Source organism: uncultured Algibacter sp., from assembly GCF_963976535.1.
In the GTDB taxonomy this organism is placed as follows: domain Bacteria; phylum Bacteroidota; class Bacteroidia; order Flavobacteriales; family Flavobacteriaceae; genus Algibacter_B.
The window spans coordinates 1-41,893 of the sequence record NZ_CAXBLF010000029.1; the positions used below are offsets into that span (position 1 = coordinate 1).

Sequence of the window (41,893 nt, forward strand, 5' to 3'; positions counted from 1 at the left end):
ATACAAAAATTAGCAAAAATATTACCCAATAAATCATCATTAGTAATCTCACCAGTAATTTCTCCAAAATGATATAATGCTTGTCGAATATCAATAGCCAACAAATCGCCCGACAAACCAGAATCTAATCCTCCTTTTACTTTATCAATTTCTTCAAAAGCCTTTAATAATGAATCATAATGACGCGAGTTAGTAACAATGGTATCATTATTTCTTAGTGCACCAGTATTCACATAACTGAGTAGTTTTTCTTGAAGTGTATCAACGCCGATTTTATGTTTTGCAGATAATGATATAAAGTGAGACCTTTCGACTGCGCTCAAAGTGACAACTAATTTTAATTTATCAGCTTCAGAAAGTTTGTCAATCTTATTGGCTATGATTAAAAGCGGTTTCTGCGGATACTTATTTTTTATCTTTTCTATTTCAACCTTAAATGTTGAACTTGATGATTTAAAATCAGACGCATCAAATAAATAAATAACTACTTGAGCTTGATCTATTTTTTCAAAAGTTCTTTTAATACCAATACTTTCAACCACATCTTTAGTTTCTCGTATTCCTGCGGTATCAATAAATCTAAAACCTATCCCTCCTATCGAAATTTCATCTTCTATAGTATCTCTAGTCGTTCCGGCAATTTCCGAAACAATGGCGCGCTCTTCATTTAACAAGGCATTTAAAAGTGTAGATTTCCCCACATTTGGCTCACCAACGATCGCTACCGGAATACCATTTTTAATCACATTACCAACCGCAAAAGAATCTATCAAGCGTTTTAAAACAAAACGAATACGCTCAACCAAGTCTTTAAATTGGCTTCTATCTGCAAACTCAACATCTTCTTCAGCAAAATCAAGTTCTAGCTCTATCAAAGAAGCAAAATTTAAAAGTTCCTCACGAAGTTTAGCTATTTCAGAAGAAAACCCACCACGCATTTGTTGCATCGCAATTTGATGAGCCGCTTCATTGTCACTAGAAATTAAATCTGCAACCGCTTCGGCTTGAGATAAATCTAGCTTCGCATTTAAAAAAGCACGAAGTGTAAATTCTCCAGCAGTAGCCATTCTACACCCTTTCCTTATGAATAATTGAATAATTTCTTGCTGAATATAATTAGAACCATGACATGACACCTCCACAACGTCCTCGCCAGTGTATGAATTAGGGTTTTTAAAAACAGATACCAGAACTTCATCTATAGTGCGTTCTCCATCAATAATATGCCCCAAATGAATGGTATGTGTTTTTTGGTTGCTAAGGGTCTTTTTAGATTTAACAGATTGAAAACACGAATCTGCAACGTTTATAGTATCCTTTCCTGATAGTCTAATCACAGCAATAGCACCAGCTCCAGATGGTGTTGCTAAAGCTACAATGGTATCTTGATTTATCATGCGGCAAAAATACTAAATTTGAAATGCTATACAACACATCTTTTATTACAAAACATTTTAACTAATCCTTAAAAACGACTTCTCTTAAACTAGGAATTTGGTAAATGTTAAAATTTCAATGTTACATATCATTTAATATTAAGCAACAAAATATCTTAAAATCTAATTATTCCATATTACACACTTATAAAACTCAACTATTTTTTAGTTTTATTTTGCTTTAAACGAATATTTCATAAAAATCTGATTTACAAATATTTAACGTCATTATATTATGCAGGCATAGTATCTTTACAAACATATTATAGTCGTTATTTTTAAGAAGCTCTGTGACCTATAAATGCTTTATGTGTCACAATTTCAGTAAGTTACACAAACCATTTATAACATTAACAAACCCAATAATAGATTTGCAACAAAATGAAAATAATAGAATCAGATTTCTCAGCTCAAATTTTAAAGTTCGCACAAAACCAAATAGGTAGTATCTTTTTTTTCAATCATGTTGCGGTTGTAGAACTTAATGAAGGCGTGCATTTTGATAGTAATAACGCTTCATTTATTATAGATGAACTTGAATCATATTTTGGAGAATCTCAACCCTATGGCGTAATTGCTAACAGAATTAATTCTTATTCCGTAAATCTTTTAGATACGCCTACATTCAAAGAAAGAGCCAAAAATCTATACGCTTATGGCGTGGTTGGTCATGATCTTGCTGGCAAAATGAATGCAGAAATGGAAAACGATTTTTGTGCTGCTGATAATATAGACTATGCAAATATTGACGAAGCCATCAACGAGGTATATAACAAAGTACGAAGCAGCGGACTATTCTTCTTGAGTTAGATAAATACCATCAGGCTTAATTTCTATCAAACGCTGTCTATACAAGGTTCCAACCGCTTTCTTAAAATTTTTCTTGCTCATTTGCAAAGCCACTTTAATAGCCTCAGGACTCGATTTATCCGTTAAATTTATATACCCATCATTATCTTGAAGTTCTTGCATAATCTGGTCTGCATTAGGCTCTATATTTCTAAAACCAATTTGCCCTAAAGCAATATCAAGTTTATTACCTGGTCGCACTTTTTTAACAATCCCTTTAAGTTTATCACCAATACTTAAATCCTTAAAAATACTGTCTTTATAGATTAAGCCCAAGTGCGTTTTGTTCACAATCACATTCATACCAATATCAGATGGGTGCGACACTATCAAATCAACTTCATCAAATTCACTAACGGTTAACTCTGTATTATCTAAAAACCGGTTGGTTTTGCTTGATGCCACTAGCCTATCAGTCTTCTCATCCAAATAACAATGCACCAAATACCAACCGCCAACTTTCATTTTAAAAGCTTGCTCACTAAATGGGCAAAATAATTCTTTTACTAAACCCCAATCTAAAAAAGCACCAAAATCCGTTGTTTGGTTACAACGCAATAAAGCAAATTCACCACGCTTAATATATGGCATATCCGTTGTAGCAACAGGGCGCTGTTCATTATCTAAATACACAAAAACATCAAGCTTCTCCCAAATTTTAAAAGACTCAGGTACATAACGGTTTGGTAATAACACCTGGTTGTCTTCATCATCAATCAAATAAGCACCGTGGTCCGTTTCTCGAAGTATTTCTAGCGTATTTATTTCACCTAATTTTATCATGTCGCAAAGGTAACAATTTTTCAATCTTACACGACGTTTACACGCGTTCAACTTAAGGCATTATTATTTTTATTTTTTTGGGCGCATCACCTCCTAAGGTTGGCGTCGGGCTATCCGTTACAAGTCCTCGCTCGTCCCGATAACCATCGGGACTCGCTGTGGGCTTTTATTCATGCCTTTCTATTTTATATTAATGAATTCATGAACATAAATGTTTCACTGCTATCCCTTGCGTACTGTTCGCAGCAACAGTTTTTAGTTGCAAAACACAAGATATAACCCTTTTGTCATCACTTTAAAAAACCTTCTACACTTGTATTTAATAATTCCTTGTACAATAAACACAAACCGCTTATGTTTGTAATAAATTATCTTTTTATGGAAACCAGCCGAATCATAGATTTATTTTTATTTGCAATTCCTTCGTTAATTACAGGAGTTATTGCCTATTATTTTTTTAAAGAACATACCAAAAATGAAGATGGTCGTAGGCGTTTTTTATTAAAAAAAGACATGCAAGTAAATGCGATGCCATTACGCCTGCAAGCTTATGAACGTATGGCTCTTTTTTTAGAACGCATATCGCCATCAAAATTATTAATTAGAATTACCCCAAATAACTCTAATAAAGAAGATTACGAAACTTTACTTATACAAAACATAGAACAAGAATTTGAACATAATTTATCTCAACAAATATATATTAGCGATAAATGTTGGAGCATTGCAACAACGGCAAAAAACGCGACAATTCAATTGATTAGAAAAGCGAGTATGCTAGAAAAAACGGATACAGCTAATAAGCTAAGAGAGGTTGTTTTAACCGAAATGATGGAGCGCCGTTCACCAAGTGATGCTGCACTCTCATTTATTAAGGAAGAGGTTTCAGATTTATGGTAATTCCTCCATACGCAACTCATTAGATCGTGCTTGCTCGCACTTTTGTTTTGCATAAAAATACCCTTGTTGCCACCAAGAAGTCATCAATTTTTTATTAAAAACCAAAGAGTTTTCAGTAAGTTTTGAAGGTGTATAATATAAATTAAGCTTTACATCCTTGTTTTTTGCTGCCAACTTTCCTATTAAAATATCACTGCGTTCAACCTGATCCAAAAGATGCCCAAACAAGTTTAGCATTAAAGAAAAAGGATTCTTACCAAGCACCTTATTATAAGCCATACTTTCAGATTCTAGAATAATAGCATCAATTTCTGTTGCACCTCGTAAAATGGCCTCACGAATTGGTACAACGCAACCAAAAGCACCATCGGCATATTCAAACCCATTCTTCTTCACTAAAGACATAAATGGAATATAATTACAAGAAATCCAGATCCAATCACAAAATTCATCATAGCTAAAATCCGTTATAGATTTATACTCAACAATATTTTTAGATAAATTGGAGACAGTAACGACCACATCATCCTTATTTTGTCTTAAGGATTGATATTCCTCATAAGTAAAATGTTTTTTCAAGTATCGACGCAAAGCTTTACTCTCACCAAATGTTCGTTTCATTTTTATAAACTGCCACATTGAGTTTAAAAAATCAATAGACACAAACTCTCTATTTCCTTTTTTACGAACCACAAACGGATTGACGCTAAATATATTAGCCTGATTAACATTAGTAAATACTTTATGGATTTTATCAATCTTACCTGCCGCTAAATGAGGTATTAGTAAACTCCCAGTGGAAGTCCCTAAAAAGATGTCGTAATCTCTACCTTCTTCATTAATTAAATACTCTGCAACACCGCCTGCATAAGCGCCTTTACTGCCTCCTCCTGAAATTACTAATGCTTTCATTTTTAATTTTCTAATTGACTAAGTTCTTTATTTTTCAATTTAGCAAAATTATAACCACCTTGCCACCAATCTGTCATTTTTTCTTTATCAAATATTAGTGAATTAGTTGTTAAAACAGTAGGGGCATAATAAAAATTAATAATAGCATCATTATGCGCTGCTACAAACTTACCTATTCTGATGTTTTGAGATTCTATCCTATCCAGCATGAATCCAAACATATTGGTGATTAACGCAAAGGGGTTTTTAGAAGGCATTCTATTTAGCTGTGTAACTTCAGTTTGTAAAATAATGGCATCTACTTCTTTTGCTCCACGACGAATAGCTTCTTCAATGGGTACCATATTTCCCATGCCGCCATCAGCATACTCGCATCCATCTATTTTTAATAAACTCATAAATGGCGTGTAATTGCAAGACACCCAAATCCAATCTACAAATTCTAAGTACGTAAATTCTTTTAAAGCTTTATATTCTACTTTATTAAGTGTTAAATTAGAAACTGTTACTACAATGCCCAGAGTCGAATTTTTTAATTCTAAAAACTCGTCTTCTCCCAATGTTTCTTTAATTAAAGTTCTTAAACTATGACTTTCTCCAAAAGTTTTACTCCCTCTAATAAAATTTAAAACAACAGTTAAATGATTAATACCAATGTTTTGAGTACCGTGTTTTTTCTTGATTATAAAGGGACAAACATCAAAAATACTATCGTTTGTTACATTTGTGTAAACCGATTTTATCTTTTCTATTTTATTAAGAGCCAAATGAGACACCAACAAACTCCCAGTTGAAGTGCCGATAAACAATTGATATTGTCGTTTCAAATCTTCAATAAGATATTGCGCAACCCCTCCGGCAAATGCGCCTTTACTACCGCCTCCTGAAATTACTAATGCTTTCAATCTAAAGTATTTATTTGTAAATATAATTAAACAATTAATGAACTAACGAAAAGCTTAAAATATTAAAACAAACGCGCCGTTTTACATCCCCATTATTGTGTATTTTAAAGAATACACCAATATATTGTGCTTTCAAATAGTGATGCTTTAAAAAGAATATTTATTTTAGTGTCAGCTATTAACGTAATTTCCTTTTATGAGAAAAAAACTTTTTCTTATCGTACTGTCATTATCTATACTTAGTTTTTCTGTTTTTGCTCTAAATAATTTCAAAATAAAAAGCGCATCAACAAATAACTTTGTATTAACCAAGTTAATTAAAAAATACAAACTTCCACCGTCTGCAACTATTTCTGGAAGCACATCGGTTTGTCAAAATGATGCACAACCACAAATTACGTTTACAGGATCTGGAGGAACTGCGCCTTATGTATTTTTATACACTCTAAATGGAGGTGGAAATCAAACTATAAGCACAACAGGGGCTAATAATTCTATAAATATAAATGTTAGCACAAATGCAGTAGGCTCTTTTGTTTACCAACTTATTTCTGTTGAAGATGTTACTAATAGCGCATCAACTGCAAACGGCACCGCAACAGTTGTTGTTAATGAGCCACCTACAGTGGACTTCACTTTCGATAATGATGGAGCATGCTCTGGAACCTCAGTAAGTTTTACTCCTAATGTAACTGGAGATGGACCGTTTAACTACAGTTGGAGTTTTGGAGACGGCACAACAAGTAATAATAGTAACCCATCACATATTTTTACATTGTTAGGTTGTGCGTTTCAAAATGCTAATGTTACCCTAACTGTTACCGATTCTAATGGATGCACAAATTCTATAACCAAAGCTGTTTCAGTTCAACAAAAACCATTGCTTGAATTTATAGATACTGACAGTCAATTCGATCCATTTAATAATTGTGGAAACAATACAACAGACCCTTCATACACTATAAATGTTGGTATTAGCAATGTTTCAGCGGCATGTATAAACGCTTATGATGTAGATTGGGGAGATGGAAGCGCTTTTGAGACCAACGTAACATTCCCCGCAACTCATACCTATACCCAATTGGGGTCTTTTAATATGAGAATTACTGGTAGAGGCACCAATTGCGATAATACCGTTACTTACTTAATTAAAAACTCTAGTAATCCAACGGGGTCTATTGTAAACCCTGGGAATACAGTTAATTTATGTACCCCTGTTAATCCTTTAGAATTTGCCATTGGTTCTTGGGCAACGAATCCTCCAGACACAAATTACACAGTTGATTTTGGAGATGGCACTGTTGAGAATTATACACAAGCACAATTAGAAGCCTCAACCTATTTTAATGCAGCAGATCCTATAAATTCACAAAATTATCCCATTCCACATACCTATACTGAAACGAGTTGTCCCAATAGTTATACTGTTGTTTTATTCATCACAACGTCATGCGGACAAACCAATTTAACTGCAGGACCCATAATTATTTTGAGAAAACCCGAGATTGATTTTGAAGACCCTCCGATAAGTTGTGTGGGTAATTTAGTTCAATTTAACAACACATCTATAGATGGTTACAGTAATAATTGCAGTGTTAATGATGGGTATAATTGGGATTTTGGAGATGGCACAACTTCAACTTTAAGAGACCCAAGTCATGCCTATTCTGCGCCTGGAACTTATACTATTTCTTTATATGGTGAAAACTCTTGTGGAGTTACCAACACAGTTACCAAAACTATATGCGTAGAACCCGCTTTAATGGCGGCATTTACATTGAACACTAATAACGGATGCTCACCACTTGCTACACAAACCACAAATACCACCGATTTAAGCGACAGTTGCGGCGGTGAAACTTACCTTTGGGAAGTCACTTACGCTTCTGGATTCTGCGGAACTGCTCCCGAACAATGGAGTTTTACTAACGGAACAGACGAAAACTCAGCAGCTCCTTCTTTTAACTTTATTACTGCTGGCACATATACTCTAACTTTAACGACAACAAACTCTTGCGGAACAGATAGTGTTTCCGAAACGATTGAAGTAAAAAGACCTCCAACTATTGCAATTAATTCTATTAGTGATTCTTGTGGTTCAGCATCTATCACTCCAATAGCCAATGTTGATGCTTGTGCTCCAAGCTCTGAAACTGTTACATATAGTTGGAGTTTTCCTGGAGGAACGCCTGCAACAGCAAATACTTTAAGCCCAGGAATCATAGTATATTCAACGCCTGGAAACTATCAAGTTTCTTTAAGCGTAACAAATAGCTGTGGAACAACAACGGATACGGAAGATTTCAATGTTAATCCAATTCCAACAATTACAAATACGAATTTAACACAGACCATTTGCTCGGGAACAGATACAACTGAAATTGTTTTAACTTCTGATATTACTAGCACAACATTTATATGGACTACTACAGCTCCTGCTGGAATTACAGGTTTTATTGCTTCAGGGAACACCAATACCATTCCCATACAAACTATTTTTAATTCAAATACGACCTCTGAAAATGTTACCTATACAGTAACTCCTTCTATCGGTGGTTGTGATGGTACACCAGTAAATTTCACTATTACTATAGATCCAGCCCCAGAATTTACGAGTCAGCCCATACCTGAAACCATTTGTTTAAATGGGCCTATTTCTACCTTATCAATATCGGTAAATGGTCCTGGAACACCAACGTATCAATGGTATCGTAATACTGTTAATGATAACACTACAGGTACCGCTATTGCAAGTGAAACAAATGCAACCTATACGCCACCCAATAACCCTGTTGCAGTCATTTATTATTATTGCGTGGTTTCATTTCCATCAGGCGCTGGTTGTAACGAAATTACTTCCGGCACAGCAAGAATAGAAATTGTAGACGGTATTCAAATAGATACAAATCCGTTAGCCACTCAAAGTATTTGTGTTGGTGGAGAAATTCAAAATCCTTTATCGGTTAGTCATTCTGGAGGTGCGGGTACAATTTCATATCAATGGTACATCAATACAACAAACTCAAATACAGGGGGCGTACTAATTCCTGGCGCTACAAATTCAGATTACACACCACCTACATTTACGGCCACTGGGAATTATTATTACTATGTTATTATTTCATTAACTGGAAGTGGGTGTAGCGATATTATTAGTGAAGTAGCCGAAGTTATTGTGATTGATGACCCCATTATAACCGTACAACCTTTAATATCTCAAACGCTTTGCCAAGGTATTACACCTCAAGATTTAGAAGTAACGGCCTCAGGTGGTTTAGGCACAACATACACCTATCAATGGTATATTAATACAACAAATTCTAATACTGGAGGAACACTTATCACTGGAGCAACTAATCTAACTTATACACCACCAACAGCTACGGTTGGCACCATTTACTATTATGTTGTTGTATCACAACCAGGTATTGCTTGTAGCGTAGTAAGCAATACTTCTGAAGTTATTGTAAATCCTGCTCCAAATTTCACAACGCAACCAATATCAAACACCTATTGTTTAGGTGATGCTTTAAATTCGCTTTCAGTTGCTTATGCTAATGGTGTTGGCACACCAACATATCAATGGTATTCTAATATCGTAAATGATACTACTACTGGCACCGCAATCACAGGAGAAACCAACTCTGTTTTTAGTCCTCCTGCGGGAAGCATTGGCACTGTATATTATTATACTATAATTACGTTTTCTTCTGGCGGATGTACCGAAATTACATCTAACATTGCAGAAATTACTATAAATCAAACACCTAATATTAGTGACAAATCTGATATTATTTGTAGCGGTAACGCTTTCACCATAACACCAGATAATACTGGTGGAGATATTGCTCCAACTGGAACAACATATACTTGGACTACACCAACAACAAATCCTGCTGGAACCATTACTGGTGCTTCAAATGAAAATACACCACAAAACAACATCAGTCAAACATTAACCAATAACACCACCAACCCTTCAACAGTTACCTATACGGTTACACCAACATCTGGAATATGCATTGGGAATACTTTCGAAATTATAATTACCGTTAATCCATCAATAAGTATCACTACAAATCAAACTAATAGCAATTGTTATTCGGCAAATGCAGGTGCTTTGGACATCTCTATAGTTGGCGGCGTACCATTTACAACAGGAAATCCCTATCAAATTTCTTGGACTGGACCTAACGGATACGCCAACACCAATGAAGATCTTTTCAATTTAGAACCTGGTGATTATAATGTAACCATAAATGATGATGGTGGTTGTCCGTACACAAACACATTTAATATTACAGAACCAGAGGAACTTATTTTTAGTTCAATTGATTTCGACCCTGAAACAATGTCATGTTTTGGTGCAGACGATGGTAGTATTGGAATTAATATTTCTGGAGGAACTACTCCATATACTTATAATTGGACGCTTAATGGGGCTTCTTTTAGTTCTTCCGAAGATTTATCTAACCTAGTCCCAGGTGATTATGAAGTTACCGTTACAGACGCAAATAATTGCACGCCTATAGTTCAAAGTTTTCAAATTATTGAACCTCCTTTGCTGGATGTTAGTTTAGTAAACCAAGTAGATATTATTTGTTTTGGTAATGCCACAGGCGAAATTAATATCAATACCGTTGGTGGCAGACCTATTGAAATCAGTGCTGGTGTTTTTGATTATACTTATTCATGGATAGGGCCAAATGGCTTTACAAGTAATCTTCAAAATTTAACTGGATTAATAGCTGGAATCTATAACGTAACTGTAACTGACAAATCGAATTGCACAGACACCTTAGAGGTGATTTTAATTCAAACAGATGAAATTATTATTGACTATATAGCTACAGAAATTGAATGCTACGGCGATAATGATGCATCTATTATCATTAACAATATATCTGGAGGCAATTCACCTTATACCATTACTTGGAGTAATTTAGGTTCAGGCACATCTCAAACTAATTTATCATCTGGAGATTATACTATAACTGTAACTGATAACACGAATTGTGTAAAATCTGTTACCGTTACCATAACAGAACCACCTATTTTCACTGTAAACCCTCAAGTTAATAATGTATCCTGTTTTGGAGAAGATGATGGGCGTATTATTTTAAATTTAGTAGGCGGTATTGACCCAGTTACTTTAGTTTGGAATGATGATCCTTCTGCTGGTGTTGAGCGTAATAATATAGGCCCAGGAACGTACACCGTAACTATAACGGATGGTAAACCATGTGTTATATCAGAAACCTTTACAATTACAGAACCTAATGCCTTATCACTTTCTGCAAATACAACCGATGCTTTAGATTGTGATAACACAAATAGTGGTGCTATAAATTTAATTGTTACTGGAGGTACACTTCCATTAAGTTACTCATGGTCTAACGGAACAACTACCGAAGATTTAAATAACATCCCACCAGGAAATTATTCAGTAGAAATAACTGATGCTAATAATTGCACAATTTCGGGAGATTGGATTATTAACAGATTTGACGCACTTGAAATAAATGTAGATACTGTTACCGATGTTGATTGTGAAACAAGAACTGTAAATCAATCTTTTGTAGCGCAAGTTATTGGTGGCGTTCCTCCATACAATATTAACTGGTCTAGCGGAACCGTTAGTGGTGCAAATGGTGAAATAATGAATACATCACAAGATGGTTTAGTCATCATCGATGTTAATGATAGTTTAGACTGTACTACAAGTTTTTCATATAATGTAGAAATCCCTAGTTTAGGCGATGCAGATTTCACGGTGACTTCGAGTGCCAATAGCACTTTCGGATTTTATTCTATTGAAGACCCTATTGAATTTACAAACACATCAACAGGAGATTATGTTTCTGTGTCTTGGAATTTTGGTGATGGCAATTTTTCTTCCGAAGAAAACCCTACGCACATCTATATCAATGAAGGCACATATTCCGTAATTCAAACCGTTACCTACCCATTTGGATGTGTTTACACAAAACAAATAACTCTAGTAGTTGAAAAAGGATATAGCTTAATAATGCCAAATGCGTTTACTCCAAACGGCGATACAATGAATGCCTATTTTGTACCAGAATCCATTGCGCTTAATGCTATTGAATTCAACGTTTACGACACTTGGGGAAGTTTAATTTATTCCGAAAAAGGCGATAGCATAAAAGGATGGAATGGAAAAATAAATGATGCTGAAGCCGAAAATGGTAATTATTATTTTACCCTTTCAGCAAAAACATTTTATGGCAAAACCATTACTGAAAAAGGTGCCTTTGTATCCATTAAATAAGCAAGTAACAAAATGAAAATAAGACTATCTATAATTATAATTTTGTGCTGCTTACCGTTTCAAGTACAGGCGCAAGACCCCGTTTTTTCGCAATATTTTTTAGTCCCTGAAGCTTTAAACCCCGGGTTTTCTGGTTTTGAAGATGCCTCCTATTTTGGTTTAATACACAGAACACAATGGCCTAGTTTAGATTTAAGAGTAGATACTGAATATGTTTTCTTTAACTCTTGGATAGAAGATGTTGGTGGCATAGGATTTAGTATTTTGAATCAGCAAGAAAGCAACACAAAATACAATCATATTCAAGGAAATATTAATTTCGCTTATCATGTTAAATTAGCCAATGATTGGTTTTTTAGACCAGCCATTGAAGTTGGTTTTGGAACAAAATCATTTAACTTCGGAAACCTTGTGTTATCCGATCAAATTAATATTAATTCTGGAACAATAACCCCAACATCATCTGACCCTTTTGCTATAAATGCCAACCGAAATATAAGTTTTGTTGATTTTACTACAGGGTTTGTTTTCGATAAAAAAAACACTAGTAACGATACAGATTTGTGGCTAGGTGCCTCAATAAAACATTTAAATAAACCCAATATTTCATTTGTTGAAAACGGCAATGTGCCTTTGGATATTTTTTATTCATTACATGCCAACTATAAGTTTCCTTATTTCGATTATAACGACATGCTTATTTCTGCCAATTATATGCAACAAGGCGAATATAACAGACTCGATATTAGTACAATAATAAAACTAGAAAAACTCATGTTGGGTGCTACAGCTGTTACTAATCCTTCAAAAAACAATTCTAATAGCCATTTATTAACCTCCATAAATGCTTTTGTAGGATTAGAGTTCGAACAACTACGTTTTGGATTTTCTTATGATATAAACACCACAGATATTGGAAGAACCGATGGGGTTTACGAACTTTCCATCACTTATTTAGCAGGTTGTTTAATTTGTAAGAATCCGGCAAATTTGGAACGCCGAAAATAATCCTCAAATCACAAAAACATTTTGGCTTATTGCATAGATTTAAGCATTTCCTTTGAAAATTTTGAAAACCTCCAATTATGATGCTTTGTTGCTTGTTCAAGATTCTTCTTACATACATCATTACAAGCTTGTATTTGATTTAAATATTGAAATGCCCTTTGACGAATCTCAAAACCATATTTCGAACTTGTGTAATCTGTTAATTCATTATAAGCGTTTCGAATGTTTTTATCTTCGAAATCAGGTGAAATTAACGTTAATGCTAACCATAAAATCCTAATGTTTTTATCGCTAAACCCTTGAATGTCTTTTGTTTTATTTAAATATGTATCTCGCTCTTGCGGAAAATTTTTCCACAAATTGAATAAAGCCGTTTCAATAGTTATGTATGATTTGTCGTCTAAAAGTGTTTCGTATTCTGTTTTTAATTCTGATGGAATTTCGGTTAGATTTTGAGCAATGGCTTGACGGACTTTAATGTCTTTTGATTGAAACCCATCAAGCAACAAACTTTTATAAGTCGGATAATTTGGTTTATGTATTAACTCTTCTAAAACAGCTTTTTTAATAGGATAATAGCCATTAGGCAATTCATGTACTAAACTAGAAGGAATATATTCATTATTATCATCTGTTCTATAACTTAAATAAGGCGTATCCTTAATTGTGATTAAAAAAGAAGTATTATCATTTTTTTCTAGTACTGAATGTATTTCTTTAATAGGTAATTTTTTTTCTTTTAGCCAAGTATTAACGAACGCACTCAAATCCGCTCCACTTACCTTTTCAACTTCACTAATAAAATCAACAGTTTCAACATTCTTAAATTGATTTTTTTCTAAATAGTTTTTAACACCTTTTTTGAACGCGGCATCACCTACTCTTTCTCGCAGCATAAGCAACACCCAAGCGCCTTTTTTATAAAATGTGGTACTACTAGATTTTGAATCTAAAAGTGATGTACTTCCACCAGCTTCATCTTGCTCTAATAAATCTTGAGCGTATTCATACAATCTCCAATAGTAATAATCATCTCCAAAAATATCGCGTTCAGCTAATAATGCATAATACGTAGCAAAACCTTCTTGCAGCCAATGGTGTGTTCCTGAAGTTTCAGTAACCAAATCTCCAAACCATTGATGCGCCAATTCATGTGCATTAACGTTTACATAGTTTTTATCAACAAATGCAATAGAATCGATTACAAAACTATCAGCAAAAATAGTAGTGCTTGTATTTTCCATACCTGCATAAAGAAAATCTTTTACGGGCACTTGTTTATAGTTTTGCCATGGATAAGGAACGCTTAATTCTTCTTCTAAAAAATCAAATATTTGTTTGGTGTAGCGGTAAGTAGGTTCAACTTTTGCAGTGTCCTCAGGATAATAATACATTTCTAAAGGAATACCGCTTTTTGAATACGCTACTTTTTTGTTGTATTTACCAATGGCTAAAGCCACAAGATAACTAGACATGGGTTGTTGCATATCGTAATACCATTTTGTTTTACCAAAATAATCTTCAATCTTTATTAATTTTCCATTAGTAATAACCTCGTAGTTTTTATCGAACGTGATTGATAAATCAAACTCAATTTTATCATTCATGTTGTCGATCGACGGTAACCAGTTGCTTGTATATTTTCCTTGACCTTGTGTCCAGATTTGCTTCTTCTCGATACTATTCCGATTTTTATCGGAATCACTCGAAGCGACATAATCCTCAGAATCCCAACCTATAAAATACATCGCTTTTCTAGGGTTTGTTTTCCAGACAATATCTATTTTATGGTTAGTATTAGCTTTAAAAGAATACTTTATAATAAGTTGTTTACCGTTATATTGATTACCGTTAATCTTTCCATCTAGGATATATTCAATTTTCTCAAAACTATAGGCGTCAACAAAAATAGAATCCACATCTTTTAGAATTTGAAATTTATAAGTAACAATTCCAGAGACTTCCTTTTTGCTTAGATTACCAAATACAATATCGGCTTTAGCTGTTTTAAAATCAACATATTCAGTTTGTTGCGCATGTAAAAACCCAACAGTGAAGCACAAAATAAAAAGGAAACGATTCATGCTATTAAGGTATCAAAGATTAATCCAAAAATAAAAAAAAGAATCAATTAGAAACTATGAAACTCAATCAAATTAGCTTCATAATATTGATTACCAAGTTTCGATAACAGATTTCTAATCACATTACTATCGCCATCAATGGCTAAAGCTGAATATCCAACATCATTTATTTTACCTAGACGCAAATCTTTGATATTGATGTGCTTTGAACCCAGCGCAGATAACAATATGAGCAATACTCCAGGTGCATTATGATGCTTCGTTAAAATAACTTTATCACTTAAAGCTAAGTTTAAGCCAACACCATCCACTTCAAGTAAATACACGCCTTTGCTATAGTAATTTGGTAAAATAGCATTTTCTTGGTACGTTAAATCTTTAAAAAGACCAGTATCAGTACCGTTAATAAAATCTATTGCACTTTGCACTTTTCCATTTTTATTATCAATAGATAAAAATGCAACAGCAGTACCATCATTATTCGATTTTAAACGTGCCGTTTCCACATTAATGCCTTCAGAAGCCAAAGTGTTAAATAATGACGAAATCACTCCTGGTTCGTCTAAATGTTCAGAAAACAAACCATTAACCACTCTTTGGCTATTTTTAGGAATTTCATTTGTTACCGTTATTGATTTACCCCATTTACGAATTCGAATGGCATTATAATCACCCATACCCGTAGCGCTTCTATATATATCCACAAATTCAGAAAAAGAACCTCCAAAAGAATAATCAGGAATTATTCGTCTTTGATTAGTATCCAATCTTTGATTTAACAATTCGATTCCCTTATTTAAAACAGTGTATTTCACTTTTAAATCGTGGTCATCATAAATGGTACGATTCTCTGGAATTAACTTTGAGTAACTTACATAACTCTCGTAACCAGCTTCTTGAATATATTCTAAGCTTTCCTTGTAATTTAGTCCGTAGTAACGCACATGATGTGTATCTGTACCTACACAAACTGGGATTTCAAGTTCGTTTGCTCGTCGCAAGATACTTTGCACTGGATAGACGCCAACACCTTTAAACTTACCAGCCATATTCACGTCTAACGACAGGTTTCTATCGGCTATAAGTTCTAAAAGCGTTCTAAATTTATTGGCTAATGGGTGTGAACTTGTCTCAAAATTCACCAAAGCTTCAGGCATATCAACATTTAATTTTGGTAAATCAATATGTCCTATAATTTGAATCATATCACCAAAACATTCAATCATTTGGATCATTTCATTGAAATAACCATTCCAATAGGCTTCCAAACTACCTCTCAACTTCAGCAATTCAAGAGCTTCTTCTTTGGAACCATCATAAGGTAAGCCTTCGGGTGCAAAATGCACAGAACCAATCACATAATCAGCATCTTCAGCTTGAAAAATCTTTGATCTACTCCATTGCAAACCTAAATCAGGTCCCATCCATTCTAATTCAACCCCGTATTTGATATTGATTTGTCCTTCATACTTTTCACGAAGATTAGCAATACGTTTTGGATAATTTAAATACGATTTATTTCCACGAATAAACTTCACATTAGTTTCTCTTTCAGCGGTATAGCGAAAGTTTGTTAATCGAGGTGAATGTATTATAAACGTAATACTTGGGTTGCCTGCTTCAATAGCCTTATCAACTATATCTTCTAGCTTATTAATACCATGTTTTACATGATCTTGCTCAGTACCGGCATGAATACCATGTGTTTCCCAAATAAATTCGTTGAGTTTTCTCATCAATCAATATGCGTTAAATTATCCTTTAAGAATACCAAATTTAACCATTGAAATAGAAATATGGCCTATTATTTAATTTTTTCAATATATTTCAAAAAGAAAACCCTTATACCAATAAAAATATCTCAAATTCAACTTGATATTAAGAATTTAATAAGTTCGTTTTTTAATTAATTCACCTGAGTATAAGACAAAAATTGAATAAAAACACACAAGGCACTAAAAGGCAACAACTTGAAACTATTATGACTATAGACCTCACAGGTTTTATCCCGAAGCGTCGGGACTGTGAGGTCCTCATTTTATTGGTGTTTTTATCATAAAAGCAGTATCAAACAATTTTTTTTCATGTACTAAATTGATTTGCTTAAATTCGCTTCTATGTCTGTTAACCTGCAAACTCCCATAGATTATTTAAAAGGCGTTGGTCCAAATCGTGCTGATTTGCTGCGCAAGGAATTAGGCATTCACACTTACCAAGATTTAATCAACTTATTTCCAAACAGATATATAGACAGAACGCAGTATTATAAAATCAATCAATTACAGCGTAACAATGCCGATGTACAAGTAATTGGCAAAATAACAGGTTTTAAAGAAGTTGCCCAAAAGCGAGGAAAACGTTTGGTTGGCACGTTTCAAGACGACACTGGCACCATGGAACTCGTTTGGTTTAGGGGACAAAAATGGATTAGAGAAAATTTGAAGTTGAATAAAACCTATATAGCCTTTGGAAAACCCAATTGGTTTAGTGGAAAATTCAATATGGCACATCCAGAACTTGAATTGCTTGAGGAACATGAGAAAAATTTACGTTCTGCCATGCAACCTGTTTACCCTTCTACTGAAAAATTATCGAACAAAGGCATTACCAATCGTGTGGTTAGTAAAATCATGCAACAATTATTTATTGAAACTAATGGAAAGTTTACCGAAACCTTATCTGATAATTTAAAGTCAGAATTAAAATTAATCAATAAAGATTCTGCACTTTTTAATGTGCATTTTCCGAAGAATCAAGAGCTGCTTTCTAAGGCTCAATTTCGATTAAAATTTGAAGAATTATTTTATATTCAACTACAATTAATTATCAAAAATTTAATTCATAAGTCAAAAATCAAAGGCTTTCCTTTTGACCAAGTTGGAATCCATTTCAATTCATTTTTCAAAGACCATTTACCCTTTGAATTAACCAATGCGCAAAAACGCGTTTTAAAGGAAATTCGAGCCGATTTGGGCAGCAACGCACAAATGAATCGACTTTTACAGGGCGATGTAGGTTCGGGAAAGACCATAGTGGCATTCATGTCAATACTCATGGCACTTGACAACGGTTTTCAAGCCTGCTTAATGGCGCCAACTGAAATTTTGTCAGTCCAGCACTATAACGGATTATTTGAATGGTGTAATAAACTGAAAATCAGTATAAAATTATTAACAGGTTCAACTAAAACTTCAAGTAGAAGAATAATTCATGAATCGTTAGAAAATGGCGAATTACAAATCCTAATTGGGACTCATGCTCTACTTGAAGATAAGGTAAAATTTAAAAATTTAGGACTTGCAATTATAGACGAGCAACATCGTTTTGGTGTAAAACAGCGTTCTAAATTATGGCAAAAAAACAGCCTTCCTCCACATGTTTTGGTGATGACTGCAACACCAATTCCTAGAACTTTAGCCATGTCTGTTTATGGCGATTTAGACATCTCAATTATTGATGAATTACCACCTGGAAGAAAGGCTATAAAAACGGTTCATAGATATGATAAAAATCGTTTAAAAGTGTTTCGATTTATTCGAGATGAAATTGATAAAGGCCGACAAATTTATATTGTGTATCCGTTAATCCAAGAAAATGAAAAAATGGATTATAAAGATTTGATGGATGGTTACGAAAGTATTTCTAGAGATTTCCCTATGCCAAAATATCAAACCTCCATTGTTCACGGAAAAATGAAACCTGTCGATAAAGATTATGAGATGCAACGCTTTATTAAAGGAGAAACTCAAATTATGGTGGCTACAACCGTTATAGAGGTTGGAGTAAACGTTCCTAATGCTTCGGTAATGATTATTGAGAGTGCAGAACGTTTTGGTTTATCTCAATTACATCAATTACGCGGTCGCGTTGGTCGCGGTGCAGAACAGAGTTATTGTATATTAATGACAAGCCATAAACTAAGTAGCAATAGCAAAACCCGTTTAGAAACTATGGTTAGAACCAATGATGGTTTTGAAATTGCAGAAGTAGATTTGCGTTTACGTGGCCCCGGAGATATCATGGGCACCCAACAAAGTGGTGTTTTAAATCTAAAAATTGCAGATATTATTAAGGACAATGATATTTTACAATTAGCTAGACATCACGCAAAATCCATTTTAAAAATTGATCCCGCGTTGGCGCTTTCAGAAAACCAAGTCTTTTTAAACACCTACAAACAGCTAGGAAAATATAAAAATATTTGGAATTATATTAGTTGATTTATTTTATCATTACCGCAAAGAAGGGAATTTACAATATAATTACGCATACTAATTATAATCCATATCGATAGCCATTTCAATTAAATCTAAACTTAAAACAAGTCATAAAGCCTTCCCCTCTTGGGAGGGGATTAAGGGGTGGGTTTTTCAATAATAAAAACATAATACGAATTTAGAAGCTCTATTGGTACACGCAACTCGCATTAGGGATTGAGGCATTGTTGAAGCTCTTTTTGTGTTGTTGCACCTATGCAACACAAAAAAGCGACTGCCGGAAAGCCCGACCTTTAGGTAATGCCCAAAAAATTTAATCGCGTATTTTAATGTTTATAACTACTTTTACAAAAAACGAAAAACATGCTTGGTTTAAAATTAGCAACAGACCCACGTTGGGTAAATATTGTAGAATCGAATATTGAGGAAATACTTACCGATCATGCGTGGTGCGAACAAAAAGCAGCAACTAACGCCATTACCATAATCACGCTTAATTCTGAACATACCGATTTAGTTACTGATTTACTAGAATTAGCCAAAGAAGAATTGGAACACTTTCAAATGGTGCATGATATCATTAAAAAACGCGGTTATACACTAGGTAGAGAACGGAAAGACAGTTACGTTAACGAACTTTATAAGTTTATGAATAAAGGCGGAAACAGGTTGCAATCTATGGTTGATAGGTTATTATTTTCAGCCATGATTGAAGCCAGAAGTTGCGAACGTTTTAAGCTACTTTCAAAAGAAATAAAAGACCCTGAACTTTCAAAATTCTATCACGATTTAATGATTAGTGAAGCAGGACATTACACCACTTTTATTGGTTTTGCACGCCAATATGGAAAAGATATTGATGTTGACAAACGCTGGCAGGAACTTATAGATTTTGAAGCTGAAGTGATTAAAAATTACGGAAAATCTGAAACTATACACGGATAAAAAAAGAGGTTGTCCAAAAAAGTCTTTTTCTGTTGTCAGTTTGATTGATGATTTGTTGAAAATCAACAATTTAAAGAGAAATATCACTATGGCATGTTAGCATTTTGTTAAATAACGCTATAACTCTGTTAATCAACATTTTAACACTTCAAACAGATCAAATGTGTTAAAATCAATGCTGCTATTTTTTCGCCACAAATTCACAAATAAATGAGTTCAGCTCCTTAAAAGATTCGTGAAATCGTTGGCTTAAATCAATTACACGAATAAAAAATCTAAAGATTTTTTTAATCCTGGCAACTCGGGAAGTTAAAATTCGTGTATTCGTGGCGTAATATTATTAATACGTTTGAACTACACTTGAAATTTCAATAGCTAAAATCATCTATAGATTGTTTAACTTTGCGTTCCATTATTTTTAGAGCGCATACTTAGGAATGATACACATCCACGAAAAAACATTACAAGATTTAGAATTTCAAACGGTTTTACAACAAGTTAGCGAGCTCTGTGTTACCCCTCTTGGAAATGAAAAGGCTTTGCAAATTTCGCCTTATAAAACTCGTGAAGAATTGCAGGTAGCACTTAACTTAACTAATGAGTACGTATCATCACTTTATAACGATAATCGTATACCAAACCATGGTTTTGATACCATTACTAAGGAAATAAAACTACTTAATATTGAAAACACCTATTTAGAAGTTCATGGTTTAAAGAAAATAGTAGCCATGTCTATATCTGTGAATGCTATTGTTACCTTTTTAAATAAATTTGAAGAGTACTACCCAAATTTAAATCAGTTTGCATCGCATATTGAGGTGACTAAAATTCTAATTGAAAAAGTTGATGGAATTGTTGACAGATTTGGAGATATAAAAGACAATGCCTCAAATTTACTTTTTGATATACGCCAATCTATAAACAAGATAAAAGGAAAAATAAACTCAAGTTTTAGTAGTGCCTTAAACACCTATCATAATCTTGAATATTTAGACGATATTCGAGAAACTGTTGTAGACAACAAACGCGTTTTAGCTGTAAAAGCGATGTATAGACGTAAAGTTAAGGGTTCTATTATGGGCGGTAGCAAAACAGGAAGCATTGTTTATATTGAGCCTGAAGCCACTTTACAACATAGTCGAGAACTTAATAATTTAGAATATGAAGAACACGAAGAAGTGATTCGTATTTTAAAAGAAGTCACCAATTTTATTCGTCCGTTTTTACCGTTGTTGGATGATTACCAAAGCTTTTTAATTAATATAGATGTGATTTCCGCGAAAGCGAAATACGCAAAATCTATGAATGGGATTCTTCCTAAGTTTTCAGAAGATAAAAGCATGTATTTGCGAGATGCTTACCACCCTCTCCTCTATTTAAATAATTTAGAGAAGAAAGAAAAAACATTTCCGCAGAGTATTGAATTAAAATCAGACAGCAGAATTATTGTGATTTCTGGACCCAATGCCGGAGGAAAAAGCATCACTCTTAAAACCGTTGGATTATTACAAGTTATGATTCAAAGCGGCATGCTAATTCCTGTACACGAGCGTAGTAAAGTATGTTTATTTGATAGAATTTTAAGCGATATTGGGGATAATCAATCTATAGAAAATCATTTAAGTACGTATAGCTATCGTTTAAAGCAAATGAATTATTTCTTGAAGAAGTGTAATAAAAACACCCTCTTTTTAATTGATGAATTTGGAACAGGAAGCGATCCGGAACTTGGTGGTGCATTAGCTGAAACATTTTTGGAAGAGTTTTACCATCGTGAAGCTTATGGGATTATTACAACACATTATTCAAACTTAAAAATATTAGCAAACGAATTGCCATTTATGTTGAATGCGAATATGCTTTTTGATGAACGCTCATTAGAACCTCTTTTTAAATTGGTTATCGGTCAAGCCGGAAGTAGTTTTACGTTTGAAGTCGCTCAGAAAAATGGGATTCCGTACAGTTTGATTAATCGTGCTAAAAAGAAAATTGAGCGTAGCAAAATCCGTTTTGATGCTACGATTGCTAAACTTCAAAAGGAACGTTCTAGGCTCGAAAAGACTGGTCAGTCATTAAAACAAAATGAAAAGAAAAAGCTTGAGGAAGCCGATAAGCTTGAAGAAATTAATGCGAAAATCCAAAAGAAGTTAGAAAGCTATCAAGAGTTATACGATAGTAACCAACGTTTAATTTACCTAGGACAAAAGGTGAATGATATAGCTGAAAAATACTTTGACAATAAACAGAAGCGAGAATTAATGGCAGAACTATTTAAAGTGGTTCAAATTGAAAATTCTAAGCGTAAAAAGGTTTCTGCGAAACAGAAAAAAATCATAAAAACTAAAGAGAAGCAAGTAAAACAAGAAGCTGAAAAGAAAGTTGAAGTCATCAGGAAAAAGAAAAAGATAGCAAAACAAAAGGCTATTGAAGCACCAAAGCCAAAGGCGACTATTAGGCTAGGTGATCGCGTTAGAATGGAAGATGGCAGAGCCATTGGAACCATTGACAAAATTGAAAAAAATAAAGCTGTTGTTAATTATGGCATGTTTACTACCAATGTGAGTTTAGATCAGTTAGAACTTGTTGAAGCGGTAAAAAAGTAGGCAGTATTAAGTTAGCAGTAATCAGTATAGGAAATCAATTGTCAAAATAGTTTAAAAAGTACTTTTGTTGATTACCTCATGTTAGTGTTTCAAACTTACTTGGGCAGATAAATGCGTTAGGGATTGAAGAGGAAAGCCCACAGCAAGGTACGAGCGAGGACTTGTAAAGTAAAACCCAACCCTTTTGGGTAACGCCAAAAAATTAACAGCCAACACCAAGTTGCTGAATCACAACTTTAAGTGCCGACTGTATTCATTTAAATCATTAATTTTTAATAAACTTAATAGTGTCTTTATCATTAAACTTTATCAAGTAAAACCCAGGAATCATCTCTTCTAAATTAATAGGTTCATTATTTGCAATTTTACCTCTCATTACTAGGTTCCCTAGAACATTATAAATTTTAAACGATTCTGGCCTATTTAATCCTACAATTTTTAACTCATTTATAGCTGGGTTAGGGTATGCTTTCAATCCTTTGGAAGTTTCAAACTTATTATTACTAAGAGTGCCATTAATATTACCAAAATTTTCCCAAATTGAAGCAGTAGAATAAGCAGCACCACTTCCTATGGGTGTATTTAATGTTACAAGAGATAAATTCCTTCCTTGAAATACTGATGATGTAATAGTTAAAGGCACGTCAACATCAATATTAAATGTCTCTAATGTGTAATTGCCATAAAAAGCATAATCTCCAATAGATGTTACGGAGCTTGGCACACTAACAGTCTTCAAATCTCTACAAACTTCAAAAGCATAATTATCTATCAATGTTACAGAACTTGGAATATCTATAGATGTTAAGCCACTATAAGCAAATGAGCGGGTTCCAATAGAATTTACTGAGTTAGGTATACTAATTTGAGTTAAACTTTCGCAATAGTGAAAAACATTATTACCTATGCTCTCCAAGGAATTTGGTAAAATAATTGAAGTTGCATTTTCGCATCGCAAAAAGGCATACTCTCCTATTTCAGTTAAAACTGTTGCTGATAAATCTATAGTTAATAAGCTTGTACAACTTCTAAAGGCCATATAGCCAATTGTTTCAATTGAACTTGTAAAGTTTATTGAATTTAGATTTGTACATTCTAAAAACGCCTGAGAATTAATTTCTGTTACAGAACTAGGCAAAACAACCGAGGTTAAACCACTACATTGATAAAATGCGTTTACATTAATGCCTGTTACAGAATAATTAGTACCAGAATCTTCAACTGAATCTGGAATAACAATATCACCTGTATAGCATCCATTTTTTTGATTAACACTTACTTCGTTAGCACCAGTTATATAATAATTTATACCATCTGCCTCAAAGGTTTGTGCATAAATATTGCTAAAGCCAATAACAAGGCTTAATACTAAATATATATGTATTTTATTTTTCATTTCTTTTAAATTTAAATTGGATAAATAACAGCCAACACCAAGTTGTTGAATCTACAACTTTAGGTGCTGACTGCTTAAACTAATTCTATGTTATTAATAGATACGCCACGCGTAAAAGTAGGTTCTCATATCTATATCAGCATCTTCGGTTAAAAGTAATCTTATATAAGGGTCTTTAGTTTCTTGAACATTTTTTAGTAAAATTTTCTTTTCTGTTTTTCCTAAATAATCATCGCCACCTATAGCATCATCCTCAGTAAACTCTGCCGATAAGAATATATAATCGTTCTCTAAGTCGGGCATGTACAATTCAACTTCTTCAGTTTTGTCAATTGGTATAGGCCAAAAATTGCCTTCCTCTGGTATAATATAATTACTGCTGGTACGGGTGTAAGACTCTGACCCTTTTACACTACCACCTTGATAAATTTTTGCTTGCATATTGCCATGTAAACGTATGCTACCGCCGTTATTTTTTACCAAATTTATTCCATGAAGCTGAATACCAAACTTATGGTAAGCCTCGTAACAAGTTCTTATATTGAATTCACTTGATAATACAACATTTGCCACAGGAAAACCTTCTCTTATATACCTGAGTGTATAGCCTAATGGTGCTCCAGGAGAATCTGCAGAATATTCTCCTCCTTGGGTAATGTAATTATAAACACCTTCAGGGCCACTCACCACTTGAGCAGCATCACCCGAAGAACCTCCAATAACTAAAGCTTTTACAGTAGAACTATTCCAAAAGGATTGATGTTCTCCAGAACCTCCAGCAGTACCACCATTAAATGCTGCATTAAATGCTGCTTGAGTGTCTGTGAATTCTGAATTGGTTTCAACAGTATATAATAGCATACGCCCATATTTTACAGATGAAACAATTACAGGACTTGTAGAATTTAAATTTGGTGTAGATGTAAAAAGTTTTCCTGGGTTTTGCGTATCAGTTACAGTTAAATCTATTGTATAATAGACCTGTAAATACTTAATTACGTACTTGTATTTCTTCTCTGTACTACTAAAATTAAAAGAGCCAGAAATACTATTTTTCCCTTTTGAATAACTCGCTCCTAGAGCAACACTTAAGTGTTCTTTAGAATATACTTCTTCTGTTGTAAAGTTAACCTTGGCAGATGCAGACCCAGTTACACCTTGTTGAAGCATATCTTTAACACCTTCTCTTACTGTCGCAATATTTGGGTTTTCTATTACGGTTGAAGGTTTGCCATTTAAATTTTCTAAAGATACGGACAAGGTAATGGGTGCTCTTCCTCCTGTAATACCAATATACTCTCCGGTAGGAATCGATTCCCCTTTTAGCATCGCACCTGGGTAAATAACATCGCTCGTTGGGTCTAAGAGTATCATTTCACTAAAACCGGGTGCCATTTTGTACTTTTTTACCACACATTCATTGGTATTCCCTTCTCTTTCTTTGCTAACGTCTTCAATAAACTCTTGATTTGCCTGCTCATCTGGTTGCTCAAAATTGTTTAGGCCAGAAAGAAAGGTATTAATTTCTGCTAACTTATCTCCAGAAACTGGAGCATCTCCTCCACCTTCTGTGCTTTCAGTGCTACATCCATTACAGGACAATAAAATAGTTGCAAAAAATAAACTGTAAAAAATTCTTTTAATTGTTAATAGTTGTGTTTTCATAATTTCTAAATTTTTGTGATTCAACACTTCAAAACTAGACAGGAACACAGCTGAAAACTAATTTTTGGTATGGACAAAGTATGGACAGAGTATAATTTACAGCATATATTAGGCCAACCTTTTATATTTAAATTTTATTTATAAACACTTAATAAACAGTTGTTTAAATTCAATTTACAAATTCAGATGTATAGACAAAGCATAGACAGATGCAACATATACAAGGACACTATATGCTATATTACTTATTATATTTATTATTTTAGTCCTATAACTAGCTAACGTTTTTTTTAATGAAAAATCTATTTTTAATTTTATTTTTAACAACATTTATTGATGTTTCCTCTCAAAATAATAAGGCTTTAGTTGATAGTTTAAATAATGAATTGAAATTAGTAAAATACGATTCTATTAGATTAAAATTATATGAAAGACTTTACTCCGCTGAGCTATATAGTAACCCACAAAATGCAAAAGAACATGTCACAAATGCAATGAATCTATCAAAAAGAATAGGTAAAAAAATCTCACATAATAGAGCTTTATATGGACTAGGATCGTATTTCTACATTACCAAAGAATTAGACTCATCTGATTATTATTATACTAAATCTTTCAAGTATGCTAAAGAAAATGACTTTAAAGAAATGATAGCAAAAACAATGTCATCCCAAGCACTTAATGAGAATAATCTTGAAAAGGCTATTAAAATGCGAGATACAGCAAATAGTATACTATTAGAAATAGGACATCATTTAAATTACGCTATTGGTGTTGGACAAAGAGCTGAATTAATAAATAGAAAAGGTGAGCATACAAAAGCTTATAAAGAATCTTACAAAGCTTTAAGAATATTAGACACTATCGATGCAGAACCATATAGAAAAGCTGATATTAATATTCAATTAGGTAATATTGAAGAGAAAAGAGGTAATAGAGAACAAGCAATAAAATTTTATAAAAAAGCACTAGATATATTTATTGAAACTGATGATTTCGTATATCAAAGTAATGCTTATTTAAATTTAGGGTTCACCTATTTTAATATGAAGAATTATGATAGCGCACAATATAATCTTAATAAAGGAGTAGAATTAGCTAAAAAATACAGATTAAAAGGAAATTACTCGAGAGGTTTAGGGCATTTAGGAATAATTAGCCTACATAAAGAAAATTATACAGATGCAAGAGAGTATTTAGAAAAGGGAATTGCTTTTGATAAACAATTTTGGAAGTCTGGTCCAACAGGTTTTAAGCTATTGCATTTAGGTCGCGTAGAAATGGCAGAAAATAATTTTTCAAAAGCCATAAATTATTTTGATGAATGTTTAAAGCTTTCCATCGAAATTAAAGACAAAAGAGCTGAACGTGATGTATATCGTACTTATATAGAGGTTTTTGAAAAAACTAATAGATTTAAAAAAGCAAACGACTATACTAAACTTTATGTAAAACTTAAAGACAGTCTGCAACGTGCATTTAATAATAAAGAAATTGAAGACTTAAAAATCGCCTATGATACAGAAAAAAAAGAAGCCGCTATTGCTTTGCAAAAAGAAGAAATTAAAACACTTAACGTTCAAGCTAAAAACGATAAACTTACCAAAACACTTTATAGCATTGGGATATTTTCGCTATTAGCTATTGCAAGCTTGCTCTACTTTGGTTTTAAGCAACGTATAAAGAAAAATAAAATAGAACGTGAAAAGCAAGAAGAAATATACAAACAAGAAATTGGTTTTAAAAAGAAAGAACTTGCATCTCAAACCCTACACCTAGTCCAAAAAAACACTTTCATACAAGAACTAAAAGAAAATTTAGTAAAAATTAAACAATCGCCAGAACTCTTTAAAGTAGAGTTTAGACGCTTAGTCATGCTTCTTAAAAAAGAAAGTGCTGAAGACAAAGATTGGGAAGTGTTTAAATCTTACTTCTCTGAAGTTCATAATAACTTTGACCATAAATTAAAAGCAATCTATGAAGATATTAGCGAAAAAGAAATGCGCTTAGCGTCGTTTTTACGCATGAACCTTTCTACGAAGGAAATAGCATCGATGCTTAACGTATTACCCGATAGTGTGCTAAAGTCTAAATATCGTCTTAAAAAGAAGCTTAATCTGGATAAGGAAACCGATTTAAACCATTTTTTAAGTGATTTGTAAAGTGGTATCTTTGTCAATGTGATTCTGATCCCGATTTTTATCGGGAGTGAGAATCTGTTAAATAGTGTCTGGACGGAAACACAGCAAAATTAAATTTGTTTCTTTTTGCGCCCTTTCAGTTTATTTTTAATCGCTTGATACTAAGGCATCAACTCATAAAAACTAAACAAAAATGACATCAAAAATAAGTCAAATTATAAAAATCGTCTGTTTCCGTCCTGACACTAAATAGAAATTCATTTAAAACGATTGTTACGTCGTACCTCCTCACAATGACAGTTTATTATGGTAGATATTCCAAACGATAAAAAACTATTACTGTTTGATGGTGTTTGCAACCTTTGTAATTCGTCTGTGCAGTATGTTATAAAACATGATAAGAACAATGTGTTTCTATTTACAGCATTACAAAGCGAAGTTGGACAAAACATTGTTAAGCATTATAATATTGATACTTCTAGAGTAGATTCTATTCTGTTGTACACTCCAGGAAAAGGCATTCAATACAAATCTACAGCAGCTTTAAAAGTGGCTTCGCAATTGGGGTTTCCCATAAATTTATTGACTATATTTCTTATAGTTCCAAAGGTTATACGCAATTGGGTTTACGATTTTATTGCCAAAAATCGATACAAATGGTTTGGCAAAAAAGACGCTTGTATGATTCCTACACCTGAATTGAAGAGTAAGTTTTTGGAGTAATTTGCGTCAAACATTAAAATAAAAACCATCTCATCTACTTCAAACTCCTCAAAATAAAATCCACCTTTTTATTCGTGTTTTTATTTTCAGAAAAAGCATCTGTAATGTGTTTTGCAGGTACTGCGAATCCTTTTTTAATAAGCGATTGAATAGCATTAGCGTACTCCAACGTGACTTTACCAGTAAGCAACAGGCTTAAATCTTTACCAGAATGGTAATAATCATATACTTTTTTAAGTCCAGATAAATATAAATAATCTTTGGTAAATCCGCCACCACGATGCGCTCTGAGCGTGATGTAAAAGGCACTTTCTCTATCTAAATCGTATTGATTGTGCAATAATCTAAACGTTCTAGAAAACGGATACCCTTTAGCTAAACTATCTACCGCAATAACACGATACGCTAATTCTTTTAAACGAGTAATAGTTAAATTATTACTCATATATTCCGAAAAAACAGCCAATCCTTCTTGTGTTTCTTCATTATTAGGAAACCCATGAGAAAAGATTTTTAGAGGGTGTAACAAACCATTCATAGTGGTGACCATATGCACACCAATTTCATGATTGGTTAATACAGCAATCTCATTATCAGAATAGGTGTGATTTGTATTTAACACCAAAGTTTTAGTATTATTAAATACCATAGCAATGGCGGAAATTTTATCTGAAAAATCAATATTATAGCTAAAATCGTACGTCGCAGAAAAATCTTTAAAAAACACCTCGGATTCTTTCGCACTATATTTTGGTTGAAACATAGCAACATCTTTATTCTCATCTTCAAAATGGAGAATAAATTTGGCGTTTTCAACATCATTTTCAGTTGGTGTTCCAAAACAATGCAAACTATTAAAGTAAAAATGCTTCCCGTTACCAATATTCTCAATGCATTGAATTAAACCGGAATAGGTATAAATAATATCTTCGTACAAATCCCGAATGTCATGGTCCTCAATACGTTCAATTGGCTGGGTAAACAATTCACGATGCAGTTTAAACTTATCAAAATTGATATTTGGATATTTAAAAACAGGATCGGTAAGATATTTCGATAAAAAAAAACGTTCCTTTTCTTCTTCAATATTTACAGGATTCACATAACTCAATAACTCAATTTGCTTTACATGCGCGTCGATATTTTTATCAATCTCTAAAAGCATTTGAGTGTCAACATTATCATCAATCTTCATAATTACTTTTTAAACTTGTTATAAACCTGTTGTGCATGCTCTGGAATACGTGTTATTAATTCATGCTCCACTATTTTGACTACCTCTGGAAAGATAATCTGTTCGTATTCATCACAATACACTTTTGCTATTTCGGTTGCCAAAACTAAGGTATTTCTAAAGTTCTGTGTAATAAATTTCAAGAAATATCCATTGCCTTGAAAGGTATCATTTATTAATGATGTTGATTTTATAGAATTAGGAAACTGGATTTCAGAGAGACTTTCTCGCCATGTTTCAATGACATCTCCAAAACGGGTATTATCAACATTACTGGTTCCTAAATTCCAAGTAGGCACTTCCCTATCCCAACGTTTCCAATTGTAGCTATGCATATCGTAAACCGTACAAAACCCAAACTTAGACTCTATCGTTTTTATTAATGCCTCCACGACTTTATAGAAATTAGCATGTTTTTGAATACTTTTAGTTTTCATGTCTTCAGAAAGAGGCTTCTTCCATAATGGTTTCCCCCAAGCCGTTACAAAAACAGCATCTTCTGGAGCACGATTTAAATCGTATTCAAAACGAGAATCACAAGCTGCAATAACTATAGGATGTGATTTAACCATATTTTTGGTTTCTGGGTCTTCTTCATACCAACGTTCATATTCGGTATGTAAACAATTATCCCAAAGGTCTTTTCTAAATTGATGACCGTTATGAATGGCTGCACAGGTATAAGGCACATATTCATCAATCTTAATAGTAAATGCATAATCGGATGATACTGCTTCAAAAACAGCTTCCGCCTCAATTTTTGAAATAATTTCTGAAACGGTTAACCTATCCATCCTTCAAAATCTTTTTCAATTCCATGTAAGCAACCTGCTCCATTTGGGCATAATTACCATCGGCAAAAGCCATAAGTTTAATATCAGCAAATAAACCTGCTAAATCATCGCGGTAATAATCATGCGTTTTTACACCTTCAAAAATATTCTGTATACACTCGTAATCGCTATCTTTTTCAAATTGCTCATATACTCGCTGATAAACTTCCTTATCAACACGACTCAAAATATATTTTTTTTCTTCCCTAGATTCATTCAAGTCTAAATGCGAAACGTAAATTAAAATATAAGCCAGCAATTCATCTTTTGTCCAAGTGCTTGGTGCTTTCATGTCTCCTATTAAACTTCCATATTCAGTCCAAGAACCATCATAAACCGAACTATTTTTATATCCTGAAATCTCAGCTCCTAAAGCTAAAACACAAGCTGTAATACCTGAACCGCATGAAAATATAATAGGATCATCTTGTTCTGCAACCATATAAAACGCTTTGGCTAAGTCTTTTTTAGACTTTAAAACACCATTTTCTAATAAATCTGTAAAAGGCAAACTAACTGAGTTTGGAATCGTACCCATGCGTAATCCAGCTCTGGGTTCAGGTTCCGTACAATTAAATCGACCTGAAGAACGTGCATCAATTATTTTATGAGTTTCATTTTTAGAAGCTTTTTGAATATCATCAAAAAACTGCATGAAATTGGGTTGCATCTTTGCTTCAAAATCACCTGCACCTCCTTCATAAAGATTCATATATTCAGTCGCATATCCTGCCTTCAACCATTCTGGAAATCCTCCATTTAAAACTGCAACATTATTAAAACCAAAAGCTCTAAACAGATACCAAACTCTGGCACTTGAGTAAATACCCTTGTCATCATAAACCACAATGGCACTATCTTTATTTACACCTAATTTTCTTGCTTCTTTTTGAAATTGAACTTCAGATGGAAATGCACTCGGAAACGGATCTGAGGTATCACTAAACTTTTGTTTAATATCAAAAAATCGTGCATTTGGAATTTGTTGTTGTAAAGCATCAAAAGTTTTTACTATTGTGCCATCTAAAACAATAAGATTATTGGCATTCAAATGTTTATGAAGCCATTCAACTGAAACTATTGGTGATGTTAGGTTTATATTTGAACTCATTTGAAAACTATTAAATTAAATGACCGAAGACCAAACGAAAACGGTAAACTGCGACTAATTACTGCAAACTAATTTAAGCGTCTTGAACCGTTTTTCTTAATCTTGTGCGTCTATCAAAAGCTTGAAGCTTATCTATAACTTTCATTTCTAAAAAGTCAATCACTTTTTCTTCAATTTTAGTTTTTAGTTTATACACTTTATTAATATATGTAATACCTCCTGGAGACATCACATTCACTTCAACTAATTTTCCTCCAATAACATCAATACCAACAAAATAAAGGCCGTCGTTTACGAGCTTTGGCCCTATTTGTTTGCATAACGCTTTTTCGGTTTTAGTCAAAGTATGGCGTTGTACACTTCCTCCAGCGGAAACATTAGAACGATGATCGTCATTTCCAGGTACTCGTTTCATGGCACCAACAGGTTCGCCGTTTAACATTAAAATACGTACATCGCCTTGATCGGCGCCTTCAATATAATCTTGAAGAATTACATAATTTGAAGAACCATCACCACTTGTAATATAAAAATCGAGTAAGGAATTAATATTACTCATTGCCGATTTTTCAATAAGAATCACACCAGATCCTCCAAAACCATTAAGTGGTTTTAAAATCATTTTATCGGCTTTTGACTCTCTAATTTGCTTGATTAAGTAGTTTTTACTTTTTGATACATGAGTTGCGGGTATAATGTTGCTATGCGCATCACCAAAGGCAGCAGTATATAATTTATTATTAGCTTCTCGCATGCCTTCTAAAGAATTCATGATAAACACATCATCTTTTACAGAATCTAAAAAATTAAGCATAATAGGATCTAAAGGCGGATTTGCTCTAAAGAAAATCACATCAAATCCAGCAAGAGGTAACATCTCCTCTCTCAATTCCGCTTTCTTATGAAACGATTTTAACGAACTTGGTGTTTTTTCCATTCTGCCAATAACCGTGCAATTAGCGGTAGTCACACTGTTTCTAATGGTTAAATTTTCAGGTGTGCACATGGCTACACCGTGTTTTCTTTTAACACATTCTTTAATTAAAGCTAAGGAGGTATCATTATCTGGGTCAATAGCTTCCCACGGATACATTATAAAACAAACGTTCATTTTTCTTCTTTTTTGATTGATATAAATTTAAAGGTTTTTTGAGTACATCACAAAATCTATCAAAAGTTCTTTTGGGCGTTCCCCTGCGGGTCGGGCTTTTCGCTATATCTTTTTTGTTTGTCACCTTGAGCGCAGTCGAAAGGTCTTTACATAAAACAAAAAAGGATGCCGCTACAATCCCTAACGCACCTGTCCGCAAAGGCAAGTATTACTTCACCGCCTCATAATTATCATCCCACTCTTTTGGTTTGGGGTCGTGTAATTTACCTAAAGACTTAGCTACAATCATTGATACGGTAGCATCACCAGTTACGTTTACAACGGTTCTACACATATCTAATGGTCTATCAACTGCGAATATAAGAGCAAGACCAATAGGCAATAATTCTGGAGGAAATTTTATAGACTCTAACACTATTACCAACATAACCATACCTGCACTTGGTACTGCGGCACTGCCAATAGACGCTAATAATGCTGTTCCTACTATTAATAACTGGTTTGTAAAAGTTAAGCCTTCTGGCCAAATTACTTGCATAATAAATACGGCGGCTATACCTTGGTATAAACTTGTTCCATCCATATTTACAGTGGCTCCAACAGGTAATACAAACCCCGATACTTCTTTATCTACGCCTAAATGTTCTTCAACACGTTCCATAGTTACAGGAAGTGTTGCAGCACTACTACTTGTTGAAAAGGCTAATAATTGCGCTGGACTTAATTCTTTTAAAAACCACAGCGGTGATTTCTTAACAACAAATTTTACTAAAATAAGGTAAAACCCTATCATTAGTAATAAACCGCCAACTACACTAAGCGCATACCAAAGCAGTTTAACAAGAATTTCTGTATCGTCAAAAGCAATAATAACGTTTGCTAATAGTGCAAAAACAGCATAAGGAGCAAATAGCATAATTAAATCAACCATTTTCATAACCACTTCGTTTAAGGAATCAAAAAACTCAACTAACGGTTTTGCCTTTTTTTCTCCAATTAGCAGCAAACAAATACCAACAAATAGCGCAAAAAATATAATTTGAAGCATTTTTGCTTCGCCTAAAGCTGTAAATATATTACTTGGAAAAATATCTACTAATGGCTGAAGTGGGCCAGCATCTTTAGTAACTTTTGCTTTACCAATCATGACATCTGCACTACCTTGATACGTTGTTTTTATTTTTTCTATTGTTTCAGCAGGCATTCCAGTTCCAGGTTTAACCACATTTACAATACTTAAACCAATAACAATAGCCACTAAAGTTGTTGTAATATAAATCCCAATAGTACGTAAACCCATAGATTTTATTTTGGAAATATCTTTTAAATCAGAGATACCCTTAATCAAGGACGCTAAAATTAATGGTACTGCAATAAGTTTTAAAAGATTGATAAAGATGGTACCAATAGGCGCAACCCAATCCGAAATAAACCCTTTTCCGCCATCAACGGTATTCATAATAAAACCAAAAATGATTCCGAGAACCATCCCTATAATAATCTTCCAGTGTAATGCTAGTTTTTTCATTTGGCTTCTAACCTCTCCAAAGGAGAAGGATTTGTTAGTTAATTACTATTTAAATTCGAGATATAAATTTGAGACAAGATAGGTATTTTAGATGTTGTGCTTTTAAAAATAACTTTATTCCACCAAATTAACACTTAATATTCTAACATTATTTAATGGTCTGTCTAAATCATTGATTTTAACTCTAGCAATGGAATCTAATTTCGATATTCCATTTATTAGCAACAATATTTAATCTTCTACAAGCTTAAACAAAGTAAATGCATCTGCCTTTGGATTATATCCAACCTTTTCTTTCGATTCAGTTATATCTAGACGTTTGTATCTATTATTGGAAATAGCGTTAAAAACTTCGTATTCAATATTTTCTGTCTCGATACATCCAACCAATAATTGGTTAAAATCATCAGGGTGCAAAAATGCACTTAAATCTCGAGTATTCATTTCTGTAAAATCCTTTGGGAATTCGTAGGCACCAATTCGTAAACAAATTGCCGAAATTCCATTATTATATGCGTGATACGCAGCTAAAGCCTCTCCAAAGCATTTTGAAACACCATAAATATTTTTAGGTTTTACAAGCATATTCTTATTTACTTGAATATCGATAGGATAACTTTCAATGGTTTGAGCACTACTTGCGAAAATCAATCTTTTGCATTTTGCCTTTACGGCTGCATTAAATATATTTTGGGTGGTTTTTATATTGGTTTCTAAAATTATGTCCGAATCCGAAATCGGGTCAACTATTCCAGCCAAATGTATTACCGTATCGATTCCTTCACATAGTTTTGTGCAATCTGAAAATTGCATTAAATCAGCTTTTTCAATTCGAACATTATCATTAAAAGTACGGTTGTCCGTTACTATATCTGCAACGGTTATTTCATATTTATGGTCAAAATTCTGAACAAAATGCGTTGCTATTTTTCCAAATCCTCCAGTTATTAAGATTTTTTTCATTGAATTTAAGGTGTATTTAAAATTGACTAAAACTATTTGTAAACTAACAAATATATAGAATAACTTACTTCATTAAGAGCGTAATAGCCATCTTGGTGAGATTCCTGCCTTTGCACGAATAATGGAACACAGCGGATACCTTAGCCCCGATTGAAACGGCATCCTTTTTTAAATTTAAAGAACCCTAATTTTTGATTAAGAACTAAACATTAACAGATTGCCACGTCCTTTGTCCATGTAATGACGTTTTTAAAAAAGATATAGTTGAAAGCGGGAAATAGCTTCTAATTATAAATTTTATTAATTAAGTAAAAATCTGCTAAAACCAATGCTGCCATAGCTTCGACTATGGGAACAGCACGTGGTACAACGCATGGGTCATGACGTCCTTTACCTTGCATTTCTACTTTATTACCTGCTTTATCAATGGTTTCGTATTTTTGTATAAGTGTCGCGACAGGTTTGAAAGCCATATTAAAATAAATATCCATGCCGTTACTTATTCCACCTTGAACACCTCCAGAATAGTTTGTTTTTGTTGACCCATCACTATTAAAAGCATCGTTATGATCGCTTCCATACATGGTGCTTCCGCGGAATCCGCTACCATATTCAAAACCCTTTACAGCGTTTATAGATAGCATAGCCTTACCTAATTGAGCATGTAATTTATCGAATACAGGTTCGCCTAAACCAACGGGTACATTTTTAATGACACAGCTTACAATTCCGCCAACGGTATCGCCTTTTCCACGTACTTCTTTAATGTAAGTTTCCATTTTTCTAGCCATATCTTGGTCTGGACAACGCACGATATTTGACTCTACTAGTGTCAAGTCTATTTCATTATAAGGTTTATCCAATTTCATGGTTCCAACTCCTGAAACATAAGCTGTAATCTCGATGCCTTTTAGCATTTGTTTAGCTATGGCACCAGCAACAACACGACATGCGGTTTCTCGAGCAGAACTTCTTCCTCCACCTCTATAATCGCGTACACCATATTTTTTATCATAAGTATAATCGGCATGACTTGGTCTGTAACTATCTTTTATATGCGAGTAGTCATGAGATTTTTGATTTGTATTTTCAATAACAAAACCAATTGAAGTCCCAGTGGTTACACCTTCAAAAATCCCTGAATGAAATTTAACTGTATCAGGCTCTTTGCGTTGCGTAACAATGGACGATTGCCCTGGTTTTCTTCGGTTTAACTCGTTTTGAATTTCATCTAAATTTAATTCAATACCTGATGGACAACCATCTATAACGCCGCCTAATGCAGGTCCATGAGATTCGCCATAAGTTGTTAGATTGAATAGTTTTCCGAAGGAATTACCAGCCATAATTGCAATTTTTGGCTAAAATAAAGCTTATCCAATTAATAAGGAAATGAAATCGTGTTTAGGTTGAATTCTAATGATAAAAGGCGCAATAGTATTCTGTTTTTTTGTCTCGCAAAGACGCAAAGTTTTAATGTCCTCAAAGTCTGGAGACTTTGCGGAGTAGTGTTACTGAAAAATGAGACTGTGACCGAATACTAAATCAGCGCTTCTCTTAAAATTGTAATGGGATGTTTTGCGTCACGGTTAGTGCCATCTTTAATTTGATGTCTACAACTTGTTCCGTTTGCGGCGATTATGGTATCATTTGAAGCTTTTCTTACTGCTGGGAAAAGTGTTTGTTCACCAATTTGCATACTTACTTTATAATGTTCTTTTTCATAGCCAAAACTGCCAGCCATCCCGCAGCATCCGCTTGGTATTATAGTCACCTTATAGTTTTTAGGTAAATTTAATACTGTAAAACTTGACAATTGGTTACTCATAGCCTTTTGATGACAATGCCCATGGAACTTTATGGTTTTAGCTTCTAAAGTAAACTGCTCGGGTTTTATGTTGCCTAACCCTATTTCTTGCTGAATAAACTCTTCAATTAAAAAGGTGTTTTTTGATAGCGCTTCCGCGGAAGTTTTATCGTCTGCCAATTTTAAATACTCGTCTTTAAAGGTTAAAATCGCTGAAGGTTCTATACCTATTAATGGTGTTTCAGAAGTAATCAAATCTTTAAAAATTGATACGTTTTTATTCGCTACATCTTTAGCTTGTTCTAACAACCCTTTTGATAAAAACGAACGACCAGATTCGGCATTATTAATCAGCTTAACTTCATAATTTAAAGCTCTTAAAAGCTCGATGGCATCTACACCAATTTGGGTGTCTAAATGATTCGTAAATTCATCAATAAACAGAATTACGAATTTCGCAATTTTATTTTTAACTATTTTATTATCAGTTACATTATAAATACTACTTAAACTTTTAGTTGAAATTAAAGGTAAGCTTCTTTCCTTGGCAATACCAATTGATTTTTTTAATAATGAAGACGTCAATCCGTTTGAAAAAACAAAATTTGCAAGCCTTGGAAGTTTACTTCCTAACTGATTTAATTTATTATTATAAGCGAACACTTTGGTGCGCAAAGACACCCCATTTTCTTTTTGATACTGGTACTGAAATTCTGCTTTTAAACTTGCCACATCCACACTACTTGGACATTCACTTGAACAAGCTTTACAGCTTAAGCATAAATCGAAAACATCTTTCAATTCTTTGTGATTGAACTTATTTGATTTCTCTGTCCCGATAGCTATCGGGATGGTTAAAAATTCCCGTAGCGCATTTGCTCTTGCTCGTGTTGTATCTTTTTCGTTTCTAGTGGCTCGGTAACTAGGGCACATGGTCCCACCAAATTCTGGTAATTTTCTACAATCGCCAGAACCATTGCACTTTTCGGCTTCTCTTAAAATGCCTTTCGATTTTGAAAAATCTAGTAATGTTTCAATTTCAGGTTCTGCCCTATCGATTTTATAACGCAACCCTTTATCCATAGGAAAAGCATCAACTATTTTTCCTGGATTAAAAATATTATCTGCATCAAAAGCCGCTTTTATTTGTTTTAATATTTGATAGTTTTCAGCACCAATCATTAATGGAATAAACTCAGAACGCACTATCCCATCACCATGTTCCCCACTCATAGAGCCTTTATACTTCTTTACTAAGTGCGCCACATCAGTGGTTATTTTTCTAAATAATGCGACATCATCACCTTTTTTTAAATTTAGAATAGGACGTAAATGCAATTCACCGGCTCCTGCATGCGCGTAATAAATAGCGTCTTGGTTATAGTCTTTCATGAGTTGCGTAAACTCAGAAATGTAATTTGCTAAATCTGGCAGTGCCACAGCGGTATCTTCAATACATGCCACCGCTTTTTTATCACCAATAATATTTCCTAACAAGCCTAATCCAGCGCTACGCAAATTGTTTGCTTTTTCAATATCGTTTCCTATAAGCCTTGGAAATGCATAACTCAATCCTGACTGTTTAATAGCATTTACAAGGTTTTCTGCTAAAATTTCTGCTTCGTTTAAAGTCTCTGCTTTTACTTCGCACATCAATATAGCCTGAGGATCTCCTTCTATAAATTGCCTATTCTCTTGTTGGGTTTTATTATGTTTTGTACAATCTAAAATGGTTTTATCCATCATTTCACAGTTGTACAAATTATGTTTCATAGTTAATTCAACAGTATTTAAACAGCCTTCAATACTATCAAAATGTGCTGCTACCATAATAGATTCCTGCGGTGGTAAGGTATCTAACTTTAAAGTAATTTGTGTTGTAAATGCTAATGTGCCTTCGCTGCCAGAAAGGATTTTACACATATTAAAGGATTCAGAAGATTCAGAAAACACGTTTGATTTAATCAATTCATCTATAGCATAGCCTGTATTTCTTCTGTGTATTTCTGGTTTTGGAAAATGCTCAAGGATTTGTTTCTGAACAGCTTCAGGTTTCAACGCATCATAAATGATTTTATAAATAGTGCCATCTAAAGTCTCTAATTTTGTTTTTCGATGAAATGCTTCCGAAGTCAATTCTCCAAAAACAACTTCGCTCCCATCACTTAAAATGGTGTGCAGTTCTAAAACTTTATCACGAGTTACACCATACTGAATAGATGTGGTTCCAGAAGAATTATTACCAACCATACCTCCCATCATGCATCTGTTTGATGTTGATGTATTAGGACCGAAAAACAAACCGAAAGGCTTTAAATAATTATTTAACGCATCACGCACTACACCAGGTTGCACGGTAACGGTTTGCGCCTTTTCATCTAAATGAATAATTTTTGTGAAATATTTTGAGACATCAACTACAATACCATCGCCGACACATTGTCCCGCTAATGAGGTTCCTGCGGTTCTGGGAATTAAAGATGTTTTACGCGTTTTTGCAAACTTGATAAGCTGCTTTAAATCTTCTGCATTTTTTGGGTAGGCTACTGCCAATGGCAACTTTCTATAAACCGAAGCATCGGTCGCATATATAGATTTTATTAAATCATCATCATATACTTCGCCTTCTAAAATTTCTCTTAACTCCTTTAAATGTGGACTTAACGCCATCTACTAACAAATAAGTTTATAAAACTAATAAAGAAGTTAAATATAAATACATTTTTGGCGTTATTTTTGCAAAAGCATAATGAATATTTAAAAATGGTCTTTTTAACATAATAGACCGTATATAATGACATCAAACTAAAAACTTTATTTATGAAAAAATTATTTTTATTATCAGTTACAGTATTAGCTTTTGCGTTTTCATCAAATGCTCAAGATATTTCAGAAAATGCGATAGGATTACGTTTAGGAGATAGTGATGGCCTTGGTGCCGAAATATCTTATCAACACGCTTTAGGAGAAAACAACCGTTTAGAAATTGATTTTGGTTGGAGAGATGGCAATAATTACGATGGTTTTAAACTTGCTGGTTTATACCAATGGGTTTGGAATATAGAAGACGGTTTTAACTGGTATGCTGGTGTAGGTGGTGGATTAGGCTCTTATAGCTTTAATAATGTTCCTAATGGGTTCGATGATAGCGATACCTTTATTTTTGCCGCTGGTGATGTTGGTATTGAGTACAATTTTGATATTCCGTTATTATTGTCATTAGATTTTAGACCAGAAATTGGTAATAATGATTTTACAGACAATACTATTTTTGATATTGCTTTTAGTATCCGTTATCAGTTCTAATTGCATTGAAAATTTATAAATTTAAAAGCACCTTTACGGGTGTTTTTTTTATGGATTATTTTAGTGATTCAAAACTTGACTTTGTCAGAAAAATTGCCTAACTTCGTTTAACAAAAGATAAAGTTCATTGAAACGGAACTTTATCTTTGCATTGGCAAACATTAAAGACTAAGGCCTAAATTGAATTTAAAGCCTATATTTGTTGCAAATTATAACCAACCAATACTATACTTATGAAAAAAAAATTACACTGTTTATTAATGGGAATTGCAATTATTAATTCAGGAATTCTATTTTCCCAAAACACTGAGGATTTTGAATCAGAAACAACTGGTTCAACCACATTTACTGATAATGGTTTGGCATTTACTATAACGACAATCGAGTCTGGTCCTGCCATTTATGACATAGAATTTTTTACCTCAGGCGGTTATAATGGATCAGGTAATGATGACAAATTTATTGATAATTCAAGTGGAACTGTAACTCAAGGTGATGGTACCTCATTCTCAATACTAACAAATGATGGAACGAATATTACTTTAAAAAGTTTTTATTTATTTGTATCAAATAGAAGTTTATCAGGACCTGGAACACCAACGACATTAACATTTGAAGGAAGAAAAGATGGTGGAAATGTTTTTATAGTTACCAAAAGTACAGGTATTGTTGATGGTTCTACTTTCACGCCCAACAATGGATTTACTTTTATCGATTTTGCCACAGAAGGTGGAACTGATAATTCAAATGAAAATATAGATGAAATTATAATTTCATCTACTGGTTTTGCAGATTACTTAGCTCTCGATGCTTTCACTTGGGACGCTGAAGTATTATCAACGAATGAATTTGAAATTGACTCAGGCCAAATAAAAATAATACCAAACCCTTCCTCGGATTATTTTCAATTATCTGGATTAAAAGAAAATATTGAATTTAATATTTATGACTTATTAGGTAAAAGAGTCAGTTCAGGAAAAATCGGTCCAAATCAAAAAATAGATATTTCAAAATTGAACAATGGATTATATTTTATAAAATTAGAGTATAAGAAAACTATCAAGTTTATTAAAAATTAACGTTAGCCAATAAATAGTACTATGAGCGGTCTGCAAGACCCAGCGATGAGTACATGTTG

The 41,893-nt window shown here is 33.5% G+C and carries 27 protein-coding genes; 11 read left to right on the forward strand and 16 right to left on the reverse strand.

Translation table 11 applies throughout. The features are described 5' to 3' along the window. A partial coding sequence (gene mnmE / locus AAC024_RS09435; protein ID WP_339895124.1) for a tRNA uridine-5-carboxymethylaminomethyl(34) synthesis GTPase MnmE occupies window positions 1–1,397 on the reverse strand: 1,397 nt, incomplete at its 3' end. Window positions 1,398–1,817: 420 nt separating this feature from the next. On the opposite strand from mnmE, the gene AAC024_RS09440 reads away from it, so the two are divergent. Next, complete coding sequence (locus AAC024_RS09440; RefSeq protein ID WP_339895126.1) at window positions 1,818–2,246, forward strand: hypothetical protein; 429 nt, start codon at window positions 1,818–1,820, stop codon at window positions 2,244–2,246. Here AAC024_RS09440 and AAC024_RS09445 read toward each other — a convergent pair. Continuing rightward, a complete protein-coding gene (locus tag AAC024_RS09445; RefSeq protein WP_339895127.1) occupies window positions 2,229–3,068 on the reverse strand; it encodes a S1-like domain-containing RNA-binding protein in 840 nt (279 codons plus the stop codon). The two genes, AAC024_RS09440 and AAC024_RS09445, sit on opposite strands and share 18 nt — an antisense overlap. Window positions 3,069–3,446: 378 nt before the next feature. On the opposite strand from AAC024_RS09445, the gene AAC024_RS09450 reads away from it, so the two are divergent. Next, window positions 3,447–3,968 carry a hypothetical protein gene (locus tag AAC024_RS09450; protein WP_339895159.1) on the forward strand — a complete coding sequence of 174 codons (522 nt, stop codon included), beginning with the start codon at window positions 3,447–3,449 and terminating at the stop codon, window positions 3,966–3,968. Here AAC024_RS09450 and AAC024_RS09455 read toward each other — a convergent pair. Next, window positions 3,960–4,880: a patatin-like phospholipase family protein gene (locus AAC024_RS09455; RefSeq protein ID WP_339895128.1), complete on the reverse strand. Its 921-nt coding sequence runs from the start codon at window positions 4,878–4,880 to the stop codon at window positions 3,960–3,962. The two genes, AAC024_RS09450 and AAC024_RS09455, sit on opposite strands and share 9 nt — an antisense overlap. Before the next feature lie 2 nt (window positions 4,881–4,882). Beyond that, the gene (locus tag AAC024_RS09460; protein WP_339895130.1) at window positions 4,883–5,785 is read right to left on the reverse strand and encodes a patatin-like phospholipase family protein; all 903 of its coding nucleotides are present in this window, start codon (window positions 5,783–5,785) and stop codon (window positions 4,883–4,885) included. Window positions 5,786–5,981: 196 nt separating this feature from the next. Here AAC024_RS09460 and AAC024_RS09465 point away from each other — a divergent pair, with 196 nt between their 5' ends. After that, complete coding sequence (locus AAC024_RS09465) at window positions 5,982–12,077, forward strand: PKD domain-containing protein (protein WP_339895132.1); 6,096 nt, start codon at window positions 5,982–5,984, stop codon at window positions 12,075–12,077. 12 nt (window positions 12,078–12,089) lie between these two features. After that, window positions 12,090–13,085 carry a PorP/SprF family type IX secretion system membrane protein gene (locus tag AAC024_RS09470; protein WP_339895134.1) on the forward strand — a complete coding sequence of 332 codons (996 nt, stop codon included), beginning with the start codon at window positions 12,090–12,092 and terminating at the stop codon, window positions 13,083–13,085. A gap of 26 nt (window positions 13,086–13,111) precedes the next feature. Here the strand turns inward: AAC024_RS09470 and AAC024_RS09475 are convergent, their stop codons facing one another. Further along, window positions 13,112–15,169 (reverse strand): M1 family metallopeptidase, encoded by a 2,058-nt coding sequence (locus AAC024_RS09475; RefSeq protein WP_339895136.1) that lies wholly within the window; start codon window positions 15,167–15,169, stop codon window positions 13,112–13,114. 47 nt (window positions 15,170–15,216) lie between these two features. Further along, window positions 15,217–16,905, reverse strand: coding sequence for a histidinol-phosphatase HisJ family protein (locus AAC024_RS09480; RefSeq protein WP_339895138.1), 1,689 nt, complete (start codon window positions 16,903–16,905; stop codon window positions 15,217–15,219). Window positions 16,906–17,286: 381 nt separating this feature from the next. On the opposite strand from AAC024_RS09480, the gene recG reads away from it, so the two are divergent. From recG to AAC024_RS09495, 3 genes are all read left to right on the forward strand, one after another. Next, a complete protein-coding gene (gene recG / locus AAC024_RS09485) occupies window positions 17,287–19,389 on the forward strand; it encodes an ATP-dependent DNA helicase RecG (RefSeq protein WP_339895140.1) in 2,103 nt (700 codons plus the stop codon). A 360-nt stretch (window positions 19,390–19,749) separates the two neighbouring features. Then, entirely contained in the window at window positions 19,750–20,331 is a 582-nt protein-coding gene (locus tag AAC024_RS09490; protein ID WP_339895142.1) for a tRNA-(ms[2]io[6]A)-hydroxylase, read from the forward strand. A 437-nt stretch (window positions 20,332–20,768) separates the two neighbouring features. Then, on the forward strand, window positions 20,769–22,937 hold the full coding sequence (locus AAC024_RS09495; RefSeq protein ID WP_339895144.1) for a DNA mismatch repair protein MutS: 2,169 nt from the start codon (window positions 20,769–20,771) through the stop codon (window positions 22,935–22,937). A gap of 265 nt (window positions 22,938–23,202) precedes the next feature. On the opposite strand, the gene AAC024_RS09500 is transcribed toward AAC024_RS09495, so the two are convergent. Both AAC024_RS09500 and AAC024_RS09505 read right to left on the reverse strand, forming a co-directional pair. Next, the gene (locus AAC024_RS09500; RefSeq protein ID WP_339895145.1) at window positions 23,203–24,333 is read right to left on the reverse strand and encodes a leucine-rich repeat domain-containing protein; all 1,131 of its coding nucleotides are present in this window, start codon (window positions 24,331–24,333) and stop codon (window positions 23,203–23,205) included. A gap of 93 nt (window positions 24,334–24,426) precedes the next feature. Next, a complete protein-coding gene (locus AAC024_RS09505; protein WP_339895146.1) occupies window positions 24,427–25,998 on the reverse strand; it encodes a thiol-activated cytolysin family protein in 1,572 nt (523 codons plus the stop codon). Window positions 25,999–26,291: 293 nt separating this feature from the next. Between AAC024_RS09505 and AAC024_RS09510 the strand changes: the two genes are divergently transcribed. Next, window positions 26,292–28,160 (forward strand): tetratricopeptide repeat protein, encoded by a 1,869-nt coding sequence (locus AAC024_RS09510; RefSeq protein WP_339895147.1) that lies wholly within the window; start codon window positions 26,292–26,294, stop codon window positions 28,158–28,160. A 285-nt stretch (window positions 28,161–28,445) separates the two neighbouring features. Then, window positions 28,446–28,862 carry a thiol-disulfide oxidoreductase DCC family protein gene (locus AAC024_RS09515; RefSeq protein ID WP_339895148.1) on the forward strand — a complete coding sequence of 139 codons (417 nt, stop codon included), beginning with the start codon at window positions 28,446–28,448 and terminating at the stop codon, window positions 28,860–28,862. 34 nt (window positions 28,863–28,896) lie between these two features. Here AAC024_RS09515 and AAC024_RS09520 read toward each other — a convergent pair whose 3' ends face one another. The 8 genes from AAC024_RS09520 to AAC024_RS09555 form a co-directional block, all read right to left on the reverse strand. Next, window positions 28,897–30,057: a tyrosine/phenylalanine carboxypeptidase domain-containing protein gene (locus tag AAC024_RS09520; protein WP_339895149.1), complete on the reverse strand. Its 1,161-nt coding sequence runs from the start codon at window positions 30,055–30,057 to the stop codon at window positions 28,897–28,899. 2 nt (window positions 30,058–30,059) lie between these two features. Beyond that, entirely contained in the window at window positions 30,060–30,890 is an 831-nt protein-coding gene (locus tag AAC024_RS09525; protein WP_339895150.1) for an N-formylglutamate amidohydrolase, read from the reverse strand. Continuing rightward, complete coding sequence (locus AAC024_RS09530) at window positions 30,883–32,040, reverse strand: sulfurtransferase (protein ID WP_339895151.1); 1,158 nt, start codon at window positions 32,038–32,040, stop codon at window positions 30,883–30,885. The genes AAC024_RS09525 and AAC024_RS09530 overlap by 8 nt, the downstream gene beginning before the upstream one ends. Before the next feature lie 73 nt (window positions 32,041–32,113). Continuing rightward, complete coding sequence (gene gshB, locus AAC024_RS09535; RefSeq protein WP_339895152.1) at window positions 32,114–33,151, reverse strand: glutathione synthase; 1,038 nt, start codon at window positions 33,149–33,151, stop codon at window positions 32,114–32,116. A 208-nt stretch (window positions 33,152–33,359) separates the two neighbouring features. Continuing rightward, window positions 33,360–34,679 (reverse strand): dicarboxylate/amino acid:cation symporter, encoded by a 1,320-nt coding sequence (locus tag AAC024_RS09540; protein ID WP_339895153.1) that lies wholly within the window; start codon window positions 34,677–34,679, stop codon window positions 33,360–33,362. A 231-nt stretch (window positions 34,680–34,910) separates the two neighbouring features. Then, complete coding sequence (locus tag AAC024_RS09545) at window positions 34,911–35,642, reverse strand: NAD(P)-dependent oxidoreductase (RefSeq protein ID WP_339895154.1); 732 nt, start codon at window positions 35,640–35,642, stop codon at window positions 34,911–34,913. 284 nt (window positions 35,643–35,926) lie between these two features. Further along, the gene (gene aroC, locus AAC024_RS09550) at window positions 35,927–36,988 is read right to left on the reverse strand and encodes a chorismate synthase (RefSeq protein ID WP_339895155.1); all 1,062 of its coding nucleotides are present in this window, start codon (window positions 36,986–36,988) and stop codon (window positions 35,927–35,929) included. Between the two features lie 194 nt (window positions 36,989–37,182). Continuing rightward, the gene (locus AAC024_RS09555) at window positions 37,183–40,119 is read right to left on the reverse strand and encodes an FAD-linked oxidase C-terminal domain-containing protein (protein ID WP_339895156.1); all 2,937 of its coding nucleotides are present in this window, start codon (window positions 40,117–40,119) and stop codon (window positions 37,183–37,185) included. 150 nt (window positions 40,120–40,269) lie between these two features. Here AAC024_RS09555 and AAC024_RS09560 point away from each other — a divergent pair, with 150 nt between their 5' ends. Further along, window positions 40,270–40,755, forward strand: a complete 486-nt coding sequence (locus tag AAC024_RS09560; protein ID WP_339895157.1) for a hypothetical protein — start codon at window positions 40,270–40,272, stop codon at window positions 40,753–40,755. Between the two features lie 233 nt (window positions 40,756–40,988). Next, window positions 40,989–41,834, forward strand: coding sequence for a T9SS type A sorting domain-containing protein (locus AAC024_RS09565; RefSeq protein ID WP_339895158.1), 846 nt, complete (start codon window positions 40,989–40,991; stop codon window positions 41,832–41,834). Window positions 41,835–41,893: the final 59 nt, after the last annotated feature.

Coding starts and splice junctions, on each gene's coding strand:
- AAC024_RS09545 (WP_339895154.1), bottom strand. CDS start 35,642: ATGAAAAAAATCTTAATAACTGGAGGATTTGGAAAAATAGCAACGCAT.
- AAC024_RS09450 (WP_339895159.1), top strand. CDS start 3,447: ATGGAAACCAGCCGAATCATAGATTTATTTTTATTTGCAATTCCTTCG.
- AAC024_RS09515 (WP_339895148.1), top strand. CDS start 28,446: ATGGTAGATATTCCAAACGATAAAAAACTATTACTGTTTGATGGTGTT.
- AAC024_RS09440 (WP_339895126.1), top strand. CDS start 1,818: ATGAAAATAATAGAATCAGATTTCTCAGCTCAAATTTTAAAGTTCGCA.
- AAC024_RS09465 (WP_339895132.1), top strand. CDS start 5,982: ATGAGAAAAAAACTTTTTCTTATCGTACTGTCATTATCTATACTTAGT.
- AAC024_RS09490 (WP_339895142.1), top strand. CDS start 19,750: ATGCTTGGTTTAAAATTAGCAACAGACCCACGTTGGGTAAATATTGTA.
- AAC024_RS09475 (WP_339895136.1), bottom strand. CDS start 15,169: ATGAATCGTTTCCTTTTTATTTTGTGCTTCACTGTTGGGTTTTTACAT.
- AAC024_RS09525 (WP_339895150.1), bottom strand. CDS start 30,890: ATGGATAGGTTAACCGTTTCAGAAATTATTTCAAAAATTGAGGCGGAA.
- gshB (WP_339895152.1), bottom strand. CDS start 33,151: ATGAACGTTTGTTTTATAATGTATCCGTGGGAAGCTATTGACCCAGAT.
- AAC024_RS09455 (WP_339895128.1), bottom strand. CDS start 4,880: ATGAAAGCATTAGTAATTTCAGGAGGAGGCAGTAAAGGCGCTTATGCA.
- AAC024_RS09445 (WP_339895127.1), bottom strand. CDS start 3,068: ATGATAAAATTAGGTGAAATAAATACGCTAGAAATACTTCGAGAAACG.
- aroC (WP_339895155.1), bottom strand. CDS start 36,988: ATGGCTGGTAATTCCTTCGGAAAACTATTCAATCTAACAACTTATGGC.
- AAC024_RS09510 (WP_339895147.1), top strand. CDS start 26,292: ATGAAAAATCTATTTTTAATTTTATTTTTAACAACATTTATTGATGTT.
- AAC024_RS09500 (WP_339895145.1), bottom strand. CDS start 24,333: ATGAAAAATAAAATACATATATATTTAGTATTAAGCCTTGTTATTGGC.
- recG (WP_339895140.1), top strand. CDS start 17,287: ATGTCTGTTAACCTGCAAACTCCCATAGATTATTTAAAAGGCGTTGGT.
- AAC024_RS09565 (WP_339895158.1), top strand. CDS start 40,989: ATGAAAAAAAAATTACACTGTTTATTAATGGGAATTGCAATTATTAAT.
- AAC024_RS09560 (WP_339895157.1), top strand. CDS start 40,270: ATGAAAAAATTATTTTTATTATCAGTTACAGTATTAGCTTTTGCGTTT.
- AAC024_RS09505 (WP_339895146.1), bottom strand. CDS start 25,998: ATGAAAACACAACTATTAACAATTAAAAGAATTTTTTACAGTTTATTT.
- AAC024_RS09530 (WP_339895151.1), bottom strand. CDS start 32,040: ATGAGTTCAAATATAAACCTAACATCACCAATAGTTTCAGTTGAATGG.
- AAC024_RS09480 (WP_339895138.1), bottom strand. CDS start 16,905: ATGAGAAAACTCAACGAATTTATTTGGGAAACACATGGTATTCATGCC.
- AAC024_RS09520 (WP_339895149.1), bottom strand. CDS start 30,057: ATGAAGATTGATGATAATGTTGACACTCAAATGCTTTTAGAGATTGAT.
- AAC024_RS09495 (WP_339895144.1), top strand. CDS start 20,769: ATGATACACATCCACGAAAAAACATTACAAGATTTAGAATTTCAAACG.
- AAC024_RS09540 (WP_339895153.1), bottom strand. CDS start 34,679: ATGAAAAAACTAGCATTACACTGGAAGATTATTATAGGGATGGTTCTC.
- AAC024_RS09470 (WP_339895134.1), top strand. CDS start 12,090: ATGAAAATAAGACTATCTATAATTATAATTTTGTGCTGCTTACCGTTT.
- AAC024_RS09555 (WP_339895156.1), bottom strand. CDS start 40,119: ATGGCGTTAAGTCCACATTTAAAGGAGTTAAGAGAAATTTTAGAAGGC.